Below are 57671 nucleotides of genomic sequence, written 5' to 3'. Positions count from 1 at the left end.
TCTGGAACCGGGCGTGGCCACGGCGTTGTCGCGCATGGGCCTGCGCAACCTCAGTCAGGTGCAGAGCCTGCCGCGTCAGGCGCTGGCCCGGCGTTTCGAAGCGCAGATGCTTAAACACCTCGACACCTTGTTCGGTGCACGACCACTGGCGCTGGAGTTTTACCTGCCGCCGGATCGTTTTGACGTGCGCATCGAACTCAACTTCGACGTGCAATCGCATCAGGCCTTGTTGTTCCCGTTACGGCGTTTGACCGGTGACCTGTCGGCGTTCCTTTGTGGGCGTGACAGCGGCGTGCAGCGTTTTGATCTGCATCTGGAACATGCCGGGCTGCCGGACACCGTAATCAAAGTCGGCCTGCTCAGCGCCGAACGTGATCCGGCAATGCTTTTCGAACTGGCCCGTGGGCGGCTGGAACAAGTGCAGGTCGAGGCGCCGGTGCGCGGCTTTCGTCTGCGCGCCGAAGATCTGCCGAGTTTCGTCCCGCAGTTTCAGGAGCTGTTCGATGACCGCCCGCAGCAGACGCTGCCGTGGGAGCAGTTGCGCGAACGCCTGCGCGCGCGTCTGGGTGATGATGCGGTGCAGGGTTTGCGCTTTCAGGCTGATCATCGACCGGAATGCGCCTGGCAGCACGGCGTCGATAAACAGCGCTGCGCCGTGTTGCCCGGCGTGCACCGGCCGGGCTGGTTGCTCGGTGAGCCGCAGAGTGTGCCGCAAGGTTCGGCGCGGATTCTCATGGGCCCGGAACGCATCGAATCGGGCTGGTGGGACGGTGACGATGTACGCCGCGATTATTACCTGATCCAGAACCGGGCCGGTCAGCAAGGCTGGGCGTATCGCGCGGTGGGTGAGGGCGGGCCATTGTGGCTGCAAGGCTGGTTCGCATGAGTGACGGCTATGCCGAATTGCACTGCCTGTCGAACTTCAGTTTCCAGCGCGGTGCCTCCAGTGCCCTTGAGCTGTTTCAACGGGCAAAAAAACACGGCTATCAGGCGCTGGCGATCACCGATGAATGCACGCTGGCCGGGATCGTCCGGGCCTGGCAAGCGGCGAAATCGGTTGAGCTGCCGCTGATTATCGGCAGTGAAGTGCGCATCGAAAACGGCCCGAAACTGGTGCTGCTGGTGGAGAGTCTCGTCGGTTATCAGGCGCTGTGCGGCTTGATCACTCGCGCCCGGCGGCGCACCCAGAAAGGTCAGTATCTGGTACTGCGCGAAGATTTCAGCGAGCCGCTGCCGGGGTTGCTGGTGTTGTGGGTGCCGGACTCGCTGGATGACGTGGAAGAGGGCCGCTGGCTGAAGCAGACGTTCGGCGAGCGCCTGTGGCTGGCGGTGCAATTGCATCGTGGCCAGGACGATCAGCAGCGTCTGGCGAGGTTATTGAGTCTGGCCGGCGAACTGCAGATTCCCGCCGTGGCCAGCGGTGATGTGCACATGCACGCCCGTGGTCGGCGCGCCCTGCAGGACACCATGACTGCGATCCGTCATCACGTGCCGGTGGCCGAGGCCGGGTTGCGCCTGCATCCCAATGGCGAGCGGCATTTGCGCAGTGTCGAGGTGTTGCGCGAACTGTATCCGCCAGCACTGCTGGACGCGTCGGTGACTCTGGCCCGGCGCTGCACTTTCGACCTCGGTGAACTGCGTTATCAGTACCCGAAAGAGTTGGTGCCGGAGGGGCACAGCGCCAGTTCCTGGTTGCGCCAACTGACGAAAGAGGGCATCGCCTGGCGTTGGAAGAAGGGCGCGCCCTTCAAGGTGTTGCGGCAGATCAACAAGGAATTGCAGCTGATCGCCGAGCTCGGCTACGAAAGCTACTTCCTCACCGTGCATGACGTGGTGCGCTTTGCCCGCGAGCAAAAAATCCTCTGTCAGGGCCGTGGCTCGGCGGCCAACTCGGCGGTGTGTTTTGCCTTGGGCATCACCGAGATTAATCCGGATCACACCACGTTGCTGTTCGAGCGGTTCATGTCAAAAGAACGCAACGAGCCGCCGGACATCGACGTCGACTTCGAGCACGAACGCCGCGAAGAAGTCCTGCAATACGTGTTTCGCCGTTATGGCCGTCATCGTGCGGCGCTGACGGCGGTGGTCAGCACCTATCACGCGGCCGGTGCCGTACGCGACGTGGCCAAAGCCTTGGGCCTGCCACCGGATCAGATCAACGCGCTGGCCGATTGTTGCGGCCACTGGAGCGACGAAACGCCACCGCTGGAGCGTTTGCTTGAGGGCGGCTTCGACCCTGACAGCCCGGTGCTACGGCGGGTATTGAGCCTGACCGGCCAATTGATCGGTTTTCCCCGGCACCTTTCACAACACCCCGGCGGGTTCGTGATTTCCGAGCAACCGCTGAGCATGCTGGTGCCGGTCGAAAATGCGGCGATGGCCGACCGCACTATCATTCAGTGGGACAAGGACGACCTCGACGCGGTCGGCCTGCTCAAAGTGGATATTCTTGCCCTCGGCATGCTCAGTGCGATTCGCCGCTGCTTTGACCTGCTGCGCCGGCATCGCAATCAGGATTTGAGCCTGGCGACGATTCCTTCCGAAGACAAACCGACTTACGAGATGATCAGCCGCGCCGACACCATCGGCGTGTTCCAGATCGAATCGCGGGCGCAGATGTCGATGCTGCCGCGCCTGAAACCGGCGACGTTCTACGATCTGGTGATCGAGGTCGCCATCGTCCGACCGGGGCCGATTCAGGGTGGCATGGTGCACCCGTACCTGCGCCGCCGGAACAAGGAAGAAGAGGAAACCTACCCGTCGCCAGAACTCAAGGTCGTTCTGGAAAGAACCCTGGGCGTGCCGCTGTTTCAGGAACAGGTGATGCAGATCGCCATCGTCGCCGCCGATTACAGCCCCGGTGAGGCGGATCAGTTGCGCCGTTCGATGGCCGCGTGGAAACGTCACGGCGGACTCGAACCGCACAAGGAACGACTGGCCGCCGGGATGAAGAAAAACGGCTATACACCTGAGTTCGCTGCGCAGATCTTCGAGCAAATCAAAGGCTTCGGCAGCTACGGTTTCCCTGAGTCCCACGCCGCCAGTTTTGCCTTACTGACCTACGCCAGTTGCTGGCTCAAGTGTCACGAACCGGCGGCGTTCGCTTGTGCGCTGATCAACAGTTGGCCGATGGGTTTTTACAGCCCCGATCAAATCCTGCAAGACGCACGCCGGCATCATTTGCAGATTCGCCCGGTCGATGTGCGCGCCAGTGATTGGGATTGCAGCCTGGAACCGATTGCCGGGGCACAACCGGCGATCCGCATGGGCCTGCGCATGATCAAGGGCTTTCGCGAAGACGATGCCCGGCGCATTGAAGCTGCACGCTCGCGCGGGATATTTGCCGACATCGCCGACCTCGGCGAACGGGCCGCGCTCGACAGTCGGGCGCAGGCGTTGTTGGCGGATTCCGGCGCGTTGCGCGGCCTGGCCGGGCACCGGCATCGGGCGCGCTGGGAAGTCGCCGGGGTGCAGAAACAACTGGGATTATTTGCCGGCTTGCCGAACCAGGAAGAGCCTGATGTAGTGCTGCCCAAGCCGAGTGTTGGTGAGGATTTGCACGCGGACTACACGACGATTGGCACCACGTTGGGCCCGCATCCACTGGCATTGTTACGCAGCGAGTTGAAGACGCGGCGCTGCCGCAGTTCGCAGGAGTTGCTCGATGTCGAGCATGGCCGGCCGGTGAGTGTTGCCGGACTGGTCACCGGGCGGCAGCGACCGGGTACCGCCAGTGGCGTGACCTTTGTGACCCTGGAAGATGAGTTCGGCAACGTCAATGTGGTGGTCTGGCGCGATCTGGCCGAGCGTCAACGGCAGGTGTTGGTCGGTTCGCAACTGCTCAAGGTGGATGGCCGCTGGGAGCGCCAAGGCGAAGTCCGTCATTTGATTGCTGGACGCTTGAGCGACCTCAGCCCATTGCTTAATGGCATCAGCGTGCAAAGCCGCGATTTCCACTAATACGCTGCCCCCTTGTCTGATCGTTCCCACGCTCTGCGTGGTAACGCCTCCCGTGACGCTCCGCGTCACAGGGGACGCGGAGCGTCCGTAGCGGGATTCCCACGCAGAGCGTGGGAACGATCGACAGGGGGTAAGCAGGTCAATTCGTTGGCGTCAAAAATATCTGTTCGCAATGATGGCACTTTGTCATAATGCCGCCCCTTTTCAGCTCCCACCCCACGTCGCCGTGCCGGGACACACCGTTTTTCAAGAAGGAATACTCAGTGAGAATGATCTCCCGGATGTTGGTCTCAGGCGTTGCCATTGCCGTGCTCGGCACGTTGGCCGGTACCCTTGCCGGTTGCGCCACCGAAAGCTCGCGCGCGTTGCCAGTTGCCAAGGTTGAAAGCGCCTCTCAAGTCTGGACTGGCGTTCGTGTGCCGATGGCCGTGGGCAAGTTCGACAACCGCTCCAGCTACATGCGCGGGATCTTCTCCGATGGCGTCGATCGTCTCGGCGGTCAAGCCAAGACCATCCTGATCACCCACTTTCAGCAGACCAACCGCTTCAGCGTGCTGGATCGCGACAACATGGGCGAGATCCAGCAGGAAGCGGCGATCAAGGGCCAGGCCCAGCGCTTGAAGGGTGCTGATTACGTGGTCACCGGTGACGTTACCGAGTTCGGCCGCAAAGAGATCGGCGATCACCAGCTGTTCGGCATTCTTGGCCGTGGCAAAACCCAGATTGCGTACGCCAAGGTCAACCTGAACATCGTCAACATCAGCACTTCCGAAGTGGTGTATTCCACGCAAGGCGCTGGCGAATACGCCTTGTCCAACCGCGAAATCGTCGGCTTCGGCGGCACCGCAGCTTACGACTCCACCCTCAACGGCAAAGTACTGGATCTGGCCATGCGCGAGGCGATCAATCGTCTGGTCGATGGCATGAACGCCGGTGCCTGGAAGCCGGGCAACTGATCGACGCCCATTCATTGCAAGGAGCAACACCCATGAATTCGACGTTGTCGCGCTCGCTGATGGCGCTGACGCTGGCCGCCAGTGCCTTGCTGGTCGGTTGTGCCGGCCCGAAAACCCTGTACCAGTGGGAAGACTACCAACCGCAGGTCTACGAATACTTCAAAGGCGAAGAGCCGAAAGAAGCGCAGGCCGAAGTGCTGGAACGTGACCTGCAAAAGATTCGCTCCACCGGCAAAGCCGTGCCGCCGGGTTACCACGCCCACCTTGGCTTGCTCTACCTGAGCATGGGCAAGGACGATCAGATGGTGCAGCAGTTCAACACCGAGAAAGCGCTGTTCCCCGAGTCCGGCCCGTACATGGATTTTCTGCTTAAAAACGCCAAGACCGGAGACGCCAAATGATCTCGCGTACCCTGAAGTTACTCGCCGCTGGTTTGGCCCTGACCGTACTCGGTGGCTGCGTAGCGCCAAAAACCGTGGACTATTCGGCGTACAAACAGGCACGCCCGAAGACCATTCTGGTGCTGCCGCCGCTGAACACTTCGCCGGATGTGAAGGCCTCTTACAGCCTGCTGTCGCAAGTGACGTTCCCGCTGGCCGAGGCCGGTTATTACGTGTTGCCGATCGCGCTGGTGGATGAAACTTTCCGCCAGAACGGCCTGACCACCCCGGACGATATTCATCAGGCACCGCCGAACAAACTGAAGGAAATCTTCGGTGCGGACGCGGCGCTGTATATCACTGTGACCGAGTACGGCACGCGTTATCTGGTGATCAGCAGTGAAACCGCCGTGACCGCGACGGCGAAACTGGTGGATCTGAAAAGCGGCACAACGCTGTGGACCGGTTCGGCGCGGGCGTCGAGCGAAGAGGGCGGCAACAACGGTGGCGGCGGTTTGATCGGCATGCTGATCACCGCAGCGGTGAAGCAGATCATCAACAGTTCTACCGATGCCGGTTACCCGATTGCCGGTGTGGCGAGCAATCGTCTGCTCTCGGCCGGTCAGCACGCAGGCCTGCTATACGGCCCGCGCTCGCCGAAGTACGGCACTGACTGAAAGATCAAAAGATCGCAGCCTGCGGCAGCTCCTACAGGGGGAACGCATCCCGTGACGCTCCGCGTCACAGTGGACGTAGAGCGTCCATGGCGGCATTCCCACGCGGAGCGTAGGAACGATCAGTAGGAGCTGCCGAAGGCTGCGATCTTTTGCTGTTGGTTTATTTGGCGGCTGGCCAAAACCGTTCGCCACCGCCCGGTGCTTCCGTCCACGCTTGCAACGAGCGGGTCGGCAGGTCGAAATAATCGCGAGTGCGCGCATAACCATGGCCGCCCATACGCCCAATCGCATCCAGCCCCAATTGATCGATGTACAAGGTTTTCGGATCGATCAGCTCATCGCGCACATGCGCCATCAACACCTCGCCAAAAATGATCTCCCGCGACTGACCGATGTTCAGCGCCATCATCCGTCGGCACTCCAGCGCCACCGGCGCCTCACCAATGCGTGGGCATTTCACCGTGGTACCGGGAATCGCCGTCAGGCCTGCAGCGGTCAACTCATCGAAACCCGGAGCAAACGGCACGGCACACACGTTCATGGCCTCCACCAACGCGTCGCTGACGATGTTCACGGTGAATTCCTGATTCAGCTGAATATTGCGCGTGGTGTCTTTCGGGCTCTGATCGCCATAGTTCTCCACGCCCAGTGCCAGGATCGGCGGATCCGCCGACAGTGCATTGAAGAAGCTGAACGGCGCGGCATTGATCCGGCCCTCGCCATCGATGGTGGTCACCAGCGCAATCGGCCGAGGCACGACGCTGCCAATGAGAATCTTGTATTTTTCCCGTGGGCTGAGCTGGCTGAAATCGAAACTGTGCATGGGCAAAAACCTCTAGGAAAGTGGATCGATGGCGCTCAATGGCGCGTCGGCGCTGTAGTCATCGGCGAACGGAATGGACGGCTGGAACAGGGTTTTCCAGTCCGGCCGGGTAAACGCGCGGTCGCTGTGGCTGCGCATGAGTTTTTCGTATTGAAGTTGGGCCTGACGTTGCAGGGCGGGGTAGTCGACGCCGGTGACCTGACCGTCGTGCATCACACAACGACCGTCGATGTAACTGGCGACGCAATCGTCGCCGCGCCCGGCCAGCAGCAAGTTTTTCAAAGGGTCGAACAATGGCCCCAGATGAAGGCCGCGCAGACTGAATACGGTGATGTCGGCTTTGGCGCCGGGGGCCAGTCGACCGAGGTCATCGCGGCCCAACGCCCGCGCGCCACCGAGGGTCGCGGCGTTGTACAGATCGAGGCTGCTGGTCAACGCCGAGCCGCCCTCCATCAGCCGCGCGATGTTCAAGCCGTGGCGCATGTTTTCCAGCAGATCCGCCGGCCAGGTGTCGGTGCCGAGGGCGAAGTTGATGCCCTTGGCGCGGTAGCGACCGAACGAGTTCAGCGCTTCGCCGTCACGGGCAAACACCAACGGGCAATGCACCAGACTCGCGCCGCCGTCGATCAGCCGTTGCAAATCATCGTCGCCAGCGGTGTAGATGCCGTGCGGCAGCAGACTGCGCGGCGTGAGCAAGTGCAGTTGCTGCAACCACTCCAGCGCTGACGCGCCGCGCAATTGCTCAACCATCGCCACTTCGCTGAGCGCCTGGCAGCAATGCAGACGCATCGGCGCATTCAGTTCGCGGCTCAGCGCGGCGGTGCGTTGCAGCAATGCGGGTGTGCAGGTCTGGATGCGATCCGGCAGCAGCGCGCCACGAATCAAACCGTCATGGGCGCCGTCGAAATCCTTGAAAAAGCGTTCTGCCGCATCCAGTCCGGCCAGCCCGCGAGCTTCATCCCAGTGATGGGCGAGGGTACCGTCGGCCTGCCAGTAACTCATGCCGCTCATGTAGCAGGGGCCGAGGTAAGTGCGTAAACCCAGTTCACCGGCAACGTCTGCGACAGCGGCGAATTCGTCGTAGGTTTCCGCCCATTCGCGGTAGTACATCGAGGTGATCGGCATGGCCGTGGTGATGCCGTTGCGGATCAACTGGGTGAAGGCGTAGCGGTATTTGAAAACCTCTTCTTGCGGGCTGTAAGTCTCACGCGGGCCGGCGGCCAGATACTCGGATGACCACATGCGGCCCATGGCGCGTTCGTCGCCGTTGTCCAGCGTCAACACCGTGGAGTCGAGATCGCCCAGCGCGTCGAGATCAATGAAGCCAGGGCCGATCAGCGCATTGCCGTAATCGATCCACTGATCCACCGCCCCGGCATAACCGCGCCCGACGAATTCGATACGGGAACCCGAAAACACCACTTCACCGTCGCGCCACAGCACATGCTGCGCGCCGTCGAAACCAACCACGCAACTGGCCTTGAGACCGATGCGTTTCACAGACGGCTGCTCAGCAAACGGCCACCTTCGGCGATCAACGTGCCACCGCGATAGACCTGACGCAACGGCCGCGCCACGACCGCCTCGCCCAGCGTCTCAACCGGCATCAGCAAGAAGTCCGCACGCTGACCAATTGCAAAACCGTAATCCTCGATACCCAGCGCCCGCGCACCATTTACCGTGGCCGCCTCGAACGCCGCCGCCAGCTCATCGTCCTTGCCCAAATCAAAGCGAAACGCCAACAACATCGCCCGTTCGAGCATGTCGCCATTGCCCATCGGCGACCACGCATCGCGAATGCCGTCGGAACCCAGGCAGACATTGACGCCGACCTCACGCAACGCAAGAAACGGCGGCACTGCGGTGTCAGCCGGCGCCGAACTCATCAGCGAAATCCCCAGTGCCGCCAAACGCTCGGCGACCGGTTTGACCTGGCTCCACGGCAACATGCCGAGGCAGTAGGCGTGGCTGATCATCACCCGGTTCTGCAGGTTGAAACGCTCGGTGTAATCAGCGATCAGCGCGATTTGCCACAGGCCCAGCTCACCTTTGTCGTGCAGGTGAATATCGACGCCACGGCCGAATTCAGCCGCGAGTTTGAAAACGAAATCGAGCTGCGCGATCGGATCGTTGTCGATGCCGCACGGGTCGAGCCCACCGACGTTTTCCACGCCCAGCGCCATTGCTTCACGCATCAATTCGGCGGTACCGGGGCGGCTGATCAAACCGGTTTGCGGGAACACCACCAGTTGCAGGTCGATCAGGTCTTTGTAGCGTTCCCCCAGTTGCTGCATGGCTTCGACGTGACGCAGACCGAATTCCGGGTCGATGTCGACGTGACAGCGCATGGTCAGCGAACCACGGGCGATGCAGTTTTCCAGCAAGGCACCGGCGCGTTCGGCGATGGGCGCGGTGACTTCGCGGAGGATGCGGCGCTCGTTGCTGATGTAGTCCTTGAGCGTCGGCCCCGCGCTGTTTGGGCGCCAGGGCTGGCCGTAGAGAGTTTTGTCGAGGTGGACGTGGCTTTCGACCAATGCGCTGGTGAGCAGTTGATTGTGGCCGTCGATGTCGGTGGCGGACAGCGTCGAATTGCTGGCCGGCCGGCGTTGGCTGAAACGGCCGTTTTCGATGAGCAGGTCTTCGGCGGCGGCGCCGTAGGGGCGCACGTTGCGTAGCCAGTGTGGCTGGGTCATACAAACCTCGTTCAGGTCTTTGGATTTTTTCCCTCACCCTAGCCCTCTCCCGGAGGGAGAGGGGACTGAATGGGGGATATTGGAGAGATACACCGACTTGGAATATTTGCTTTGAATTCATAGTCGACTGGTTGTTTCAGGTCGGCGTATGGCGCAAGACACCTCGGTCAGTCCCCTCTACCTCTGGGAGAGGGCTAGGGTGAGGGCAGCGGTCTCGGATCAGCCCTTAAGCTTCGACCAAATCCGATCCTGCAGCTCCCGCGCCTTGTTGCTGCATTCCTTCTCCGGGCGCAGACGCGAGGCGTATTCCTCCGGCATGTTGATCGCGTCCATCACCTTCCACTTCGGATCAAGCAACGAATCGCTCTGAATCCCGTTGGCGTAAGCAATGGCGTTCGACACGGCGGCGGCGTTCTCCGGCTTCATCATCCAGTCGATAAAAATCTTCGCGTTGCCCGGGTGCGGTGCGCTTTTCGGTACGGCGAAGTTGTCCTGGAACATAGCCACGCCTTCACGCGGATAGACGTACTTGATCGTGCTCTTCTGCAAGGTCGCCCGGGCGGTCGAGCCGTTCCAGTTCTGCATCATGATCACCTCGCCCGAGGCCATGCGGTCGACGGTGTTGTCGGAGCTGTACATCTTCAAAAACGGCTTCTGCTTTTGCAGCAATTCCAGAATGCGTTTGGCGTCCTGCGGGTTTTCGCTGCATTCATCAACGTTCAGATAATGGCTGGCGGCGTTGATCACGCTGCTCGACGTATCCAGCGCGGCGAGTTGGCCTTGCAGCTCTTTGCGCGGTTCGAAGAACTCTTTCCACGAGTCATCCAGTTTGCCGCCGGGCACCCGCGCACTGTCGTAAGAGAAGCCGGTGGTGCCCCACAAATACGGCGCCGAGAACTTGCGCCCCGGATCGAAACTCGGATCGCGGAACGGTTCTTTGACGTACTGAAAATTGCTCAGGGTCGGCGTGTCGATTTCCATCAACAGATCCTGCTTGATCAACGTCTGCATGATCGACTGCGACGGCACGATCACGTCATACGCAGCGCCACCGGCCTGCAATTTCGCGAGCAAAGTTTCGTTGCTGTCGTAACCGTCCATGGTCACCTTGATCCCGGTTTCCTTCTCGAACTTGGCCAACAATTCGACCGGGTAGTAATCGGTCCAGTTGTAGAAAAACAGCTCTTTCGGTTCGGCGGCGTGGGCGCTGAACGCGGTGAAACAACTCAGGGCAAGACCGGACATTGCCAACCGCATGCTTTTGATTTTCATGAACAGAGCGCTCCAGATTTATTGTTGTTTACCGCGTTGGCCCAGCCAGAAGGCCAGCACCACCAGGACGATGGAAATCAGCAGCATCAGCGTCGAAATCGCGTTGATTTCCGGGGTCACGCCAGCCTTGATCGCCGAGAAGATGTACACCGGCAACGTCGTCGAACCCGGGCCGGCGACGAAGAAGGTCATGATGAAATCGTCAAGGCTGACCACGAACGCCAGCACCGCACCGGACAACACCGCCGGCCATAGCAGCGGCAAGGTCACGCGGCGAAACACCTGCCACGGATTGGCATAAAGATCGTTCGCCGCTTCCAGCAGGCTCTTGTCCAGATCGTTGAGCCGCGCACGGATCGGCAAGTAAGCGAAAGGAATGCAGAAGCCGATGTGCGCGACGATCACCGTGAGCAAACCGAGCTTGATGCCGAGTGCCATAAACAGCAGCAACGTCGCCACCGCCGTGACGATTTCCGGCAGGATCAGCGGCAGGTTGATGCCGCCCTCGACCATTTTCTGTCCATAGAACGGCCGGTACGTCGCCAGTGCCGCGAGCAGCGCAATCGCCGTGGCGCAGACCGTGGCAATGGTTGCGACGATGATCGAATTCAGCGCCGCCGTCTGAATCGACGGGTTGGCCAGAATTCGCCCGTACCAGGCAAAGGAAAACTCGGTCCACACCGTCGCCGAACGGTTGGCGTTGAAGCTGTAAGCGATCAACACGAAGATCGGCAGGTACAGATAGGCGAGGATCAGCAGGCTGATTTCGCGGGTGCCCGGGAGTTTTTTCAGGTGCAGGGAAATCATGCTTTCGCCCCCCGATTGATAGTCTTCGTCGTGCGACGGCTGTACAGCGCGTAAAGCACCAGCGACACCAGCAGAATCGCCAGCAACAGGAACGACAGCGAACTGCCCAGCGGCCAGTTGCGCGCCGTGCCGAACTGTTGCTGGATCAGGTTGCCGATCATCAGCGTCTTGCCGCCGCCGAGAATCGCCGGAGTGATGAACGCGCCGAGGCTCGGCACAAACACCAGCAACGCGCCGGCGATCACACCGGGCATCGACAGCGGCAGGATGATGCGGCGCAACGCGTGCCAGCGATTCGCCCCGAGGTCGTAAGCGGCTTCGACCAGACGCCAGTCGAGTTTTTCCAGCGTCGAATAGATCGGCAGAATCATGAACGGCAGGAAGCTGTAGACCAGACCGACACTCACCGCGAAATCGTTGTAGAGCAGGGTGATGCCGCCGGCGCTGGGGAACAGGGCGTTAAGGCTTTGCGCAACCCAGCCGTGTTCGCGCAGGATGATCAACCACGCGTAGTTGCGGATCAGCAGGTTGGTCCAGAACGGAATGGTGATCAGCAACACCATCAAATTGCGCCGGCGCGGGGTCAGGCTCGACATCCACAACGCCACCGGAAAACCGAACAGGAAACACAGCACGGTGGTGCCACCGGCCTGCAGCACCGAGCGCAGCAACGCTTGGGCATAGACCCAGTTCAGTTCCAGTTCACCGTCAAAACCTTCCTGAAAAAACAGCTGCACGTAACTTTGCAGTTGCCATGGCGCTTGCCAGTCGACGCCGCCGTAAGTGTTGCGGGGCAGCAGGCTGATGTAGCCCATGATCCCCAGCGGAATGGCGATCAGGGCGAGCAGGGTCAACACCACCGGGCTGAGCAACAGCGCGCGGTTGAGGGCAGGGGAAGTGCTGCTGACGCTCATCTCAGGCCTCCATCAACAGGCAGGCGTGCGGCGGCAGGTGCACGGCAACGCGTTCGCCAACTGCGCGGCCAGGATTCAAGCCCTCGTTGTTTTCGCGCAGCATGACTTTGATGTCGTTGTTCAGGCGGCACTGGTACAGCGTCGCCGTGCCGACGTAGAGCACCGCTTCGATGACGCCACGCAGGTGATGCGGCTGGCTGGCGTCGACCAGTTGCGAGCGCTCCGGGCGAAACGCCAGTTGCACGCTGCTGCCGGCGAAGCTCTGTTGCTGACAGGGGATTTCGATTGGCATGCCGTTGGGCACGAAGAGTTTTTCGTTGTGTTCGCCGTGCTTGAGCTGGCCGGGCAAGAAGTTGATATCGCCGATAAACTGCGCGACGAAACGGTGTTTGGGGTGCTCGTAGATATCGGTCGGGGTGCCGATCTGCAGGATCTTGCCGGCCGACATCACCGCAATGCGATCGGACAAGGTCAGCGCTTCTTCCTGATCGTGGGTGACGAAAATGAAGGTGATCCCGGCTTCTTTCTGTACGCGCTTGAGTTCGACCTGCATTTCTTTGCGCAACTTGAGGTCAAGCGCTGACAACGGCTCGTCGAGCAACAGCACTTTCGGTTTCGGCGCCAAGGCCCGGGCCAGAGCCACGCGCTGCTGCTGGCCACCGGACAATTCTGCGGGTTTGCGCCCGGCCAGATGCTCCATTTGCACCAGCGCGAGCATTTCGTTGACGCGATCCGGAATCAACTTGCGATCAAGACCCTGCATCTCGAGGCCGAAGGCGATATTCTGCGCCACACTCATGTGCGGAAACAGCGCGTAACTCTGGAACACCGTGTTGACCCGGCGCTTGAATGGCGGCAGATCGTTGACCGGTTCACCGGCCAAACGAATCTCGCCTTCACTGACGTGTTCGAAGCCGGCGATGGTGCGCAGCAGGGTGGTTTTGCCGCAGCCCGAGGGGCCGAGCAGGGTAAAGAATTCGTTGTCGGCGATGTTCACCGAAACATTGTCGAGGGCCGGCGCGAGGCCTGGATCATCAGAGTATCGTTTTGAGACGTTGCGCACTTCAATTGCTATTGGTTGACCCATATTGGTGCAATCCTCTATTTATTGTATGCAATATCTGAATGCAATTTAGAAATACCCGGATTAATCTGCGTGTGCAACCCCCTTTTTCTTTGGCCAGCGATCGCCAGGGGTTGGTTGCCCGACGCTAAAGGAGTGTTTGAATGACCGAGAAGAAACTGGAAACCACGGTCGACCGCGTCTACCAAGGGGTTTACGAGGCGATCAGCAAGCGCTCGTTGCGCCCGGGGATGAAGCTGGGCGAGGCCTCATTGGCCGATTTATTCAATGTGAGCCGCACGTCGGTTCGCGCCGCGTTGAAGCAATTGGAGGCCGACGGCCTGGTTACCACAGAGCCCAACAAAGGTGCGTCGGTGTCATTGCCGAGCAATGAAGAAATCCGTTCGCTGTTCGAAACCCGCCGGCTGATCGAGATCGGCATCGTCACTGAACTGTGCCGACGCAAGGACAGCGCGGCGATGCAGGACTTGCGTGAACATCTATTGCTGGAAGACGAAGCGCACGCTGCCGGTGACCACGAACGGTTGATTCATCTGCTCGGCGAGTTCCACATCAAACTGGCGCGCAGCCTCAATAACCCGGTGTTGCTCGACTGGTTCCAGAAGCTGATCTCGCGCGCCTCGCTGTATGCCGCCGCACTGGACGACGACAGCCATGAAGTGTGCCGCGATGACGAACACCTGCGCCTGATCGAATACATCGAGGCCGGCAATCAAAGCGCTGCCATCGAGCTGACCTGCATGCATCTGAACGGCATCGAAAAAGCCATTCTCGACGTCGCCGCGAAGATGAAAACTGGCTACCATCCGCTCAAGCATCTGATCGGGGTCTAGTCTCCGAGCGGGGACGAAATCGGCTATACCTCTTATGAAACCAATACGACTGAAGACGCTCGAAACAGACGGGCGTCGCGTCGTTCTGGCGTCGCGATTTATCGGGCAACCACCACAGGACACCGAGTCAGTCGATGCAGTTTTTATCCGATAGCCACGGCTGTAATGGCTGGCAAGGCGAAATGGCCGAACGCATCTGCGCGTTCGACTGGCGCCACACCGAACTGGGCCCGCTCAATACCTGGCCCGCGAGCCTGTGCAGTGCGGTGCAATTGATGCTCGCTTCGCCGCTGCCCATGGTCATGCTCTGGGGCCACGCCGGCTACATGATCTACAACGACGCTTACTCGGAATTTGCCGGTGGCCGCCATCCGTATCTGCTCGGTGTGCCGGTAGAACTGGGCTGGCCGGAAGTCGCCGAATTCAATCGCCATGTGGTCGACACCTGCCTGGCGGGCGGCACCTTGTCGTTTCGCAATAAAGAGTTGGTGCTGCTGCGCGACGGCGTCCCCGAAGACGTCTGGATGGATCTGTATTACAGCCCCGTGGCCAACGATGAAGGGCAGCCCGCCGGGGTGATGGCGATGGTGGTCGAAACCACCGAATTCATGCATTCCGAACGCCTGCGGCAGGCCGCTGAAAACGCTTATCGCGCCGATAACGAACGGGTGCGTCTGGCGCTGAATGCCGGGGCGTTGCTCGGCTCGTTTGTCTGGGACGTGAAAAACAACAGGCTGTCGGCGGACGAACGTTTCGCCCGAACGTTCTCCTATCCAGCAGATCAAGATCTGAGCGATCTGGCGCAGGACGTTGCCGAGTCACGCGTCCACCCGGATGACTTCGCGTGGGTGCAGGAACGCGTCGCCCATTCGGTGCAGACCGGCGAGCCGTACAACGCTGAATATCGGGTGCTGCGCAGCGATGGCAGCTATCTCTGGGTATTAGCCAGCGGCGGTTGCGAGTTCAACGAGAACGGCGAGCCGCTGCGTTTTCCTGGCGTGTTGATCGATATTCACGAACGCAAGATCGCCGAAGAATCCCTGCTCAAATTTACTCGCAACCTCGAACAACGCGTCGGCGAAGAAGTCGAGGCGCGGCTTGCGGCTGAGGAACAGTTGCGTCAATCGCAGAAGCTTGAAGCCATCGGCGGCCTCACCGGTGGCGTGGCTCACGACTTCAATAACCTGCTGCAAGTCATCGCCGGCAATCTGCATTTGCTCGCTCGGCATGAACCGGATAACGCCAACGTGCAGCGCCGCGTCAGTGCCTCGCTGGCAGCGGTGGAGCGTGGCGCCAAACTGTCTTCGCAACTGCTCGCATTCGCGCGCCGGCAACCGCTGTCGCCGGCGGTGTGCAATCCGCAGCAGATTTTCGATGGCGTCGGCGAATTGCTCCAGCGCGCGCTGGGCGAAACCATTCAGATCGATGTGCAATTACCGGCAGAGCCGTGGCACATCAACGTCGATCGCAATCAACTGGAAAACGCCATTCTCAATCTGGCGATCAACGCCCGCGATGCGATGAAGGGCGAGGGCACCATTGGTTTGAGTGCCGCCAACGTTAGGCTCGACAGCGAGTTTTGCGCGGGTAAAGGCATCGTCCCTGGCGAGTTTGTGCGCGTGGCGGTGAGCGATACCGGCGCTGGTATTCCTGCGCAGATACTTGAGCAAGTGTTCGAACCGTTCTTCACCACCAAGGCCGATGGCCAAGGCACGGGGCTGGGTTTGAGCATGGTCTTTGGTTTCGTCAAACAGAGTGGCGGGCATGTCGAGATTGCCAGCCAGGTCGGCGAGGGCACGCGGGTGCAGTTGTATTTCCCGCGCAGTCTGCGAGCGGTTCGCGAGGATGCGCCGAGCATCGACCCACAGCAGGGCGGTGGGCACGAGACGATTCTGGTGGTCGAGGACAACGACGCCGTGCGTGCCTCGGCGGTCGAGTTGCTGCGCGAGGAAGGCTATCGCGTGTTGACGGCCGGTAACGGCGATGTGGCGATGCAGATGTTGTTGGAAGGGATCGAGGTGGATCTGATCTTTACCGACGTGGTCATGCCGGGGTTGATTAAGAGTTCGGATCTGGCGGCGTGGGCCAAAGTGCAGATACCGGCGGTGGCGGTGCTGTTCACCTCCGGGCATACCCGCGACATCATCTCGCGCAATCACCAGTTGAGCCCGGACACGCATTTGCTGAGCAAACCGTACAGCCCGGAAGCGATGTTGCAGATGATTCGTGCGGTGCTTAATGCTTGACTGACAGAACCCTTGATACAGAAACCTGTGTGCTGGGAATTTGTGGTTCAAGGGAGTCACCTGATGTGTAAAGAAACTACCTGAGGTGTAATGAAATTACTTGTGGCGAGGGGATTTATCCCCGTTCGGCTGCGCAGCAGTCGTAAACCCTGAGAATGCGGTTCAACTGGAAAAATGCAGGGGAGTGCTTCGCACTCCAACGGGGATAAATCCCCTCACCACAATGAACTCCGCAATCAATGAGGCCTCATTAGTCATAGACGTTTTTTCTGTTCTTCGATCAAGGCCCGCCAATGACTTCCAAGCGTAATTCGAAAGCGCCCGCCGGCATGGTTCGTGTGCGAGGCGCGCGTGAACACAACCTGAAGAACGTCGACATCGACATCCCCCGCGATGCGCTAGTGGTGTTCACCGGCGTGTCCGGCTCGGGCAAATCCTCGCTGGCATTCTCGACCTTGTACGCCGAAGCCCAGCGCCGCTACTTCGAATCCGTTGCACCCTACGCGAGAAGGCTGATCGATCAGGTTGGCGTGCCCGATGTCGATTCAATCGAAGGTCTACCGCCCGCCGTGGCCCTGCAACAACAGCGCGGCACGCCAAGCACGCGGTCTTCAGTGGGCAGCGTGACCACATTGTCGAGCCTGATCCGCATGCTCTATTCGCGCGCCGGCAGTTACCCGCCGGGGCAGGCGATGCTGTACGCCGAAGACTTTTCGCCGAACACCCCGCAGGGTGCGTGCCCGGACTGCCATGGCCTCGGCCGGGTCTATGAAGTCACCGAAGCGCTGATGGTGCCCGATCCGAACCTGACCATCCGCCAGCGCGCCGTGGCGTCCTGGCCGCTGGCGTGGCAAGGGCAGAACCTGCGCGACATCCTCGTGACCATGGGCATCGACGTCGACATTCCGTGGAAGAAACTGCCGAAAAAGCAGCGCGACTGGATTCTCTTCACCGAGGAAACCCCGACCGTGCCGGTGTACGCCGGGCTGACCCCGGAAGAAACCCGCGTCGCCCTCAAGCGCAAAATGGATCCGAGCTACCAGGGCACCTTCACCGGCGCGCGTCGCTACATCCTGCACACGTTCACCCATTCGCAAAGTGCACTGATGAAGAAGCGTGTTTCGCAATTCATGCTCGGCAGTCCATGCCCGTTATGTGACGGCAAACGCCTTAAGCGTGAGGCGTTGTCGGTGACCTTTGCCGGGTACGACATTGGTGAGTTGTCGCAGATGCCGTTGTTGCAAGTGGCGGAAGTGTTGAAGCCTGTGGCGGCGCAGAGTTATCTGCAGCACGCCGAAGAAACCGGCGAAACCCTGAGCCATGCGCAAACCCGCGAGGCTCGTCAGCAAAGGGTGGCCCACGGCGGCAGTGGTCACGCGAGTGCGCCGGACGTGCGACACACGCCGAACCTGTCGCTGGAGAAGCGTCTGGCGGCGCAGCGCATTGCCGAGGATCTACTGGAGCGGGTCAGCACCCTGACCGATCTCGGTCTCGGTTATCTGGCGCTGGAGCGCAGCACGCCGACGTTGTCGTCCGGTGAGCTGCAACGCTTGCGCCTGGCGACACAATTGGGCTCGCAGTTATTCGGCGTGATCTATGTGCTCGATGAACCTTCTGCCGGTTTGCATCCAGCGGATGGCGAGGCGCTGTTCGAAGCTTTGCAGCGGCTGAAGGCGGACGGCAACACGCTGTTCGTGGTCGAGCATGATCTGGAAACCATGCGCCGCGCTGACTGGTTGATCGACGTAGGCCCGGCGGCGGGCGAGAAGGGCGGGCAGGTTTTGTACAGCGGCCCTCCGGCGGGATTGGCCGATATTAAAGAGTCGCAAACCCGCGCTTATCTGTTTGCTGAAACCCAGCGACAAACTCGCGCTGCGCGCAAGCCGACGGCGTGGCTGAAACTTGATGGCATCACCCGCAATAACCTCAACAACCTCAGTGCTGAATTTCCCTTGGGCTGTTTTACCTCGGTCACCGGTGTCTCCGGCTCGGGAAAATCGAGTCTGGTCAGTCAGGCATTGCTCGAACTGGTCGGCGCGCAACTGGGGCGGCCGACGGTTGAAAGCGAAGCGGAAGAACTAAGCCTCGAAGACGATGCGCCGCAGGTCAGCAGCGGCCAGGTCACGGCTGGACTGGAATCGATCAAACGGCTGGTGCAAGTTGATCAGAAACCCATCGGCCGCACACCGCGCTCCAATCTGGCGACCTACACCGGGCTGTTCGACAACGTGCGCAAGCTGTTCGCCGCCACCCCCGAGGCGCGCTCGGCGGGGTACGACGCCGGGCAGTTCTCCTTTAACGTCGCCAAGGGCCGTTGCGCCACGTGCGAGGGTGAAGGCTTTGTCAGTGTGGAATTGTTGTTTATGCCCAGCGTGTATGCGCCGTGCCCGACCTGTCATGGCGCGCGGTACAACCCGCAGACGCTGGCGGTGCTGTGGGAGGGCTTGAGCATCGCGCAGGTGCTGCAATTGACGGTCGATGAGGCGGTGACGGTGTTTGCCGGGCAGCCGGGGATTCGTCGTTCGCTGGAAGTGCTGCGCGATATTGGCCTGGGATATTTGCGCCTCGGGCAACCGGCCACAGAGTTGTCCGGCGGTGAAGCACAGCGGATCAAACTGGCCACCGAGTTGCAACGCAATCAACGCGGCGCGACGTTGTATGTGCTCGATGAACCGACCACAGGATTGCATCCGCGCGATGTTGACCGGTTGCTGGAACAACTGGATACGCTGGTGACGGCGGGTCATACGGTGATTGTGGTCGAGCACGAAATGCGCGTGGTCGAGCAGAGTGACTGGGTGATCGACATCGGCCCGGGGGCGGGCGATCAGGGCGGCAGGATTGTGGTGGCGGGCACGCCGCAGAAGGTTGCGGCGAGCAAGAAGAGCAAGACTGCGCCGTTTTTGGCCCGTGCTTTGACCCGGTAGGTTTACTAGCCGGGCTGGCCTCTTCGCGAGCAAGCTCAGCTCCTACAACGGTTCCGAGTACACCGCAGAACACTGTAGGAGCCGAGCTTGCTCGCGAAAGGGGTCTGTCAGGCGCCGTCGAGGGTGCGGCGGACTTTGTCGAGCAGTTCGCTGATCTGGAATGGTTTGACTAGCATGTCCATGCCAGTCCCGAGAAACACCTGCCGATTGATCGCCGTTTCCGCATACCCGGTCATAAACAGGATCGGCAAACCCTCACGCCAGCCCCGCGCCACATCCGCCAGTTCCCGCCCGCTCATGCGCGGTAAACCGACATCCGTCAGCAGCAGATTGATCGACGCATCGTTCTGCAATCGCTCCAGCGCCGTTTCGATATCCGCCGCTTGGGTGCAGCGATAACCGGCATCCTCCAGCACTTCAGTGACAAACATCCGCACCGACGGCATGTCCTCGACGATCAGCACATGCTCACCGGTGCCCTGCGGATCGACCACTGGTGCCGGAATGTCAGCACCGGTCGGATCGCTGGTCGCCGGCAACATGATTGTCACCTCGGTACCGCGTCGCGCCACGCTGCGAATGTGCGCATCGCCGCCGGACTGGCGGGCGAAACCGTAAATCGTCGACAGCCCCAACCCTGTGCCCTGGCCCAGCGGTTTGGTGGTGAAGAACGGATCGAAAACCTTGTCGATCACATTGTGCTCGATGCCCGTGCCGTCATCGCGCACCGACAGGGCGACGTAAGCGCCATCGGCCAGGTTCGGATCGCCATGGGAATAAGCGGCGTAAGTGTTGACCCAGACATTACCGCCCGACGGCAGCGCATCGCGGGCGTTGATCACCAGATTGAGCACCGCACTTTCCAGCTGCACCGGGTCGACCAGCGCGATCGCCGGTTTGCTGGTCAGCTCAAGCTTGAGGTTGATGCGTTCGCCGATGGTGCGGGTCAGCAGTTCTTCCAGTGAACGCACATGCTCGTTGATGTCCACCGGCCGCGTGTCCAGCGGTTGCTGACGGGCGAAGGCCAGCAAGCGATGGGTGAGGGCGGCGGCGCTCATTGCCGAGTTCAGTGCCGCTTTGGCGTAGAACTGCACCTTTTCCGGTCGATCGTCAGCCACGCGTTTCTGAATCAATTCCAGGCTGGTGATGATGCCGGTCAGCAGGTTGTTGAAGTCGTGGGCGATGCCGCCGGTGAGTTTGCCCAGCGCATCCATTTTCTGCACTTGCAGCAGTTGCGATTCGGCACGCACACGCTCGGCGACTTCCTTGGCCAGTTGCGTGGTGGTGTCGTCCAGTCGCGCCAGGTGCGAGCGTTCGCGATGACGGTGTTCGGTGACGTCTTCGACGAACACCAGGCTCAGCTCCGGCGTACGGTACGGCGAAATCTGCCATTCAGTCTCGCGAAGCTCACCGAGCACGCGCATGTTCAGCGTGCCTTTCCAGCGTTCGCCATCGACCAGGCGCAGGCGCAGTTCGTTGAGGATTGCGCTTTGATCGTCGGCGAAGCATTCGCGCAGGGTTTGCGGATCCTGATTGTCGAGAATCAGTTGGGCGAAGGCGTGATTACATTCATGCACTTTCAAATGCGCATCAAGCACCGCAATCGGTGCCGAGACGTTGGCGAAAATCTCGCGGAATCGCGCCTCGCTCTCACGCAATGCGTTTTCGGTGTCGCGCACCCGCAGCAGCGTGCGCAGGGTCGCGAGTAACACGTCCGGGTCGACCGGGTGAATCAAGTAAGCATCGGCGCCGGCATCAAGGCCGGTGATGATATCGCCGGTCTGGATCGAGGCGGCGGACACGTGGATCACTGGCAGCAACGCGGTGCGCGCATCGGCACGCAAGATGCGCACAATGTCGAAACCGCTCATGTCCGGCAGGTTGACGTCGAGGATCAGCGCATCCAGCGGTTCGCTCTCGATCAGCGCCAGCCCGTCAGTCCCGGTGCCGGCCTCCAGCACTTGGTAGTCGTGGCGTTCCAGGCGCCGGCGCAGGGCGTAGCGGGTGGCGACGTTGTCGTCGACGATCAACAGGCGGATGTCACGTTTCATCGACGTTCTCCAGAGCGATCGCCAGCGGAATGATCACGAAGAAGGTCGAACCGACCCCCGGCGTGCTTTCCAGCCCGACTTCACCGCCCAACAGGGCCGCGAAGCGTTTACACAAGGACAGTCCCAGCCCGGTGCCGCGCAGACGCTTCTGCAACGGTGAGTCGACTTGGGAAAAGTCCTCGAACAATGCGCCATGCAGCTCTGGAGCGATACCGATACCGGTGTCGCTGACGGCAAAGCGCACTTTGTCGATGCCTTCGAGCCGCGCCGACACCCGCACTTCGCCACGGGTGGTGAACTTCAGCGAGTTGGAAATGAAGTTGCGCAGGATCTGCGCGAGTTTCTTGTCATCGGTGTACAGGCGCGGCAGGCCGATCGGTTCTTCGAAGATCAGATCGACCGCCGAGGCATCGACAATCGGCCGGAACATCCCGCGCAGTGCCGAGAACAGGTCGAACATGTCGAACCACGCCGGGGAAATGGTGATGCGCCCGGCCTCGATTTTCGCCAGATCGAGCAAGTCATCGACCATGTCGCTGAGCTCGCGAGCGGCAGTGCTGACGAACGCGACCTGTTTGTGCTGCTCAGGGCTGAGCGGGCCGTCGAGTTCATCGGCGAGCAGACTGTTAATACTCAGGATCGAGCCCAGCGGCGTGCGGAATTCGTGGCTCATGTACGACAGAAAACGGCTCTTCAAGTCCGAGGCCTGGCGCAGCTCCTCAGCCTGAGTGTCGAGTTCGGCATACAGGGCCAGCACGCCCTGATTGGTTTCATCGAGCTCTTCGCGCAGGGCCGCGGTTTCGCTCTGCAACTGCGCAATCAGAGCGGCCTGTTCGGCGCTGTTGAGAATCGGCGACTCAGCCATGGGCGGCCTCCAGGGCAACGACCAGCACCGTTACATCGTCGCGCCCGCGACAGAAGTCGCGGTGCAGGACGCTGGCTATCACGGCGGGATGGCGGTGCACCAGGCCGGGGTAGTCTTGAAGGTTCCAACGGGACTGCAAGCCGTCGCTGTACATGATCAATAGATGTCCGTTCACGTGAGCATAGTCAAAGGGTCGGGCTTTTCGGTATTGCACACCGACAATGCCTGGGTGCGAGGCCAGCCCGCGGGATTTGTCGGCGGAGATCAGGCTGGCGCCAATGTTGCCGACGCCGGCAAAGGTCAGCCTGTCGCGTCCGGCATCGAACTGGGCAAACGCGACGGCGCCACCACGGCTGCCGATCATGTCGCGGTGCATATCTTCCATCAGCATGACCGGTTCGGCGAAGGGTGTCAGGGCAAAGGTTTCGGCGCCTGCAAGGCCGGCGCGTTCGGCTTCTTCGCCATGGCCCAGACCGTCGATGATCAACGCACTGATGTTGCCGTCCTCATAGGCCAGGTGCCAGACGTCGCCACACGCGGGATCGTTGTGCAGCGAGTGCTGGCTGACACCGAAGCGAATGTCAGGCGCCCGGTCAGCGCGCGGATACAGTCGCGCCAACAGCACGGCGCCACGGTTATCGGCGTACACATCAAACACTTCGGCCTGGCGGGAAATCGAGCCGAGACCGATGCCTTGGGTGCCGCCGGTGGAAAATCCGTCGGCCAGGCAAGCCTCCAGATCAAAGCCCTGGGCGCGGTCCACGGCGAGCATTTCGATGCCGAAACCATCAGGGCGCGGCAACACCCGCAGGTGCATTTCACCGTGAGTGGCGTGCTTGAGCACGTTGCTCGCCAACTCAGTCGCCACCAGTGCAACGCGTCCGGCATCACGCTCATCGAAGCCATGCCGTTCGGCCAATTGCTGCGCGGTACGTCGTGCGTAGCCGATCTGGCTGCTGTCCTCGATCGGCAGCACCTGGGTCAGGCTGGAGCGGATATTCATGTCCATCGGGTAATCGTTATTCGAGTGCCTTTGCCGGGTTCGGTGTCGAGTTCGAACTCTTCGACCAGTCGTTTAGCGCCGGTCAGGCCCAGCCCCATGCCGCTGCCGGAGGTCCAGCCATCGGTCATCGCCAGTTTGATATCGGCGATGCCCGGGCCTTCGTCGCGGAAGGTCAGGCGCAGACCGACCTTGTGATCCTCGTCGAGAATCTGCCAGTCCATGTCGCCGCCACCACCGTAGACCATGGTGTTACGCGCCAGCTCGCTGACCGCCGTGACCATTTTGGTCAGGTCGATCAGGCGCATGCCGCACTCGGTGGCGAGCTTGCGCGCGGTCTGACGCGCGAGTACCACGTCTTGCTCGATATGGATCGGTTGAGTACCGCTACTGCGTACGGTCATTGTTGCAATACTCGTTCTCGCAGCAGTTTCATCCCTCGCTCGACGTTCAGCGCCGTGCTCACGCCGGGCAAGGTCATGCCGAGTTCAACCAGGGTGATCGCGACGGCCGGCTGCATGCCGACCAACACGGTTTCGGCGTCCATGATTTTCGACAGACCGGAAATCGTGCCGATCATCCGGCCGATGAACGAGTCGACCATGTCCAGCGCCGAGATGTCGATCAACACCCCGCGCGCCGAGGTTTTGCTGATGCGCTCGGACAAATCGTCCTGCAGGGTGAGGGCGAGCTGGTCGTGCATGTCGACCTGAATCGTCACCAGCAGGAAGTCGCCCATTTGTAGGATCGGGATACGTTCCATTGTTTAAGCCGTTTTGACGAAGGTGGTACCCAAACGGGTCAGCGCCAGTTTCAGCGCATCGGCCAGATTGGCTTTGGTCACCACGCCTTGCAGGTCGAGGCCAAGGTGCACGATGGTTTGCGCGATTTGCGGACGCACGCCGCTGATAATGCAGTCAGCGCCCATCAGGCGGATCGCGGTCACGGTTTTCAGCAGGTGTTGCGCAACCAGGGTGTCGACGGTTGGCACGCCGGTGATGTCGATGATGGCGATTTCCGAGCCGGTATCGACGATGCGCTGCAGCAGCGATTCCATCACCACCTGCGTGCGCTGCGAATCGAGGGTGCCGATCATCGGCAGTGCCAACACGCCGTCCCACAGCTTGACCACCGGGGTCGAAAGCTCCAGCAGTTCTTCCTGCTGACGCTTGATCACCGCTTCACGGGATTTCTGGAAGGTGCGGATGGTGTGCATGCCGAACGCGTCGAGCAGCTCGGAGATTTCCCAGAGTTGTTCGGCGAGCAGCGCCGGTTGTTCTTTGTAGTGAGCTTGCAGCAGGTTAAACAGCGGGCCTTTGAGGGCGAAAATGAAGCTGGCGGTTTGTTGCGAGTCCTGGCCGAGCAGGGCGCGACTGTGCGACAGCTTTTCGAGGAACTGGCGGGTGGCTTCCCAGCCCGGCGTGGCGATGTTGGTGCCGTTGTCGTTCTCGAGCCCGCTGACCACCAGTTGCAGAAATTCGGAGGTTTGTTGCTGCAGGTCGTGTTCTTTCAGATTGCGCGTGGAACCGCTGGCTTGCAGGCCGTTGATCCATTCGCTCAGCAGTTGCGTTTGCTTGTTTTTCATCGCATCGAGTGTGCTGTTCTGCAGTGCTGCCATGTGCCTGTTGCTCCGTAACGAATTTGGGGCCGATTCGATAAAAATTGATCGGCGCGAAGACATCGACATTTGCCGTTCTAAATAGTTGTTCGATCCCGCCAGGATATTTTTGATCTGGCGCAACGAACGCCCCGGTAACTCTAGTCGGCGTGACGGGGAGTGGAGATGTTTTGAACGTTGACGTGGTGCAGGCTTCGAATCTTCAAGGCCCGGCTGGTTTCAGTCGCGCTTGCTTTGACGAACGAGGTGATTATGAACGAGCAAACCAATCCGCAACAGAATCAATCCTCCGAACCAATCAACCGTAACGATCCGGCGATCGATCCGCAAGTGCCGGGGCAGCCTGCGCCGACGCAGCAGCAGGGTGAGGACGGTCAGGCGCAAAGCGCCGATCCGGCGGTGGATCAGAAGAACAAGCATACGGACAATGACAACGAGTTCAGCCCGGGGTTTGAGCCTAAGCCGGATCGTGCGGAGCCCGGGGAGGAGACGGATGCGGATATTGATACGGATGGGGGTTGAGGTTGGGCGTAAATGATGAGGCCGCATCTTTTGGATGCGGCTTTTTTATTCGCTTGGATACGGTGGTGTTGTCTGTATCGATCCCCCTCACCCCAGCCCTCTCCCCCAAGGGGTAGAGGGGGAAGGGAGCCGATCTTTGTGTTGTTCAAAATCTGAGTTCGACTCTGGATTTCGATACTTGAACCTGAGTTAGCGTCTGGATCATGAGTTCAATGCAGACCTTTCAGGTCGACGTACCTCGAACATTCAACTCGGTCGGCCCCCTCTCCCTGCGAGAGAGGGCTGGGGTGAGGGTAAAGCCTTTACTTGCTAGGATGCTTGGCCTGCAGCTCTTTCGCCGCCGCCAGATGTTTCTCCAGCCCCGGCAACATTTTCTGCGCAAACGCTTTCAATTCAGTCGCGCCCTTGACCTTGTCATCCGTCACGGTATTCGCCTGTTTCTTGAACAGCTCAATGGTCTCTTCGTGCGCCTTCACCTGATTGTTGGCGTAGGCCGCATCAAACGACTCATCACGCATGTCGAGGATTTTTTCCTTGGCCTGTTTGACCAGCGTCGTGGTGTCCGGCACTTCGATATCGTGGGCCTTGGCAATGCTCGCCAGCTCATCGTTAGCCTTGCCATGGTCAGTGATCATCATGTTGGCAAACGCTTTGATGTCGGCCGATGAGCTCTTTTCCAGGGCCAGGCGACTCGCTTCGATTTCAGCGATACCACCGGCGGCGGCGTTATCGACGAAGTCATTGTCGGTCGCGGCGAAAGCGCTGCCCATACCGGTGCTCAAAGCGACAGCCAAAAACAGATGACGCAAGTTGAATCCGTCCATTGGTGTATCTCCACGCAGGTTTTTGTTGGTGATACTCAATGGAGGCAGCGCGACGTTTAAAGGTTTTATCGCATTTGCGACAGGGCGACGAACGGGCACCGCTGGTCTGACAGGTGGTCGACAGAACGCCCCAACCGAGGCCATTCTGATAACTGGCCAGCGCAATCGGTCGCGCGGGCCAGCCGATCAATTGACGGAGGTGTTCCATGCCGGTGACTCATGACTTGTTACAGGATTTGAAGCTTACGAAGGAAGAGATCCAGCAAAAACGCACCGCGGATCCACATCTGGACGCACTGATCAACAAGTATTCCCAGGCAGACGCCGATGTAGTCAAGGCCGAGACGGCGACCTCGGATGCGCCCAGCGATGACACGCTGAAAAAACTCAAAGAGAAACGCTTGCAGGTCAAAGACAAGATTGTCGAGCAATTGCAGGCGCGATCCTGAAGGCGGGTTGATCCGCCGACCATCGGTTGCGGATTGACTGGAACGACAGCCCCGACCGGCACCTCGAATGTTCAGAGTCTTCAATCATCGACTCTTTGCGAGGTGCCTTATGAACGATCCCAAATTCCCCAGTGAAGAGCAGGGCGCTTTTGACCCGGTTCCGACGCATCCTGAGCCGAATAGCCCGGCGCACACGACGGCTAATCCGGAAGAGCCGGATGAGGATTTGCCGGAAGACGAAGATCCCGACAAATTCGATAAATCCAGTAACTGACTGACGCCTTCGCGGGCAAGCCTTGCTCCTACAGATGATTGCAATTCAACTGTAGGAGCAAGGCTTGCCCGCGAAGGCGTCTATCTATTCAACAAAAATCCACCAGATTCACTTCAACGCCGCATCCAACGACATCCGCGCCATATGCGTCGCCTTCAACGACCCAAAATACAACCACTGCCCATACTCCCTAACCGTGGTAATCGGCGAATAATTGCCATCGCTGGCGTCCTGCAAATTGGCAATCACCTTGCCGTCCAGATCCAGCCCCAGCACAAACCCGCGCTTGTCCACCGGCGCCGGCATCAGCTTCAACGCCCGCACGATCATCTTGCGCAGGAACGGATGCCCCGCCGTGGCGTCCAGCAGCGTATTGCGCGGCGCATACAGCGCTACCCAAAACCGGTCACGGCCATTGAACGCGAGGTTGTCCGGCAGCCCCGGCAGATTATCGATAAACAGGTCGTGAGTCCCGGCTTTCGGCCCGGTCAGCCAATAGCGGCTGATGCGATAAGCCCCGGTTTCATTGACCAGCACATAGGCGTCGTCCGGGCCGAGGGTCACGCCGTTGGCGAACTCCAGTTTGTCCAGCAACACGCTGGTCTTGCCGGTTTGAAAGTCATAGCGCAGCAAACGCCCGTCGCCGCCGTGCTCGATGATCGCCTCGCCGTCATGGCCGTAACCCCAACGGCTGCTCGCATCGCTGAAATAGGCGAAATGCCCGGGCGCATCGATCGCCACATCATCGGTGAAACCGAAGGCCAAGCCATTGGCGGCGGTGGTCAGCGGGATCAATTGCCCTTGCGCATCCAGCGACAGCAAGCCTTTCACCCCGTCGGCAATGACCAGCATGCCGTTCGGATGCCGAGCCAATCCCAGCGGACGCCCGCCGGTATCGGCCAGCACTTGGCGCTGCGTGCCATCGAGGCTGGTGCGGATCAGTCGGCCGTCATGCAGGCCGGTGATCAGGAAATCCTCCTCCAGCAACAGCGCCTCCGGGCCTTCGATATCGCTCGGCCCGACTTGCGCTGCGCCTTTGAGTTTCTGGTTCTCGGCGTAGGGGCCTTCTTTCAGCGATGGCGCGGGCTGCGGCGACCAGGCGACTGGTTCGATTTTGGTCGGCATCAGCAGTAAATATCCGATGACGATGACGAGCAGTAACAACACAACGTGCCGCACCTTCACGCGCTGGCCCTCGCCGAGTCCAGGTGCTGAGCGGCCATGTCGCGCAAGGCCAACATCGACGCCGCCGATTCGCGATCAATCCGGCGTTTGAGCAGCAGGTGATTGGCGATGCGCATGCCCAAACCTTCAAAGCGATAATCCAGCGTGCGCACAAACCGCGTGCCGTTACCTTCGGCCGCGCACTCATACGTCAGCAGCAACGACAAGCCATGATCGCCCTGAGCCCGCGCGCACCAGCGGCGGCCCGGCAGGTATTCGGTGACCTCCCAGCGCAAATGCCCTGCGCGACCTCCGGCATGAATATCCTCTTCGAAACGCGAGCCGGCATGCAGCGGGCCGTGTGCACCGTCGATCTTCAGCGATGACGGATGCCACTCCGGCCAGCGGTTAACGCTGGCGGCGTAGGCGAGCACGGCAATCGGCTCACCGGCGATATCGATCTGGTGCTGCAGGCGGGTCATGGGCATTGTCGAATAGCTCAAAGGGGCGGGTTCCGACTCCCAGTAAAGGGTGCCGAACAGGTAGTCCATCAGCGGGAAAACGATATTGAAATTACGTTCCTGCATGCGTTCGCGACGATGATGCAACTCGTGCAAACGGCGCATCTGCCGGATCCACGGCAAGCGTGTCAGCGGGTTGTTTGGCGGCAGGTGTTCGCAGGCGTGGAACACTTCGTAAGTCAGGTAACCGAGCACCATGCACCCGGCGAAGAGCCCGGCGACATTGGCGTTCACCTGCGCGATCAGCCACCACAGCGGCAGGGTGATCAGCAGCGTGTGAATGACGATCAGCCATGCCGGGAACAGAATCACCCGCCAGTCGCGGGCGCTGTCATAGGTCATGTGGCCGGGGGTGAAGAAGCTGTGATGATCGCCGGCATGCCGGGCGTAGAACATCTTCGCGAAGGCTTTTTTATGGTGGCCGAGAAGGCGATGAACCATGTACACGCCGAAGTTGAACAGCAACAAGCTCAACGGCACGGTGAGCCATTCCAGCGGCCGCACTTGCTGCACGGTGCCCCAGAACCCGGCGATGGCCAGCACGCCGAACAGCAGCACGAAAACCCCGTGCAGCCACGGGTTGTAGCGCGGATGAATGGCAGCACGGTAGCGGCTGCGAAATGCCTCGGTGGTCTGCCTCACTGCGTTCACCTGCGGGTATCGTTGTTATACCCGGCAGCGTAGCCGATCCGGCCGTTTGTGCAGGCCGAACCTTGAGGTCACATGCGCCATGCTTCGGTGTAAAACGGCTGGATCAGCTCAGTGGGTTCCAGCGTTGCGACCAGTCGTCATCGGTGTGGATCACCTCGCGCAGCAGGTCGAAGGCCTGTTGCAACGTCGCCGAGTCGCGATCGCGTGAATACACCAGATACGTCGGGTAGCTGAACTCCGGGGCTTTGGTCACCGCTTCCAGCGCGCCGCTTTCCAGATACGTGCGCACCACGCGGGTACGGAAATAGCCGCTGCCGCCGTGTTCGAGGATGTATTGCAGGGCCAGTGGGCCGAGGTTGAAACTCAGCGCGGCTTTGGCTTTTTCCGGCAAGGCGGCGTCGTGCTGACGACGGAAATCCGGGCCCCAGTCGATGTAAACGTAGGGATCGGGACGCTCGGGTGCGCGTACCAGAATCAGTTTCTCTTCCAGCACTTGTTCGACCTGTAACCCCGGCCAGTATTCCGGCTGATAGACCAGCGCGGCGTCAAGAACGCCGAGTTCGAGCTGCCGCAGCAGGTTTTCACCGTCGCGAATTTCCATGCGCAGGGCATGCCCGGGGATTTTCTCGCGCAGTTCAGCGGCCCAACTGAGCATCAGCGGATTGCACAGGCTGACTTCGCCACCGATGTGCAACACGTTGTGCAGGCCTTCGGGGAGCGGTAGATCACGACGCGCGGCTTCCCAGGTTTGCACCAGTTGATTGGCATAGACCACGAACGCTTCGCCGTTGGGCGTCAGTTTTGCCCCGGCGCGGTTGCGCACGAACAGCGTACTGCCCAGTTGGCTTTCGAGTTTTTGCACGCGGGCGGTGATCGCTGTTTGTGTGACGAACAGCTTCTGCGCAGCGGCGGCGAGACTGCCGTGGCGGACGATTTCGAGAAAGGTGCGAGCGAGGTCGATGTCCATGGGCGGGCCGGTTTGGGAGGTCGGCGTATTGTAAGGGCAAAAGCCCCTCACCCTAACTCTCTCCCAGGGGGAGAGGGGACTGATCTGATCAGGGTCAGCGTTTCCCGATGATTACTGGCGTGCGTGCGTATTGACCGCCAGTAACGTCCTACGGATGCCGGAGTGTTTTTCGCAAATACCGGGATATTTCCGACAACTGTTTCAGGTTGGTCGTCGGACGCCTGTTCTATAACATCGAACGTGACATTGAAGTCGCTTACGGCTCGGACGTTCGGGCCCCTGACAACGGATGGATTATGCAAAACATACACGTTGAAAACGACGCAGCGCGTTATCACCCTCGCTATTTTTGGCGCGATGTTCGAGCCAGGTGCCCCTCGGAGGCCAATGCGATGTCCACTGCTAAACCGCTTCGGTTTACGGGGCTGAAGCGGGTCGAAGGCAAACCTGTCGACGTACTCTTGCGCGGCAGGGAGTGGGGTGAAGACCCTATGTTTATCATCCGGTACACGCAGCAAGGTTTTGAACTGCAGGACGTCGTCAATCTGATCGCCACCTCTGAGCTTTACCAGGAGGGTGAGCTTGTTCAGATGATCACCGGCAAATCCATCCGAACCGTGCGGCGCTTGCTCAAAGACAGCAAACCCTTCCTGCTCAGCCAGCAACAAAGCATGGTTGCCTTTCAATATGCCCATGTGCTGGAAGTTGCCACCGAGGTATTCGACGGTCAGGCGGAGGCCGAAGAATGGTTGCGCAAGCCGACCAAATGGCTCAACGGCTACAAACCGATTGAACTGGTCGAGAATCCTTTCGGTTATCAAGTGGTCGACGCCTACCTGCACCGGACAAAATACGGGGTTTATCAATGAACCCGCTGCCTTGGGATGATCGCTGGTTTGCCTGGCGTGTCGACCCGGAAGCCTACAAATGCACGTGGAGCAGTGGCATTGGCTCCGAGCGTAAGGGGGGACGCTGGAACCGTCCGGGACGGCGTGTTGTATACGCGTCAGTCGATCCGTCCACGGCCATTCTCGAAGTGGCGGCACACGGCAGTTTTAATCGTCTGGATACAAAACCCCATGTCCTTACGTGCTTTGAGATATCCGATCAGGCCCTGGTTCGGGTCGTCCAGCCGGAAGAATTGCCGAATCCCTACTGGATGAGTCCTGCACGGACTTCACCGAATCAGCAAGATTTTGCCGATGCGTTACTCGCCGAACACCCTTTCTTGCTGGTGCCCTCGGCGGCGACCCGGCACTCATGGAATTTGCTGGTGAGCTGCGAGTTGGCCGAAGGGCAGTTCCGCATGATCTCGCAGGAGCGTTTCGGCCTGGATACCCGATTGTTGGAAGAGTTGGCGCTGAACTGACCATTTCTCCAACTCATGAACGCAAAAATCCCGCCACAAAGGGCGGGATTTTTGTGTCGCTGAACGCTGCTATTAAGCAGGGAACAGTTCGGACAGTTTCATCGACAGCATCATGTCGCCTTCAACGCGCAGCTTGCCGCCCATGAAAGCCTGCATGCCGTCGGTTTCGCCGCTGACGATACCTTTCAGGGTTTCGCTGTCCAGCACCAGCGTGCAGTTGGCGTCCGGGTTTTCGCCTTCCTGGATGTCGCAGGTGCCGTCTTTGACGATCAGCGAGTATTGCTTGTCTTCGTCAGTGATGTTGAAACCGAAGACCAGATCCAGACCGGCAGCAGCGGCTGGGTTGAACTTGGCTTGCATTGCTTTTACGGCATCAGCTACGGAGGTCATGATTCGATCCTTTTTTTGGTCATAGGAGCTGGGTGGTTACAGCAAGGGTGACAGTCATCCGGACTCAGCGAAAAGTGATGAGTTCCGGGGCCTTCAGCAGTTGCAGATGTGCGTGACTGTTGAAGGAAGCCAGTGCCACCTCGCGGCCGCGGAATTTCAGCTGGCTGAGCGAGGTGTTGACGATTTGCCAATTCAGTTCGAAGGCCTGTCTGGCAGGCATTTGTGTAATGAGGTGGAGCAGGGCAGTGATGGTGCCGCCGGAAGTGAACACGGCGATTTTCTGGTTTTTGTCCGCCAGATCGAGAATGCGATGCAGCCCGCCCTGAACCCGCTCGACAAACCCCAGCCAGCTTTCCAGCCCCGGCGTGTCGTACGTGCCAGCCAGCCAGCGCTCGATGATCAGGGCAAAAATACGCTGGAACTCGCCACGGTTTTGCGCGGCATTACGCAGGATGTCGAGCGCTTCCGGTTCGTCTTCGAGCATCGCCGGGAGCAGGGCGCGGATCACCGCGTCGGCATCGAACTCGTTAAACGCGGCATCGGTTTCCAGCGTTGGCACATTGAGGCCTTTAGCGCTGAACTGTTCCAGTGCGCTGGTGGCCGTGTGTTGCTGACGACGCAGGTCTCCGGCAATGCAACGATCAAAGCTGATCCCCAGTTCAGCGAGGTGCTGACCGAGGATATCTGCCTGGCGTACACCGGTCGGCGACAGGACGTCATAGTCGTCTGCACCAAAGGAGGCCTGGCCATGTCGAATCAGATAGATGCTGCCCACGTCCGCGTCATCCCGGTACGTTGAAGGTTTGGCGAGGTTATGAGGATGACGGAGAGCTGTCAATGAAAAAACATACGCTTGTTTGAAATGCCCGTTACAGGCGTGTTGCCAGAGGTTTCACGGCTGGCCGACGAGCCGGCGCATGGGTATGCTGGCGTCATCCCGCGTGTGTTTCGCATCCGCGCATTGTTTTAAGGAGTCTCTGTGGAGTTTTTCACCGAATACGCCAGTTTCCTGGCCAAGACCGTTACTTTGGTGATCGCCATTCTGGTGGTGCTCGCCAGTTTTGCCGCGTTGCGCAGCAAGGGCCGGCGCAAATCGGCCGGTCAGTTGCAGGTCAGCAAACTTAATGATTTCTATAAGGGCCTGCGTGAACGCCTGGAGCAGACATTGCTCGACAAGGATCAGCTCAAGGCGCTGCGCAAGGGCCAGGCCAAAGCCGAGAAAACCGAGAAGAAGCAGAAGAACAAACCTGACGCCAAAGCGCGGGTGTTTGTGCTGGATTTCGACGGCGATATCAAAGCCTCGGCTACCGAAAGCCTGCGTCATGAAATCACTGCACTGTTGACTCTCGCGACACCGAAAGACGAAGTCGTCCTGCGTCTCGAAAGCGGCGGCGGCATGGTGCACAGCTATGGTCTGGCGTCCTCGCAGCTGGCGCGTATCCGCGAAGCCGGCGTGCCGCTGACCGTGTGCATCGATAAGGTGGCCGCGAGTGGCGGTTACATGATGGCGTGCATTGGCGAGAAGATTATCAGCGCGCCGTTTGCGATCCTCGGCTCGATTGGTGTGGTCGCGCAGTTGCCCAACGTCAACCGGCTGCTGAAGAAGCACGACATCGATTTCGAAGTGCTGACCGCCGGCGAATACAAACGCACCCTGACCGTGTTTGGCGAAAACACCGAGAAGGGCCGCGAGAAATTCCAGGAAGACCTCGACATCACTCACCAACTGTTCAAGAACTTCGTGGCACGCTATCGCCCGCAACTGGCGATCGACGAAGTCGCCACTGGTGAAGTCTGGCTCGGTGTGGCAGCGCTGGACAAACAGCTGGTCGACGAACTCAAGACCAGTGACGAGTATCTCGCTGAACGCGCGAAGAAGTCCGAGGTTTATCACCTGCATTACACCGAGCGTAAGAGCCTGCAAGAGCGCATCGGCATGGCGGCCAGCGGTTCGGTCGATCGCGTGTTGCTGAGCTGGTGGAGTCGTTTGACCCAACAACGCTTCTGGTAATTAGCGGCTCGTCCGCAAAGATCGCAGCCTGCGGCAGCGCCTACAGATATCCCCATGTAGGAGCTGCCGCAGGCTGCGATCTTTTGATCTTGAACACCCATCCCCCCTAGCGAAATTTCCTCGCCCATCGCGGAAACGTCCTGCATTTTTCTCGCCGCGCACCCTATAGGCTGATAACTCCTATAGCGATGCAAAGGATTGCAGAGAATGACGGAAAACGGAAAAAACCGCCGGCTCAGACATGAACAATGGGCCTCGGAACTGGAAACAGCGCTGCCACGCAGTGCTACCCGCTTCACCCGTAACTTGATCGAGAATCGCTGGGGCAAGGACATTGCCCCGACGACGTCACAACTGGCGTATTTGCAATATGATTTTCGTGGTTATCCCTCGCTCAATGGCATTCATCAAGGCCGTCTGATCAGAACGGAAAGCCTGCTACAGGCGGCCATGACCAACCAACAAACGGTCGGCGCCGGGCGTTTTGGCGAGACCGTCTTTGGCCTGTACACCCCGCCACCGGTAGGGCCAGAAATAGCCATTGCCGAGATCGATGAAACGTCGTTTCCCGGCGGCGGTCATCGCGACTACGAAGGCATCTACCGCCAAACCATCCCCCAGCGCTATGCATCGGATACACAACTGGCGCTGACACCTCATGATTTCAAACGCTGGGTCTGGACGCTGGAGCTGAAGACCCGCTACGGCGACTACGTCAATCAGACCTGGCCATCCGACACAGACATCAATGCAACCGACGGGTATCCATTAAAAACAGGGGTCAAGTCAGCTTATGTCATGGCTGCGTATTTGCAGCATCAAGAACACAGCCTCTCGGACGAGGGACTAAAATTGGCATTGCGCGGTGCCGGGCTGGACGCGCAACAAACCTGGGAAACGCTCACGCTTGAGCAACTGCAAGAGCGATTTGTTGCTTCGCGAGAGATCGAATTCAGTCGATTGCGAATCTACCGATACGACTCGACTGATATCTGGTGCTTCGCTCTGCCTGGTCACGATCGCAGGTTGCTGTATATCCCCGGTAACTCATCACCTTTTCACGAATTCGTCGACCTGCAAGCATTACGACGCTGGGTGGTAGAGGCCGCAGGCACCAGCGAAACAACTCAAGCTTTGGCGGCGCACTACATCGAAGATGAACGGGCCGATGGCATTCTGCACGCCGGTGTTGTCACCGCTTTGCAGGGGATGGCGATGTTCCCTCGCCAGCATCTTCTGACCACGTCTGCCGGTTTTTTCAACAACGATGGTTACTGGGATCCGGCTGAATATATAAACCTGCAGAAAGTCACGGTCGACACAGACCCTTTCGCGCAGATGGTACTCGCGATGAAACAGGCCGCGCTCGACAGCATCGCCACGATCCATGACGATGCCCAGGTCAATCGCGAGCAATTGAGCGCAGTGGTCGAGCCGCTGGTGCAATGGCTCAATCGTTACGGGCCGCTGGCTTTATTGATCCCCGGTGGCGAGGGCTTGCTGGCACTGGCGGGTCTTATCGATGCCGGTTACGGGTTGGCGGAAACGGTTGATGCAACGACCTCAACCGAACGGTCGCAAGGCATCACCCGTACTGTATTCGGTTTGCTGAACGCGCTGCCGCTGTTGACTGCCGGGGCGACTGCGGCCACTGAGCAGGCAAGTATCAAAAGCGTACCGCATGAGCGGGTCATGACACCGGTAGGCTCCGAAGATACCGCCGTGGCGACTGAGTCACCGGTAACCGTGCCCGTTGCCGAGCGCATTGCCCTGATGCGCGGCATCGGGCCAAGCGTCGAGCGATTCAGCCACGACGTTTTGTTGCAGATTCGCCATGTCAGTGGCGTCAGCGACGATGCTCTACGACTGCTTCGTACAGACGGGCGAGCGCCAACACCTATTTTGCAGGACACCATCGACCGTTTTGCGATCGATCAGGATTTGCAACAAGCCGCAGATGCGCTTCCGGAGGGCTCGGTTGAAGCCGGCCAGGTGCAGCACGACAGGGCCGAACTGTTTCGCCAGCGTTATGAAGCCTTGCAGCACTCGGACAATCCGTGGATCCAGCTGTTTCGTCAGCAATACCCAACGCTTCCGAAATGCGCGGTGGAGCAGTTCCTCTACCGTTCCGGGATCGACATCGATGCGCCGCATACCTTGGAGGACATCAAGCGCGTTTTTGCCCGGTTGAGTGACAAGGCGCGCCAGTATGAGCAGCACATCCGAACCTGTCGCGCCTACGAGGGGCTTTATCTTCAGTCGACGAGCAGCGTCGACAACGATGTGCTGGTGCTACACACGCTCGAGCGCTTGTCCGGCTGGCCTTTGCACATGCGAATCGAAGTACTGGAGGGGGGCATCGGCAGCCGGATCGTCGACAGCATCGGACTGCCCTCTGCAACCTTGAAAATACAATTGATCAAGACGCCCAATGTGCCCTTCGAACAGTGCCTGCTCAATGCGTTGACGGCTGAACAGCGCGTGGCAATTGGCTTGCGTATCGAAGATCAACTCGCGGATTTTCAGGCGAAGATCCGCGAAGGTGCGCTCACGCACTCCGAATTGATGATTGGACTGCACCGGATGGATTCCGGGGCGAGTTTTCACTTTTCCGGATTGCGAGGTGGTGGCTTTCCCGCAACCGCACAAAACGCCGAGTTTTCCCGTCAAGTGATGCGGCTTCAGGTCAAAGAGCTCTATCCAGCCATTTCCGATGCCCAGGCGGATGAGTTCCTGAGGATTTTTGGAGACGGTGCACAAATTGAAATAGATCGACTGAGACTGCAAATGGAGCAGTTGGGTGCTGATATCAGCGAGTGGATCGAAGACATCCATTGGGATATCCATGATATGGACGTCGAACTGCTGACCGAAGAGGAGGGGCTGTCGCGGGGCATGGGCCTTGTTGAAATTGAAGACGAAAACGACGCTCGCATCGAAAACCGAATGGATCGGGAGCGAGAGAACCGTTACGAGCTCGCTGATGAACTGATCTCCATTTGGCAAGGGCGTAGCGGCCCGGAGAGCCTGGTATTTGAGAGTGGCCAGTTTGTCGGTTTCCATCTGGACATGGCGTTTGACCCGATGTACAGCCTGCCGCAAATCAACATCAAGTTTCGTGACGTGATATCGCTGTCCATGCCTGGCTTCCATCTTGCTCAGCGGGGCAGTCTCAATGGCTTTCTTGAGTGTTTTCCCAACCTGCGCTGGTTGAACATGAAGGACGTCGATCTGCGTTTGTTCAATGCGCTTGGACAGGAAGTCGGTACATTGCCGCCAGCGATTGGCCAGATGAGTCAGCTGGAGGTGCTCAATCTGCGCTCCACCGGTCTGACGTTGACCGAAACCACGGCGGGGCAAGTTGCCGGGTTGAAGCAGCTGCGCTACATCGATATGAGCGATAACCCGCTAGGCATTCCCCCCTTGTTGGTGGACATGCCGCAATTGCGTCAGATCAATTTACGCGCATCCGGCCTCACGGTAAGTCCCATTGGCATCTTCGACATTCCCTACCTGGAACGTCTGGATTTGCGTGACAACCACTTGCTTCGCATTCCGGAAACTGTTCGAAAACAGTCTGTGGTTGAGGGCAATTTATTGCTCTCGGGTAACCCGCTAATCGACCTGGATAGTTTGCGCTGGGTGGTTGAACATCGACAGCAGACCGGTATTAACGTGTGGCTGGCTGCACCGACGCATACCTTGTATCTGCCAGATTCATGGGTCACCGGATTACGCCCCGAGCGAGCTGTCGAACTCAGCGCGAGTTGGTCGCGGATTGCCTCTCAATCTGGAAGTGAGCGCCTCTTCGGTATTTTCGGAACGATGGCGCGTACTGCAGATTACTTCGTTAACTATGCGCCGTTGCAGAGTCGTGTCTGGCACATGATTGAGGAGATGGATTCATCTAGCGAACTGTGTCGGTACCTGTTTCAGGATTTGCAGTTGTCACCGCCAGAAGGCAGTGACCCATTCACTGATTTTTTACGGATTGAAGAGCGAATCTCCGCGTTTATTCCGTCTCCAGTCAGAAGGGCGCCGATCGATGGGGGGGCACAATCATGACGGTCAATACGATACCGGGTGTCGCAATGACACCTCACGAGCAAGGCGTTTTCTTCGAATTCTTCAAGAGCGCGGAGTTACCGGCGTGGTTCACGCTAAGCAGTTCTGCACAACGAAAAGCACTGTATGACACGTTGATCGCCAGTTTTGCCTCTAAAGACAAGGCGCGCAACGTATTCGAGAAACTGCAAGACCCCGATCGTTTTGTCACCGTAAAGTTAACGCGGGCATTGTCCGAAAAACTCAAGGAGTCACTGGATATCACGGGTGGCGTTTTTCAGCACGTCAGATCTACATCCAGCCTGCTGGGACTGAGGCGCAAGCTAGTTCTTCCATTAGCCAGGGATCTCGTGCGGGCAGCCTGCGAAAACTTCACATCAGGCGAAACAACCGCCGATAACTATCATGCTGACTCGCTGATTTACTTGCCAGAACACATCCCCGGGCAAGGCAACCGTGTTTTGCCAATAAAACCCCATGAGTTTGCGCTTTTATGTCGAAACCAGGATTTTGGAAAGCAATATCAGGAACATCTGACGCAGATATTTGAGAGCGATCCGCTGGCGCAAAAAGCCTGCGTGACTCATTCGCGACGCAGTCTTGAAGTCGATATGCAGCTTTCTCTGATGAAACAGTACATCTCGGCAGATACCCATCAGCGATTACGGGGCGCTTTGGCGCAAAGTGACGCTGACGGGTTCTCTCAGGAGGTATTCAGTTTTCACTCCCTCAAGTTGCTGGACTGCACCATCTACGGGGTGATGGTTCTTCAGCTGAAAACTGATGACAAACGCTGGATCCTCTACCTCCCGGGTAATCGTGAGCAACCCCTTGAGGAGTTTGCAGATTTTTTTAGGCTGGAGGTTCGACTAAGCGCTCGGTTCTGGCTTCCGGAATTCCTTGAGTACTTTTTACGATTCGTTGCACTGGAGGAGCAAGTCGTTTTTCGTACCGAGATAAAAGCGCGTCTGCTTGAGCCATCCAATGCATCTCCCTTGCCCAAAAAAGCGACCGTTTTACGACTCACCACCCAGGACATGAACGGGGACGGATTGACTGGTCTTTTTCTACACCGCCTTGCATTGGTCAAGAGCAACGCGCGCCGGTTGGTGGTGCCGACAGGCGATGAAGATGAGAAAGAGCGACTGGCTCGGCTTGAAACCTACGAAACGGTAGGCATTGATCTGGCACTGTTTGCGGCGTCATTTATTCCGGGGGTCGGTGAAGTTCTGCTGGCGGTCACCGCATTCCAGTTACTGCAAGGTGTTTACCTCGGTATCGAAAGCTGGGTGCAAGGCGACCAGGAACAGGCGACTGAGTATTTCTTCGACACAATGGAGAACCTGATCCTCGCTACGGTGCTCGCCGGGGGGCAGGCCGGTATCTCCGCCGCGTATAAAACCCTCAAGAGCGACGGGGTAATTGCGCGGCTCCGTCAAATCAAAATGTCCAGCGGAAAAATGCGATTGTGGGATCCGGACATAGCACCCTATCGTCAGACGATCGCCTTACCCTCCTGGCTGAAAACCGATGAAATGGGCCTGCGTCGGCTGGCGGGACAAGCCTATTTGAAACTGGGATCTTATCTGTATGCCGTGCGCCCGCAACTCGATACTGAAATGTGGGAACTCCAGCCTCCCTCGCGACTGCCGAACGAGTACGCACCTCTGCTTGAAACCAATGGTTCCGGCGCTTGGCGTCATGATGCCGAGCTACCGCAGGAATGGGATCGCCTGACGCTGCTGAGGCGTCTTGGTTACAGCGAGGCGCAACTGGATGATGCTTTGATAATGGAGGCAATGACCGCTAGCGGCGTGCATGAAAATGAATTGCGTCAGGCAATCCTCGAGCTCCGGAGCCCGCCCGCAGCATTGAACGATACCGTACAACGGTTCAATGCCGATCTGTATGTGAACAGCTTTATCACGCAGATGAAAACGCTGCAGACGGCTTTGCAGGCAGATCTAGAACTGCAGCTTTATCTGCTGACATCCCTGCCACGGTGGCCCGCGCATACGGCATTGAACATGACCGATTTTACTGGGCAGACACTCAAAAGCTTTTCATCGGGAGCGGCAGTTACCCGATATATCAAAGTGAGTCGCGACGCTTTCAGTAAAGGTTATTTCTACCGCGATGTGCTGGTGGCTCTTAAAGAGTCGGAGCGCGACCATCTGCTCTCGGCTGTCAGTGCCGCTGAAGGGGGGGAAGAGGCTCTGCGTCAGATAGTGCTTGAGCACGCCATCGACAACAATTTCAATCTGATCCAAATTATTTATGAACGTAACAGGCCTACATTGAGCCAACAGTCTGCATTGCTGGTGGATCTGTTTCCTGACTTGCCTGGTGCTTTTGCCAATGAGTTGGTGTGGTATGCCGATGCTCATGAGCTACTTGAGTTGGAGGCGGGGCATGTGCCGCTTCGCCAGGCCGAGGAGGCTCGGCGCTATTTGCAGGTGGTGCGCGAAAACCGCGCTTTCGAAGGTTTTTACCTCGATGCTGCAAGTACAACAGACACTGGCCGACTGGTGTTGGATGCACTGGAAAATCTTCCCGGGTGGAGCGCTGGCATTCACGTTCAGATACTTGATGGCACGCGAACAGAGGATGTGCTGGCTGAACTCGGGAATGAATCAGCAAGAGAGCATTTTCAGATTCTCGCCCATGGGTATGCCTACGAGGTGCTGGACAAAAAGTTCGAACGCGTCACCTTGCTGCCGGGGCGGACACGTGAGCATTTCTTTCAGGCTCTCTGGCAAGGCTTGTCACCGAACCGCCGCACAGCTTTGGGCGTCGCCGGCGCCGATGGCGCCACAACGTTGCGGGAGAAAATCACCACAATGGCCCTTCAGCGGCGCGAGTTTGCTCATCTGGCGTTGAGCAATTCGCCCATCCGCCATGGTTACAAATCACCAATGCGTCTGGCCGATCGTGTTCAACAAAAACCTTTGCGCCAAGCGTCCGTTGGAAACAGGATCAGTGCCGGCACTACTGTACTGCAGCAAAGAGCACAGGAGCTTTATCCGGCGTATTCCCATGAACAGATCAATCAGTTTCTCCAGCGTCTGGGTGACGACGAGCTGATGGTACTTAGACGACTCGAGCAGCTACGGGTGGAATTTTTCAATCTGCGTGAAACGCTACAGAGATGGGTGGTGCGTGATAGCTGGTATCAAGGGCCAGATGCGCCGCGAGTCAAGGTGACTAAACTGGCCAGGTTTCGCATCGCGATTCAGATCATTCGATGCTGGCGTCGAGAAACGCCGCGGATGTTAACGCTGGACGGAGGCCTCTATGAGCTGTCTTTGCCGGCGCTGCTGATCGGCGATCTACCTCACCTGACGGCTGATTTCAGCCACGTTGGCGCGCTGATCATGGATCGAGTGACCACTGGAACGGGCCTCAGCGGGTTTCTCGCAGGATTCAGCAACGTACGCGTCCTGTCCCTAATTGGCACCGAACTGACGCGTCTTCCAGCCGCCATCAGCGAGATGAAAAGCCTTGAAACACTGGATCTGAGTGAAAACCGCATTCATCTGACAGAGCTGTCGGTGGGGCAGTTGGCAGGAATGAGCTCATTAAAGCGCCTGGAACTCAGTTTCAATCCCGACCTGGGTCGTTGTCCCGATGTCTCCCGTCTGCCTTTACTCGAACACCTTGGTCTGCGTAATACGGGAATCAACGAATGGCCAAACGGTACGGCGGGACTGCCGAATTTGCGGACACTGGATTTGCGCGACAATCAGATTGAATACGTCCCGCCAAACGTACTGGTCAACGCCGACCTTCTGAATCGCGGGACTGATATACGCGGAAACCCTCTTTCCGAAGACTCTCTGAATCGTCTTTCGAAATACCAGCAACTCAACGAAATCAGTCTCGGGCTCCTCCAGGCAGGGCAATCGGATCTGGTTGCGCGGGTATTGCTCGATGTTTCCATGAGCTCGATCTGGCTGACAGGTGTAACCGAAGAGTTGCTAGTGAGCCGGCGTAGCCTGTGGCGCGCATTGTTCCTGCAACCAAATTCCAGATGTTTCTTCGCCTTGCTGATCCGCCTGCAATACACCGTTGATTATCGCGTGGCATTTAACAATCTGCGTGAGCGAGTCTGGGGCGTTATTGAATCAGCCTCCCAAGACACAGCATTGCGCAGATCGCTGTTTCGTATAGCCGAAAAGGATGCCCGCAGCATTGATGATTGCTCATTGCTGTTCAGTGACCTGGCCGTTACCGTTCTGTGTTACCGAGCCTTGGGCGCTGCACAAGTGGGTAATGTCCTGCTGGAACGTCAGTTTGTGCGCTTGTTGCGCAGCCTGTTTCGTTTGCGATTAGTCGAGAAGCTGGCCTATAAGCACGTCATTGCCCTTCAGAAAATACAATCGGTGACGAATGAAGAAGCCGGGCAAATCAGTTTTGTGCTTCGAATGAGGCTGGCTCAACGCCTTGATCTTCTTGGCCAGCCCACTGCTATCAACGAGCGCCTGGACGTGGACGTTTCCACGCAAACGGCTGATGAAGTTTATCGGCAGGTCATTCAAGCGGAGCAGGGGACGGAGTTGTTGGACTCGCTCAGGACCCATCCCGTCTGGGGTGAATACCTGGAGAGGGCCTACAGCGAATTGTTCGACGAAATAGAAACAGGTTCCAGGCTCGCATTGCTAGAACTTGACCGTTTAACGCATTTGAGCCGAGAGCAGCTTTCATTTCGGATGGCCGCCATAGCCGAGAATAACGGCAATCTACGTAAGGCGCTGTTCAATCGATTGACTCAAGCTGCGCTGGATCGTTTTACAGCTCATTTGGCACCTGTTGAAGTACCAACGTTCGGGCCTGCTGACTAGCCCATATCAAACAACAGGCAATAAAAAATCTGAAACCGGATCAGCTCCGGTTTCAGATTCGGGTGTTACGGCTAACGCGGGTTAGCGGCGACGGAACAGCGGCAGCGGTTCGTCGGTGGCAGCCTGATAGGTCACCGAGAAGTCCTTGAGACCTTCAAGGGCTTCGTACGGGTCTTTGTCCGGGCGCACAGCGAAGGCGTCGAAACCGCAGCGGTGCATGTAAAACAGCTGATCGCGCAGCACATCGCCAATCGCCCGCAGTTCGCCTTTGAAACCGTAACGGTCGCGCAGCAAACGGGCGTTGGAGTAGTTGCGGCCGTCAGTGAACGCCGGGAAGTTCAGGGCAATCACCTGAAACTCGGCAACGTCTTCACCGATTTCTTCGGCTTCTTCGTCAGCGTCCAGCCAGACACCCAGGCCGCCGTCGCGGGCCTTGAGCATGCGGCTGTGTTCACGCCACAGTTGCAACGGCACGATCAAGTCGTCGCAATTGCTGATCTCGTCGATGTTGAAATCTTTTGGCAGCAAGTGCCAGGTTTCGTCGACGACTTCGTTGTTCTTAATGATTCGCTGCATAGACGCGTTCCTTGAAGAGGTCGATGCCAATACGCTGATAAGTGTCAATGAAGCGCTCGTCTTCGGTACGTTGTTCAACGTACACGTCGATCAGCTTCGAGATCACGTCAGGCATGACTTCCTGAGCGAAGGACGGGCCGAGGATCTTGCCCAGGCTCGCGTCACGGCTGGCGCTGCCGCCGAGGGAGACCTGATAGAACTCTTCGCCTTTCTTGTCCACGCCGAGGATGCCGATGTGGCCGACGTGGTGGTGACCACAGGCGTTCATGCAACCGGAGATGTTCAGATCCAGCTCACCGATGTCGAACAGATAATCCAGGTCGTCGAAACGGCGCTGGATCGATTCGGCAATCGGGATCGACTTGGCGTTGGCCAGCGAGCAGAAATCACCGCCAGGGCAGCAGATGATGTCGGTCAGCAAACCAATGTTCGGCGTGGCGAAACCGCCTTCGCGCAATTCGCCCCACAGGGTGAACAACTGGCTCTGCTCAACGTCGGCGAGGATGATGTTCTGTTCGTGGGAGGTGCGCAGTTGACCGAAGCTGTAGCGGTCGGCCAGATCGGCGACGGCGTCGAGCTGCTTGTCGGTGATGTCGCCCGGGGCAACGCCGGTCGGTTTCAGCGACAGGGTCACGGCGACATAACCCGGCTTCTTGTGCGCCAGGGTGTTGCGGGTGCGCCAGCGGGCGAAACCCGGATGCTCTTTGTCGAGGTCGGCCAACTGAGCGGTCTGGTTTTCCAGGGCCTTGTAGTCCGGATCGACGAAGTGCTTGGCCACACGCTGCAGCTCGGCTTCGGTCAATGTGGTCTGGCCACCGCGAAGGTGCTCCATTTCCGCATCGACTTTCTGCGCGAACACTTCAGGCGTGAGTGCCTTGACGAGGATCTTGATCCGCGCCTTGTATTTGTTGTCGCGACGGCCGTAGCGGTTGTACACACGCAGAATGGCGTCGAGGTAGCTCAACAGATCCTGCCATGGCAGGAACTCGTTGATGAACGCGCCAACCACCGGCGTACGACCGAGGCCACCGCCGACCAGCACACGGAAGCCCAGTTCGCCAGCGGCGTTGTGCACCGGCTCAAGGCCGATGTCGTGGACTTCAATGGCGGCGCGGTCAGCGGTCGAACCGTTGACGGCGATTTTGAATTTGCGCGGCAGGTAGGCGAATTCCGGGTGGAACGTCGTCCACTGACGGACGATCTCGCACCATGGGCGCGGATCGATCACTTCGTCGGCGGCGACACCGGCGAACTGGTCGGTGGTGACGTTGCGCAGGCAGTTACCGCTGGTCTGGATCGCGTGCATCTGCACGGTGGCCAGTTCAGCCAGAATGTCCGGGATGTCTTCCACCGCCGGCCAGTTGAACTGCACGTTCTGCCGCGTACTGATGTGGGCGTAGCCCTTGTCGTAGTCGCGGGCAATCTTGGCCATCATGCGCATCTGACGCGAAGTCAGCTGGCCGTAAGGCACCGCCACACGCAACATCGGCGCAAAACGCTGGATGTAGAGGCCATTTTGCAGGCGCAGGGGGCGGAATTCTTCTTCGCTCAGCTCACCTGCCAGATAGCGTCGGGTCTGATCACGGAACTGCTTGACGCGGTCCTCGATGATCCGCTGATCGTACTCGTCGTATACGTACATATAAGTCCTGTTCTCAGGCTTGGGCCATTCGGAGTAGCACTGCGTTTTCGCTTGCTGGAGTCCGATTGTGCCTCTGCAATTCTGCGCGCACGGCCGCGCTCTCCCTAACGGAGCCGGGGCAATATACCTGTTTGGGGTTATGCGCAAAAGTGATGTTTGAGTATATGTAAAGAACCAAAACGCCTAACGAGAATCACTGTCAACTAATCCACATTTGTAGTGCGGACAATCATCGTCTTAACTGTGGTCGAGTCTTTCTGCAATCACCGATAAAACCGACAAGAGGCGATGCAATGAGCAATCCGACCAAGGCAAGAAAAAGCGACAGTAGCGTCGATGCGTGGGCCATTTTGTTCCTGATCATTCTCGTAGTAGGGACAGCGGTATTCTGGGTCAGCCATCAGTAAACGACTCATCCGGGCCCCGCATGCGACGATTGTCGGACAAAAACGGGATCAGGCATCAATAGCCGGTGATTCGAGGGCTATAATGCGCGGCCATTTTTTCTTGGGCCCGGATGACTCATGTTGAAGTTTTTGCACCTCGGCTTGCTGCTGTTCAGCGCGCTATTGTCAACCGCTGCGCGAGCGGAGTCTGTGCTGTTCCTCAATCCGGGCTCGACGCAGGAAGCCTTCTGGGTCAGCTATTCGCAATTCATGCAGGCCGCCGCCCGCGACCTCGGCATTGATCTGCACATCCTCTATTCGCAACGTCAGCCAGAGCTGACCCTCGCTCAGGCACGCATCGCGCTGCAAGGGCCGAATCGTCCCGACTACCTGATTTTCGTCAACGAACAGTACATTGCGCCGCAAATTCTGCGCCTGGCTCACAACAGTGGCGTGAAGCTGTTCATGGTCAATAACGCGTTGACGGCGGATCAACAGGCGTTAGTCGGCGAGCGCGGCGATCAGATCGGCAGTCTGGTGCCGAACGACGAGGAGGGCGGTTACTTGATGATGAAGGAGCTGATCCGTGTGCATCCGCCGGTGGCAGCGGGTGAGCAGATTGAAATGCTGGCGTTCTCCGGACTGAAAATCACCCCGTCAGCGCAATTGCGTGAGCACGGCATGCAGCGCGCGTTGGCCGAGCATCCGCACGTGCGTTTGCGTCAACTGGTTTACAGCGGCTGGGCTCAAGAGCGCGCCTACGAACAGGCGAAACAACTGTTCGGCCGCTATCCAAAGGTTTCGCTGGTGTGGTCGGCCAACGATGAAATGGCGTTCGGGGCGATGCGTGCCTACGCCGAAACCGGCAAAGTCCCGGGCAAGGATGCGTTGTTCAGTGCGGTCAACACTTCACCGGCGGCATTGCAGGCGTTCGTCGACGGTCGATTGAGCGCGTTGGTCGGCGGCCATTTCACGCTGGGCGGCTGGGCGCTGGTCGAGTTGCACGACTACGAGAAGGGCGTGGACCTGAACCGCTACGGCGGCAGCGATCGGCAAATCCCGTTGCTGCAACTGATCGACAAGCCCCAGGCTCGGCAAATGCTGGCCATGGGCGACTCTCCGGACTACGGCGTGCATTTCCGCAAGCTGTCCGCCAAGGGGCAACCGGATTCCTATCGTTACCCGTTCAACCTGCAAACCCTGATGCGCTGACCCCCGTCAAACCCCGGCGAAATGCAGCACCAGTTTGACGATGGCAAACAACGTCAGCGCGAACACCGCCGTGAACAAAATCCCCAGCACCACGAAATGGCTGGGCTTGCCATGGGTGAAATCCCTTGCCCGATTCTTGCCGCTCTGCACCCCGAACGCGGCGGCCATGACGCTGTGCAGCATCTGCCAAAAGGTCGGCGGTTTGTTGTCGACTGGATCGTCCATAAATCCCTCGTCTGCCGTGTGTGTCAGACAAGCATAGCCAACCCTCCGGAGAACACCGCAAAACGAACTGTGGGAGCGAGCTTGCTCGCGAAGGCGTTATGTCAGTCAACATCAATGTTGGCTGGTCGACCGCATTCGCGAGCAAGCCCGCTCCCACAGGGGATGTTGCGTCCGAGCTGGATTAGTTGTCGTAACCCAGATTCGGCGCCAACCAACCCTTTGGAGATCACTGCAAAACGAACTGTGGGAGCGAGCCTGCTCGCGAAGAGGCCATCAGCTTCAACATAAGTGTTGGCTGATAGACCGCATTCGCGAGCAGGCTCGCTCCCACAGGGGATGTTGCGTCAGGGCTGGATCAGTTGTCGTAGCCGAGATTCGGCGCCAGCCAGCGTTCGGTCACGCTCAGTTCCTGACCTTTGCGCGAGGTGTAGCTGGCGATCTGATCCTTATCGACCTTGCCCACCGCGAAGTACTGCGCCTGCGGATGGGCGAAGTACCAGCCGCTGACCGCTGCCGCCGGGAACATTGCGTAGTGTTCGGTGAGGAACACGCCGCTGCGGCCGGCACGCATTTCTTCGGCTTCCGGGTCGAGCAGGGCGAACAGCGCGGCTTTCTCGGTGTGATCCGGGCAGGCCGGGTAGCCCGGGGCAGGGCGGATGCCGCTGTATTGCTCTTTGATCAGCGCTTCGTTGTCGAGGGTTTCGTCCTTGGCATAACCCCAGTGCTCTTTACGCACTTGCTGGTGCAGCCATTCGGCGCAGGCTTCGGCCAAACGGTCGGCGAGGGCTTTGACCATGATCGAGTTGTAGTCGTCACCAGCGTCCTGATAGGCCTTGGCCACTTCTTCGGCGCCGATGCCGGCGGTGGTGATGAAACCACCGACGTAGTCGGTCACTTCGCTATCCTTCGGCGCAACGAAGTCGGCCAGCGAGAAGTTTGGTTTGCCGTCGGTCTTGATGATCTGCTGGCGCAAGTGATGCAGTTTGGCTAAGGGCTGGCCGTCATCGCCGTACAGTTCGATGTCGTCGTCATGCACCTGATTGGCCGGCCAGAAACCGAACACCGCACGGGCGCTGATCAACTTCTCGTCGATCAGTTTGGCGAGCATTTCCTGCGCATCCTTGTACAGCGAAGTTGCGGCTTCACCGACCACTTCGTCTTCGAGGATGCGCGGGAATTTGCCAGCCAGATCCCAGGAAATAAAGAACGGCGTCCAGTCGATGTATTCGGCGAGGACTTTCAGGTCGATGTTGTCCAGAACCTTGCTGCCGGTGAAGGTTGGTTTAACGGGCTGATAAGTCGCCCAGTCAAACTGCGGCTTCTTGGCGACGGCCGCTGCGTAGCTCAAACGTTCGGTGCGGGCGCTGCGGTTGGCCGTACGCTCACGTACATCGACGTATTCCAGACGGGTCTTCTCGACGAAACCGGCCTTCAGTTCTTTCGACAGCAACTGCGTCGCCACGCCCACCGCGCGGGAAGCGTCGGTCACGTAAACCACGGCATCGTTGCTGTACTTCGGCTCGATCTTTACTGCGGTGTGCGCTTTGGACGTGGTCGCGCCACCGATCATCAGCGGCAGATGGAAATCCTGACGCTGCATTTCCCGCGCAACGTGCACCATTTCATCCAGCGACGGCGTGATCAGACCAGAGAGGCCGATGATGTCGCACTTCTGCTCTTTGGCCACCTGCAGAATCTTCTCGGCCGGCACCATCACGCCGAGGTCGACGATGTCGTAGCCGTTGCAACCGAGCACCACACCGACGATGTTCTTGCCGATGTCATGCACGTCGCCCTTAACGGTGGCCATGAGGATCTTGCCCTTGGCTTCCGGTTTGTCGCCTTTTTCCAGTTCGATGAACGGGATCAAGTGAGCCACGGCCTGCTTCATCACGCGGGCGGATTTCACCACTTGCGGGAGGAACATTTTGCCGGCGCCGAACAGGTCGCCAACGATGTTCATGCCCGACATCAGCGGGCCTTCGATCACTTCGATCGGGCGGGCGAACGACTGGCGCGATTCTTCGGTGTCTTCAACGATGTGCGTGGTGATGCCTTTGACCAGCGCATGCTCCAGACGCTTGTTGACCTCCCAGCTACGCCACTCTTCGGTCTCGGCTTCCTTGACGCTGCCGTCGCCCTTGTACTTGTCGGCGATGGCGAGGAGGGCGTCGGTGCCGTTTGGCGTGCGGTTGAGCACCACGTCTTCAACGGCATCGCGCAGCTCTTGCGGGATCTGATCGTAGATCTCCAGTTGACCGGCGTTGACGATGCCCATGGTCAGGCCCGCGCGGATCGCGTACAGCAGGAACACCGAGTGAATCGCTTCGCGCACCGGGTTGTTGCCACGGAACGAGAACGACACGTTGGACACACCGCCCGAGGTCAGCGCATACGGCAGCTCGTCGCGGATGTAGGCACAGGCGTTGATGAAGTCGACCGCGTAGTTGTTGTGCTCTTCAATGCCGGTGGCGACGGCGAAGATGTTCGGGTCGAAGATGATGTCTTCCGGCGGGAAGCCGACTTCGTTGACCAGAATGTCGTAGGAGCGTTTGCAGATTTCTTTCTTGCGCGCTTCGGTGTCGGCCTGGCCGGCTTAGTCGTACGCCATCACCACCACGGCGGCGCCGTAGCGCTTGCACAGTTTGGCGTGATGGATGAACTGCTCGACGCCTTCTTTCATGCTGATCGAGTTGACGATGCCCTTGCCCTGAATGCACTTCAGACCGGCTTCGATCACTTCCCATTTCGACGAGTCGATCATGATCGGTACGCGCGAGATGTCCGGTTCACCGGCGATCAGATTGAGGAAGGTCACCATGGCCTTCTTCGAATCTAGCATCCCTTCGTCCATGTTGATGTCGATCACCTGCGCGCCGGCCTCGACCTGTTGCAGGGCGACTTCCAGCGCTTCGGTGTAGTTGTCTTCACGGATCAGTCGGGCGAATTTCGCCGAGCCAGTGATGTTGGTGCGCTCGCCGACGTTAACGAACAGCGAGCTGCGATCGATGGTGAACGGCTCCAGACCCGAGAGGCGGCAGGCCTTCGGAATGTCCGGAATCTGACGCGGTGCGTAACCGGCGACAGCTTTGGCGATGGCTTCGATGTGCCCCGGGGTGGTGCCGCAGCAGCCGCCGACGATGTTGAGGAAGCCGCTCTGGGCGAATTCTTCGATGACCTTGGCGGTTTCCGACGGCAGTTCGTCGTACTCGCCGAATTCGTTCGGCAGGCCGGCGTTCGGGTGCGCGGAAACGTGGGTGCTGGCCTTGTTCGACAGCTCTTCCAGATACGGACGCAATTCACTGGCGCCGAGCGCACAGTTGAGGCCGACGGAAATTGGCTTGGCGTGCGCCACCGAGTTCCAGAACGCTTCAGTGGTCTGGCCCGACAGGGTGCGGCCAGACGCATCGGTGATGGTCCCGGAAATCATGATCGGCAGTTCGAGGTGTAGCTCTTCGAACACGCCTTGCACGGCGAAGATCGCCGCTTTGGCGTTGAGGGTGTCGAAAATGGTTTCGATCAGGATCAGGTCGGCGCCGCCCTCGATCAGGCCTTTGGTGGCTTCGGTGTAGTTTTCCACCAATTCATCAAAGGTGACGTTGCGATAGCCCGGGTTGTTGACGTCTGGCGACAGCGAGCAGGTGCGGCTGGTCGGGCCGAGTACGCCGGCAACGAAACGCGGCTTTTCCGGGTTTTCGGCAGTCTTGGCGTCAGCTATCTTGCGCGCCAGTCGTGCGCCTTCTACGTTTAACTCGTAGGCCAGTTCTTCCATGCCGTAGTCGGCCATGGAAATGCGGGTGGCGTTGAAGGTGTTGGTTTCGAGAATGTCGGCGCCGGCGTCCAGATAGGCTTTTTCGATGCCACCGATCACGTCAGGGCGGGTCAGCACCAACAGGTCGTTGTTGCCTTTGACGTCGCTCGGCCAGTCGGCGAAGCGTTTGCCGCGATAGTCCTGCTCTTCGAGCTTATAGCTCTGGATCATCGTGCCCATGCCGCCGTCGAGTATCAGGATGCGCTCTTTGAGAGCTTGCTTGAGAGCTTGAAGGCGGACGCTGCGATCGGACATTTGGACTACTCGGAAAGACCATTACGAAGGAGCGGGATCATAACAAACCTGTGCGGTTTTAGAGCATGTGGCGCTTTTGCATGAATATCGCTCATGTTGGTACGGACGTCATAATGTAGAATCGCGGCGTTTTTTTATAAAATCGGGATCAGCAGCATGTCTTACCGCGTCATGGGTTTTGTGTTGCTGTTTCTCAGCTGGGGCGCCGTGGCGCAAGAGCCAGCGGCTGCACCTGCCATTTCTCCATCTATTTCCTACACCCGCGATATCCAGCCAATCTTCACCGAGAAGTGCGTGGCCTGCCATGCGTGCTACGACTCCGCCTGCCAGCTCAATCTTGGCAGTGGCGAAGGCGCGGCCCGTGGCGCGAGCAAAATGCCGGTGTATGACGGCGAGCGCACTAAAGCGGCGCCGACCACGCGATTGTTTTACGACGCCTTCGGCAAACGTGCCTGGCAGCAGAAAGACTTCTATTCGGTACTCGATGCGCAGGGCAGCCAAGCGGCGCTGATGGCGCGTATGCTCGAGCTGGGGCACAAGACGCCGCTGACGCCTAACGCCAAGTTGCCCGAAGACATTGTTCTGGGGTTAAACCGCGCAAATCAATGCGCAATGCCTGCCGAATTTGAAGGCTACGCCGGTGCTCACCCGAAAGAAGGCATGCCGCTGGCCGTGACTGGCCTGACCGATCAGCAATACCAGACGTTGCAGCGTTGGCTCGCCTCCGGTGCGCCGATTGACGAACAAGGCCTGGCGCCGAGCGCCAAGGAATCCCTGCAAATCGTTCAGTGGGAAAACTTGCTCAACAGTCCCGGCGCCCGCGAAAGCCTGGTCGGCCGTTGGCTCTACGAACATTTGTTCCTCGCGCACCTTTATTTCAAGGATGGCGAGCCGGGGCATTTCTTCCAGTGGGTGCGTTCGCGCACGCCGACGGGTCAACCGATCGACCTGATCGCCACCCGCCGCCCGAACGACGATCCGGGCACACAGGTGTATTACCGCTTGTGGCCGGTTCAAGGGGTGATCGTGCACAAAACCCACATCACCTACCCGCTGAGCGCGGCGAAAATGGCGCGGGTGAAAAGCCTGTTTTACAGCGGCAACTGGCAGGTCAACGCCTTGCCGGGTTATGGGCCGAACAGCCGTGCCAATCCATTCGCTACGTTCGAAGCGATTCCGGCACAGGCGCGTTATCAGTTCATGCTCGATAACGCTGAGTATTTCGTCCGCACCTTTATTCGCGGCCCGGTGTGCCGTGGGCAGATCGCGACGGACGTGATCCGCGACAACTTCTGGGCGCTGTTCCAGGCCCCGGAGCACGACCTGTACATCACCGACCCGAACTATCGCGGCCAGGCCACGCCGTTGCTGGCGATGCCGGGGCAGAACGACGACGTCGGCAGCGTGCTGACCCTGTGGCACAACTACCGCGACAAACGGAATGAATACGAGGCCCTGCGCCGCGACAGCTATGCCGAAGTCCCTGCGCCGAGCTGGTCGACGCTGTGGGCCGGCAACGACAACGCACTGCTGAGCATCTTCCGTCACTTCGACAGCGCTTCGGTGACCAAAGGCCTGATCGGCGAAGTGCCGCAAACCATGTGGTTGTTCGACTATCCGCTGCTGGAACGCACCTATTACCAGTTGGCGGTCAACTTCGACGTGTTCGGCAACGTCTCCCATCAGGCGCAAACCCGCCTGTATTTCGATCTGATCCGCAACGGCGCCGAGCAGAACTTTCTGCGCTTGATGCCTGCTGATTCTCGCGAGGATTACCTCGATGATTGGTACCAGAGCAGTGGTCAGTTCAAGATGTGGCTGGATTACGAGTCGATCGACGACGACACACCGACCGCGCTGAAACTCAACGAAAAAGATCCGAAATACGATTTCGCCATGCAGTTGCTGGCGCGGTACGGCGATCTGAATGCGCGACCTGACCCGATCAACCGTTGCGACAACGCCTATTGCTCACGACCGAATATCGACCCGGCGCTGCAAAATGCCGAACAGGCGCTGAGTCGCCTGACCTCGCGGCCGGCCGCCGGTTTGAAGGTAATTGATCAGTTGCCGGAAGCGACCATGCTGCGCATCGAAACGGCCAGCGGCAAACGCGAGGTCTACAGCCTGCTGCGCAACCGCGCGCACAGCAACGTGGCGTTCCTCACCGGAGAATCGCTGCGTTATCAGCCGGGGCTGGACACGTTGACCATTTATCCCGGCGTACTGAGCAGCTATCCAAATTTCATCTTCAACATCCCGGCTGATCAGGTGCCGGCGTTTGTCGATGCCATGGACAGTGCCAGGGATCAGGCGCAATTTGAGAAAATCGTCGAGCGCTGGGGGATTCGTCGCAGTCATCCGCAGTTCTGGTTCTATTTCCATGATCTGAGCCAATATCTGCACGAAACCGAACCGGTGGAAGAGGGCGTGCTCGATATGAACCGATACGAGAATCTTTGATCTTTTGAGGCCTGCCCGCTGTCCCACGCATAAGCAACACCACAAAATTCCTCTGTAGGAGCTGCGGAACGCTGCGATCTTTTGATCTTGAAAATCAAATGATCGCAGCGTGCCGCAGCTCCTACATGAGTTCAGCGCCATATCGAAGTGTTCGGATGACGTTGGGGTAGTGGTGGATTTGAGGGTGTAGACGGGAGCGGGTGATGTTGATTTCAGTGCAAGCCCTGCGTGCGCTGGCTGCGTGGACGGTGGTCTGCCACCACTTCATGCAGATTTTCTTCGACTTCGAAGCGCGCGGGCCGATTGGGCAGTGGTTCATCGACAAAGGCGCGGTGGGCGTCGATGTGTTCTTTGTCATCAGTGGTCTGGTGATCTTCCTTTCCACCGAAAATAAGCCGCTGCCGCCCGCGCGGTTTCTGCTCTATCGCCTGTTTCGCATCGTCCCCGCGTATTGGCTGTACACGGCGCTAATGGCGTTGTTGGTGGTGTTCGCCCAGCCGTTGCTGCCCGATCAAACCGTGGATTGGGGGCATTTTCTACTGTCGCTGCTGTTCATCCCGACTGAAAACCCCGGTGGCTACGGAATCTACCCGACGCTCAATGTCGGCTGGACGCTGAATTACGAAATGCTCTTCTACGTGCTGTTTGCCTGGGCGCTGCTGTTTCGCTTGCAGGTGCGTCTGCTGGTGGTCGCCGCGCTGCTGTTTGCGGTGAGTCAGGCGTGGACGGGGTTTGGCTGGATCAGCGAATTTTATCGTTCGGACATCGTTTACGAGTTTCTGCTGGGGATTGGCATTGGCATGCTCCATCGTCGCGGCTGGATCGGCGCCGGTTTATGGCTGCCGCTGGCCGGGATTGTCGCGGCGTTGCTGGCGATTTATCACTTGGCGCCGGCGCCACGGCTGCTCAATTGGGGCGTGCCGAGTGCGGTGCTGGTGATGTCGTGCATGGCGCTGGAGCGTTATGTCGAGCGCAGCCGGTTGCTGAAATTGCTCGGTGACTGCTCGTATTCGGTGTACTTGATGCACGTGCTGGTGCTCTCGGCGGGCGGTTTTCTCGCGCGTCGTTACGGAATCAACCCGTATCTGATGTTCGTCGTCTGTGCGCTGGCGATCGGCGTTGGTTCGTGGCTGAGCTACGAATGGGTGGAAAAACGCAGTTACCGTTGGCTCAAAGCGCGGGTCGATGGCGAGCCCGACGAGAATCTTTCCCGACAAAAATACTAGGACTTTGTCCGGCGCAACGATTGGCGTAAACTGCGCCCAAGCCTGCGAGGAGTTTCCATGACCGCTATTACCATTACCGACGCCGCCCACGATTACCTGGCTGATCTGCTCTCCAAGCAGAACACCCCGGGCATCGGCATCCGCGTCTTCATCACCCAGCCTGGCACCCAGTACGCCGAAACCTGCATTGCCTACTGCAAGCCGTGCGAAGAAAAACCTGAAGACACCGCGCTGGGGCTGAAAAGCTTCACCGCTTACATTGATCACTTCAGCGAAGCGTTTCTCGACGACGCTGTTGTCGACTACGCCACCGACCGCATGGGTGGCCAACTGACCATCAAGGCGCCAAACGCCAAAGTGCCGATGGTTAACGCCGACAGTCCGGTCAACGAGCGCATCAACTACTACCTGCAAACCGAAATCAACCCGGGGCTCGCTAGCCACGGCGGTCAGGTCAGCCTGATCGATGTGGTTGAAGACGGCATCGCCGTTCTGCAATTCGGCGGCGGCTGCCAGGGCTGCGGCCAGGCGGACGTAACGTTGAAGGAAGGCATCGAGCGCACTTTGCTTGAGCGCATTCCGGAGCTGAAAGGCGTTCGTGACGTGACCGACCACACGCAGAAAGAAAACGCCTACTACTGAGTAAGGTGTTCGCTGCGAAGCCGTCATAAACCAGGCAATGCATGTTCCCGTGATGAATGCATTTGTCTGGTGCCACAAGATCAAAAGATCGCAGCCTTCGGCAGCTCCTACATTGGAATGTATTTCCCTGTAGGAGCTGCCGAAGGCTGCGATCTTTTGCTTTCAGGGCCTGTAAAGGTGTGCATGCCCCGCGCGATATAACGATGACTCGCTAAACACCTCACTCCCCAACACCCGACCCACCAGAATCAACGCCGTGCGCCGAAACCCTTTCGCTTCAACCTTCTCGGCAATGTCCGCCAGCGTCCCGACCACCCAATCCTGATCCGGCCACGTCGCCCGGTGGATCACCGCAATCGGGCAATCCGCGCCGTAATGCGGCAGCAACTCCAGCAGAATCTTCGGCAAATGATTAACGCCCAGATGAATCGCCATGGTCGCCCCATGCTGTGCCAGACTGCCCAGCTCCTCACCCACCGGCATCGCGGTTTTATCCGCATAGCGGGTCAGAATCACGCTTTGCGAGACATCCGGCAGGGTCAGTTCCGCCCCCAGCAACGCCGCACACGCCGCCGTCGCCGTCACGCCGGGAACGATCTCAAACGGAATATTCAGCTCGCGCAGATAACGAATCTGCTCACCAATCGCGCCATACAGACTCGGATCGCCGGAATGCACCCGCGCCACATCCTGACCGTTCGCGTGCGCGGTTTTGATCAGTTCGATGATCTGTTCCAGATGCAATTCGGCGCTGTTGACCACTGTTTCAGCCTGATGACCGTCCAGCACTGCCGCCGGTACCAGCGAGCCTGCATAAATGATCACCGGACAGCTGCGAATCAGCCGCTGGCCTTTGACTGTGATCAGTTCCGGGTCGCCGGGGCCGGCGCCGATGAAGTAGACGGTCATCGCTAAATCCTGTGAAAAAGGGGCATGTCCAACACTTCAGATGAAGATTGCTCATGATCGATGGCGGGGATTATCGGGAATTTACGCGGCGCCGGCCAATGCGAAGGTGGCCTGGGCGTATTTTTGTCGGGAAATCAGCAGCTTTGCCGGTGCCTGAATCAACTGTTCGGCGAGGGCCAGCGCGGCACTTTCGGCGACGCCGTAGCAACCGGTGCGTTCGTAAGCAATCTCGGAACGGTGGCTGAGGCGTTCCTGATAACTGGCCAGTTCTTCGCTGCTGAAGTACAGCAGCGGCAGCGCCAGTTGCGCGGCGAGCTCTTGCAAACCGGGCTCGTCGCGCTTCAGGTCGATGCTGGCCAAGGCCTTGATCGCCTGCAACTCAATGCGATGCGCCTGTAACGCCTGATCAAGTAACGCGCGCAGCGTGCTGACGGGGCAGCCGCGCTGGCAACCCAGGCCGACCACGAAGGTCGGCGCTGCGCTGTCATTCGTCATGCGTGGTATTGGCCATCGCTTTTGCGGCGGAACAACCAGGCGCTGATCAGGCCAAGGGCCAGCCAGAACGCGACGTTGGTCAGCTGCGAAGCGATTTTGAACTGCGCTTCCAATGCTTCAGGAGCGAGCATCGAATGCACTTCCGGCTGCGGCGCGCCGATCACGTGCGGCACGGCGAGGATCGCCACACCGAGAACTTTCATCAGCCAGTGACGGCTGAACGCGATCAACGACAGGCCGACAGCGGTCGACGCGGCCGTGCCGATCCACCACATCTGTCGCGAAGCCAGATCAGCCGCCGCGGTGCCCGGCAGTTCTGGTGGCAGACCTAAAGTCGGCGCGAGGACGAACGTGGCGTAACCGGCCAGACCCCAGAGCAGGCCTTGCGAAGTTTTGGTGGGCGCACGGAGGGTGTAGAGACCGGCGAGCATCAGGGCGAAACCGACGGCGACGACCAGATTGCCACCGGTGGTCGAAACCACGCGCTGCCAGCCGGGCTCCGGCTCCCAGGCTTCGGCATCGTGGGTATGGCCGGCCATGGCGCCTTCGGCGTGTTCATGCACGGCGACGGGTTCGGATTTTTCGAAAGTTTCCGCTTGAAGAATCAGCGGCGAGACCCAGAAGCTTTGCAGCAGGGTGAGGAGCAGGGCGGCCAGAAGCCCGGTAAAACCTGCG

45 protein-coding genes and 1 pseudogene (2 of these 46 only partly in view) are annotated in these 57671 nt (G+C 58.9%); 20 read left to right on the top strand and 26 right to left on the bottom strand.

The window, feature by feature from the left end; genetic code table 11:
* From ACIP66_RS04410 to ACIP66_RS04390, 5 genes are all read left to right on the top strand, one after another.
* On the top strand, nt 1-886 hold the 3' portion of the coding sequence (locus ACIP66_RS04410; RefSeq protein ID WP_400645769.1) for a Y-family DNA polymerase. The gene continues 530 nt to the left of window position 1, outside the view; only the last 886 of its 1416 coding nucleotides appear in the window; the start codon falls outside the window, past its left edge; it ends in the stop codon at nt 884-886.
* A complete protein-coding gene (locus tag ACIP66_RS04405; protein ID WP_400645766.1) occupies nt 862-3960 on the top strand; it encodes an error-prone DNA polymerase in 3099 nt (1032 codons plus the stop codon). Before ACIP66_RS04410 ends, ACIP66_RS04405 begins: the two co-directional genes overlap by 25 nt.
* A gap of 269 nt (nt 3961-4229) precedes the next feature.
* Nucleotides 4230-4916, top strand: a complete 687-nt coding sequence (locus tag ACIP66_RS04400; protein ID WP_400645980.1) for a CsgG/HfaB family protein — start codon at nt 4230-4232, stop codon at nt 4914-4916.
* A gap of 32 nt (nt 4917-4948) precedes the next feature.
* Nucleotides 4949-5317 carry a DUF4810 domain-containing protein gene (locus ACIP66_RS04395; protein WP_400645763.1) on the top strand — a complete coding sequence of 123 codons (369 nt, stop codon included), beginning with the start codon at nt 4949-4951 and terminating at the stop codon, nt 5315-5317.
* A complete protein-coding gene (locus ACIP66_RS04390; RefSeq protein ID WP_053120902.1) occupies nt 5314-5973 on the top strand; it encodes a DUF799 domain-containing protein in 660 nt (219 codons plus the stop codon). The genes ACIP66_RS04395 and ACIP66_RS04390 overlap by 4 nt, the downstream gene beginning before the upstream one ends.
* 160 nt (nt 5974-6133) lie before the next feature.
* Here the strand turns inward: ACIP66_RS04390 and ACIP66_RS04385 are convergent, their stop codons facing one another.
* The 7 genes from ACIP66_RS04385 to ACIP66_RS04355 form a co-directional block, all read right to left on the bottom strand.
* Nucleotides 6134-6796: a flavin reductase family protein gene (locus ACIP66_RS04385; RefSeq protein ID WP_053120900.1), complete on the bottom strand. Its 663-nt coding sequence runs from the start codon at nt 6794-6796 to the stop codon at nt 6134-6136.
* 12 nt (nt 6797-6808) lie between these two features.
* Complete coding sequence (locus ACIP66_RS04380; protein WP_400645759.1) at nt 6809-8296, bottom strand: amidohydrolase family protein; 1488 nt, start codon at nt 8294-8296, stop codon at nt 6809-6811.
* Nucleotides 8293-9489: an amidohydrolase family protein gene (locus ACIP66_RS04375; protein ID WP_400645756.1), complete on the bottom strand. Its 1197-nt coding sequence runs from the start codon at nt 9487-9489 to the stop codon at nt 8293-8295. Before ACIP66_RS04375 ends, ACIP66_RS04380 begins: the two co-directional genes overlap by 4 nt.
* A gap of 219 nt (nt 9490-9708) precedes the next feature.
* Nucleotides 9709-10761: an extracellular solute-binding protein gene (locus ACIP66_RS04370; RefSeq protein WP_053120894.1), complete on the bottom strand. Its 1053-nt coding sequence runs from the start codon at nt 10759-10761 to the stop codon at nt 9709-9711.
* 18 nt (nt 10762-10779) lie between these two features.
* Nucleotides 10780-11568: an ABC transporter permease gene (locus ACIP66_RS04365; RefSeq protein WP_053120891.1), complete on the bottom strand. Its 789-nt coding sequence runs from the start codon at nt 11566-11568 to the stop codon at nt 10780-10782.
* Nucleotides 11565-12482: an ABC transporter permease gene (locus tag ACIP66_RS04360; protein ID WP_400645753.1), complete on the bottom strand. Its 918-nt coding sequence runs from the start codon at nt 12480-12482 to the stop codon at nt 11565-11567. Before ACIP66_RS04360 ends, ACIP66_RS04365 begins: the two co-directional genes overlap by 4 nt.
* Before the next feature lies 1 nt (nt 12483).
* Nucleotides 12484-13569 carry an ABC transporter ATP-binding protein gene (locus tag ACIP66_RS04355; protein WP_053120888.1) on the bottom strand — a complete coding sequence of 362 codons (1086 nt, stop codon included), beginning with the start codon at nt 13567-13569 and terminating at the stop codon, nt 12484-12486.
* A 140-nt stretch (nt 13570-13709) separates the two neighbouring features.
* On the opposite strand from ACIP66_RS04355, the gene ACIP66_RS04350 reads away from it, so the two are divergent.
* From ACIP66_RS04350 to ACIP66_RS04340, 3 genes are all read left to right on the top strand, one after another.
* Nucleotides 13710-14399, top strand: coding sequence for a GntR family transcriptional regulator (locus ACIP66_RS04350; RefSeq protein WP_053120886.1), 690 nt, complete (start codon nt 13710-13712; stop codon nt 14397-14399).
* A 134-nt stretch (nt 14400-14533) separates the two neighbouring features.
* On the top strand, nt 14534-16645 hold the full coding sequence (locus ACIP66_RS04345) for an ATP-binding protein (RefSeq protein ID WP_400645749.1): 2112 nt from the start codon (nt 14534-14536) through the stop codon (nt 16643-16645).
* A gap of 293 nt (nt 16646-16938) precedes the next feature.
* Entirely contained in the window at nt 16939-19572 is a 2634-nt protein-coding gene (locus ACIP66_RS04340) for an excinuclease ABC subunit A (protein ID WP_400645746.1), read from the top strand.
* A 107-nt stretch (nt 19573-19679) separates the two neighbouring features.
* Here ACIP66_RS04340 and ACIP66_RS04335 read toward each other — a convergent pair whose 3' ends face one another.
* Genes ACIP66_RS04335 through ACIP66_RS04310 form a run of 6 tightly spaced genes read right to left on the bottom strand, consistent with a single transcriptional unit; the run spans nt 19680 to nt 25106 of the window.
* Complete coding sequence (locus ACIP66_RS04335) at nt 19680-21623, bottom strand: response regulator (RefSeq protein ID WP_053120881.1); 1944 nt, start codon at nt 21621-21623, stop codon at nt 19680-19682.
* Nucleotides 21613-22488 carry a sensor histidine kinase gene (locus ACIP66_RS04330; RefSeq protein ID WP_400645744.1) on the bottom strand — a complete coding sequence of 292 codons (876 nt, stop codon included), beginning with the start codon at nt 22486-22488 and terminating at the stop codon, nt 21613-21615. The genes ACIP66_RS04335 and ACIP66_RS04330 overlap by 11 nt, the downstream gene beginning before the upstream one ends.
* A complete protein-coding gene (locus tag ACIP66_RS04325; protein WP_400645978.1) occupies nt 22481-23491 on the bottom strand; it encodes an ATP-binding protein in 1011 nt (336 codons plus the stop codon). Before ACIP66_RS04325 ends, ACIP66_RS04330 begins: the two co-directional genes overlap by 8 nt.
* Nucleotides 23488-23892: an anti-sigma regulatory factor gene (locus tag ACIP66_RS04320; RefSeq protein ID WP_003225570.1), complete on the bottom strand. Its 405-nt coding sequence runs from the start codon at nt 23890-23892 to the stop codon at nt 23488-23490. Before ACIP66_RS04320 ends, ACIP66_RS04325 begins: the two co-directional genes overlap by 4 nt.
* Nucleotides 23889-24251 (bottom strand): STAS domain-containing protein, encoded by a 363-nt coding sequence (locus tag ACIP66_RS04315; protein WP_034155679.1) that lies wholly within the window; start codon nt 24249-24251, stop codon nt 23889-23891. The genes ACIP66_RS04320 and ACIP66_RS04315 overlap by 4 nt, the downstream gene beginning before the upstream one ends.
* A 3-nt stretch (nt 24252-24254) precedes the next feature.
* Nucleotides 24255-25106, bottom strand: a complete 852-nt coding sequence (locus ACIP66_RS04310) for an STAS domain-containing protein (protein WP_400645740.1) — start codon at nt 25104-25106, stop codon at nt 24255-24257.
* A gap of 252 nt (nt 25107-25358) precedes the next feature.
* Here ACIP66_RS04310 and ACIP66_RS04305 point away from each other — a divergent pair, with 252 nt between their 5' ends.
* Nucleotides 25359-25628, top strand: coding sequence for a hypothetical protein (locus ACIP66_RS04305; RefSeq protein ID WP_053120874.1), 270 nt, complete (start codon nt 25359-25361; stop codon nt 25626-25628).
* A gap of 302 nt (nt 25629-25930) precedes the next feature.
* Here the strand turns inward: ACIP66_RS04305 and ACIP66_RS04300 are convergent, their stop codons facing one another.
* Nucleotides 25931-26452 carry a DUF4142 domain-containing protein gene (locus tag ACIP66_RS04300; protein WP_212544525.1) on the bottom strand — a complete coding sequence of 174 codons (522 nt, stop codon included), beginning with the start codon at nt 26450-26452 and terminating at the stop codon, nt 25931-25933.
* A 206-nt stretch (nt 26453-26658) separates the two neighbouring features.
* Between ACIP66_RS04300 and ACIP66_RS04295 the strand changes: the two genes are divergently transcribed.
* Together ACIP66_RS04295 and ACIP66_RS04290 are read left to right on the top strand one after the other, a co-directional pair.
* A complete protein-coding gene (locus ACIP66_RS04295) occupies nt 26659-26901 on the top strand; it encodes a YdcH family protein (RefSeq protein WP_053120870.1) in 243 nt (80 codons plus the stop codon).
* Nucleotides 26902-27010: 109 nt separating this feature from the next.
* The gene (locus ACIP66_RS04290; RefSeq protein ID WP_007912545.1) at nt 27011-27175 is read left to right on the top strand and encodes a hypothetical protein; all 165 of its coding nucleotides are present in this window, start codon (nt 27011-27013) and stop codon (nt 27173-27175) included.
* Nucleotides 27176-27283: 108 nt separating this feature from the next.
* Here ACIP66_RS04290 and ACIP66_RS04285 read toward each other — a convergent pair whose 3' ends face one another.
* The 3 genes from ACIP66_RS04285 to ACIP66_RS04275 all read right to left on the bottom strand — a co-directional run bounded on the left by ACIP66_RS04285 (nt 27284) and on the right by ACIP66_RS04275 (nt 30478).
* Nucleotides 27284-28300 (bottom strand): SMP-30/gluconolactonase/LRE family protein, encoded by a 1017-nt coding sequence (locus tag ACIP66_RS04285; RefSeq protein ID WP_400645975.1) that lies wholly within the window; start codon nt 28298-28300, stop codon nt 27284-27286.
* Between the two features lie 56 nt (nt 28301-28356).
* Nucleotides 28357-29502: an SRPBCC family protein gene (locus tag ACIP66_RS04280; RefSeq protein ID WP_400645736.1), complete on the bottom strand. Its 1146-nt coding sequence runs from the start codon at nt 29500-29502 to the stop codon at nt 28357-28359.
* A gap of 112 nt (nt 29503-29614) precedes the next feature.
* Complete coding sequence (locus ACIP66_RS04275) at nt 29615-30478, bottom strand: LysR family transcriptional regulator (RefSeq protein WP_053120866.1); 864 nt, start codon at nt 30476-30478, stop codon at nt 29615-29617.
* A 392-nt stretch (nt 30479-30870) separates the two neighbouring features.
* Here ACIP66_RS04275 and ACIP66_RS04270 point away from each other — a divergent pair, with 392 nt between their 5' ends.
* Together ACIP66_RS04270 and ACIP66_RS04265 are read left to right on the top strand one after the other, a co-directional pair.
* On the top strand, nt 30871-31347 hold the full coding sequence (locus ACIP66_RS04270) for an antitoxin Xre/MbcA/ParS toxin-binding domain-containing protein (protein ID WP_053120865.1): 477 nt from the start codon (nt 30871-30873) through the stop codon (nt 31345-31347).
* Nucleotides 31344-31847, top strand: coding sequence for an RES family NAD+ phosphorylase (locus tag ACIP66_RS04265; protein ID WP_053120862.1), 504 nt, complete (start codon nt 31344-31346; stop codon nt 31845-31847). The genes ACIP66_RS04270 and ACIP66_RS04265 overlap by 4 nt, the downstream gene beginning before the upstream one ends.
* Before the next feature lie 72 nt (nt 31848-31919).
* On the opposite strand, the gene ACIP66_RS04260 is transcribed toward ACIP66_RS04265, so the two are convergent.
* Both ACIP66_RS04260 and ACIP66_RS04255 read right to left on the bottom strand, forming a co-directional pair.
* Entirely contained in the window at nt 31920-32237 is a 318-nt protein-coding gene (locus ACIP66_RS04260) for an SCP2 sterol-binding domain-containing protein (protein WP_053120860.1), read from the bottom strand.
* 64 nt (nt 32238-32301) lie between these two features.
* Nucleotides 32302-33012 (bottom strand): histidine phosphatase family protein, encoded by a 711-nt coding sequence (locus ACIP66_RS04255; protein ID WP_400645731.1) that lies wholly within the window; start codon nt 33010-33012, stop codon nt 32302-32304.
* A 204-nt stretch (nt 33013-33216) separates the two neighbouring features.
* On the opposite strand from ACIP66_RS04255, the gene sohB reads away from it, so the two are divergent.
* From sohB to ACIP66_RS04240, 3 genes are all read left to right on the top strand, one after another.
* Nucleotides 33217-34248, top strand: a complete 1032-nt coding sequence (sohB, locus tag ACIP66_RS04250; protein WP_400645729.1) for a protease SohB — start codon at nt 33217-33219, stop codon at nt 34246-34248.
* Between the two features lie 207 nt (nt 34249-34455).
* Nucleotides 34456-38313: a dermonecrotic toxin domain-containing protein gene (locus ACIP66_RS04245; protein WP_400645726.1), complete on the top strand. Its 3858-nt coding sequence runs from the start codon at nt 34456-34458 to the stop codon at nt 38311-38313.
* A complete protein-coding gene (locus ACIP66_RS04240; RefSeq protein WP_400645723.1) occupies nt 38310-43154 on the top strand; it encodes an NEL-type E3 ubiquitin ligase domain-containing protein in 4845 nt (1614 codons plus the stop codon). Before ACIP66_RS04245 ends, ACIP66_RS04240 begins: the two co-directional genes overlap by 4 nt.
* A gap of 81 nt (nt 43155-43235) precedes the next feature.
* Here the strand turns inward: ACIP66_RS04240 and ACIP66_RS04235 are convergent, their stop codons facing one another.
* Nucleotides 43236-43730 carry a DUF934 domain-containing protein gene (locus tag ACIP66_RS04235; protein ID WP_008080464.1) on the bottom strand — a complete coding sequence of 165 codons (495 nt, stop codon included), beginning with the start codon at nt 43728-43730 and terminating at the stop codon, nt 43236-43238.
* Nucleotides 43714-45372, bottom strand: a complete 1659-nt coding sequence (locus tag ACIP66_RS04230) for a nitrite/sulfite reductase (protein WP_053120848.1) — start codon at nt 45370-45372, stop codon at nt 43714-43716. The genes ACIP66_RS04235 and ACIP66_RS04230 overlap by 17 nt, the downstream gene beginning before the upstream one ends.
* A 524-nt stretch (nt 45373-45896) precedes the next feature.
* Between ACIP66_RS04230 and ACIP66_RS04225 the strand changes: the two genes are divergently transcribed.
* Nucleotides 45897-46970, top strand: coding sequence for an ABC transporter substrate-binding protein (locus ACIP66_RS04225; RefSeq protein ID WP_400645720.1), 1074 nt, complete (start codon nt 45897-45899; stop codon nt 46968-46970).
* 6 nt (nt 46971-46976) lie between these two features.
* Here ACIP66_RS04225 and ACIP66_RS04220 read toward each other — a convergent pair whose 3' ends face one another.
* Nucleotides 46977-47195, bottom strand: a complete 219-nt coding sequence (locus ACIP66_RS04220) for a DUF2970 domain-containing protein (RefSeq protein WP_008080467.1) — start codon at nt 47193-47195, stop codon at nt 46977-46979.
* 355 nt (nt 47196-47550) lie between these two features.
* A pseudogene (gene metH / locus ACIP66_RS04215) lies at nt 47551-51261 on the bottom strand (methionine synthase).
* Nucleotides 51262-51417: 156 nt separating this feature from the next.
* On the opposite strand from metH, the gene ACIP66_RS04210 reads away from it, so the two are divergent.
* The 3 genes from ACIP66_RS04210 to nfuA all read left to right on the top strand — a co-directional run bounded on the left by ACIP66_RS04210 (nt 51418) and on the right by nfuA (nt 55592).
* Nucleotides 51418-53724 (top strand): fatty acid cis/trans isomerase, encoded by a 2307-nt coding sequence (locus tag ACIP66_RS04210; RefSeq protein WP_400645717.1) that lies wholly within the window; start codon nt 51418-51420, stop codon nt 53722-53724.
* A 203-nt stretch (nt 53725-53927) separates the two neighbouring features.
* Nucleotides 53928-54950, top strand: coding sequence for an acyltransferase family protein (locus ACIP66_RS04205; RefSeq protein ID WP_400645714.1), 1023 nt, complete (start codon nt 53928-53930; stop codon nt 54948-54950).
* A gap of 57 nt (nt 54951-55007) precedes the next feature.
* Complete coding sequence (gene nfuA, locus ACIP66_RS04200) at nt 55008-55592, top strand: Fe-S biogenesis protein NfuA (RefSeq protein WP_400645711.1); 585 nt, start codon at nt 55008-55010, stop codon at nt 55590-55592.
* Nucleotides 55593-55754: 162 nt separating this feature from the next.
* Here the strand turns inward: nfuA and cobM are convergent, their stop codons facing one another.
* From cobM to ACIP66_RS04185, 3 genes are all read right to left on the bottom strand, one after another.
* Nucleotides 55755-56501, bottom strand: coding sequence for a precorrin-4 C(11)-methyltransferase (gene cobM / locus ACIP66_RS04195; protein WP_212544509.1), 747 nt, complete (start codon nt 56499-56501; stop codon nt 55755-55757).
* An 81-nt stretch (nt 56502-56582) separates the two neighbouring features.
* Nucleotides 56583-56996, bottom strand: a complete 414-nt coding sequence (locus ACIP66_RS04190) for a cobalamin biosynthesis protein (protein WP_053120837.1) — start codon at nt 56994-56996, stop codon at nt 56583-56585.
* A protein-coding gene (locus tag ACIP66_RS04185) for a CbtA family protein (RefSeq protein WP_159814778.1) crosses the window boundary here: on the bottom strand, nt 56993-57671 show its 3' portion. Its footprint extends 23 nt past the window's final position; the window shows 679 of its 702 coding nt (coding positions 24-702); its start codon lies off the right edge, out of view; it ends in the stop codon at nt 56993-56995. The genes ACIP66_RS04190 and ACIP66_RS04185 overlap by 4 nt, the downstream gene beginning before the upstream one ends.

This window comes from Pseudomonas sp. NPDC088429 (assembly GCF_044753305.1).
Lineage (GTDB): Bacteria > Pseudomonadota > Gammaproteobacteria > Pseudomonadales > Pseudomonadaceae > Aquipseudomonas > Aquipseudomonas rustica.
This window is presented reverse-complemented; position numbering and strand designations above follow the sequence as displayed.

Coding starts and splice junctions, on each gene's coding strand:
- ACIP66_RS04290 (WP_007912545.1), top strand. CDS start 27,011: ATGAACGATCCCAAATTCCCCAGTGAAGAGCAGGGCGCTTTTGACCCG.
- ACIP66_RS04225 (WP_400645720.1), top strand. CDS start 45,897: ATGTTGAAGTTTTTGCACCTCGGCTTGCTGCTGTTCAGCGCGCTATTG.
- ACIP66_RS04310 (WP_400645740.1), bottom strand. CDS start 25,106: ATGGCAGCACTGCAGAACAGCACACTCGATGCGATGAAAAACAAGCAA.
- ACIP66_RS04235 (WP_008080464.1), bottom strand. CDS start 43,730: ATGCAGCGAATCATTAAGAACAACGAAGTCGTCGACGAAACCTGGCAC.
- ACIP66_RS04315 (WP_034155679.1), bottom strand. CDS start 24,251: ATGGAACGTATCCCGATCCTACAAATGGGCGACTTCCTGCTGGTGACG.
- ACIP66_RS04210 (WP_400645717.1), top strand. CDS start 51,418: ATGTCTTACCGCGTCATGGGTTTTGTGTTGCTGTTTCTCAGCTGGGGC.
- ACIP66_RS04335 (WP_053120881.1), bottom strand. CDS start 21,623: ATGAAACGTGACATCCGCCTGTTGATCGTCGACGACAACGTCGCCACC.
- ACIP66_RS04190 (WP_053120837.1), bottom strand. CDS start 56,996: ATGACGAATGACAGCGCAGCGCCGACCTTCGTGGTCGGCCTGGGTTGC.
- ACIP66_RS04340 (WP_400645746.1), top strand. CDS start 16,939: ATGACTTCCAAGCGTAATTCGAAAGCGCCCGCCGGCATGGTTCGTGTG.
- ACIP66_RS04270 (WP_053120865.1), top strand. CDS start 30,871: ATGTCCACTGCTAAACCGCTTCGGTTTACGGGGCTGAAGCGGGTCGAA.
- ACIP66_RS04275 (WP_053120866.1), bottom strand. CDS start 30,478: ATGGACATCGACCTCGCTCGCACCTTTCTCGAAATCGTCCGCCACGGC.
- ACIP66_RS04385 (WP_053120900.1), bottom strand. CDS start 6,796: ATGCACAGTTTCGATTTCAGCCAGCTCAGCCCACGGGAAAAATACAAG.
- ACIP66_RS04355 (WP_053120888.1), bottom strand. CDS start 13,569: ATGGGTCAACCAATAGCAATTGAAGTGCGCAACGTCTCAAAACGATAC.
- ACIP66_RS04265 (WP_053120862.1), top strand. CDS start 31,344: ATGAACCCGCTGCCTTGGGATGATCGCTGGTTTGCCTGGCGTGTCGAC.
- ACIP66_RS04360 (WP_400645753.1), bottom strand. CDS start 12,482: ATGAGCGTCAGCAGCACTTCCCCTGCCCTCAACCGCGCGCTGTTGCTC.
- ACIP66_RS04395 (WP_400645763.1), top strand. CDS start 4,949: ATGAATTCGACGTTGTCGCGCTCGCTGATGGCGCTGACGCTGGCCGCC.
- ACIP66_RS04320 (WP_003225570.1), bottom strand. CDS start 23,892: ATGACCGTACGCAGTAGCGGTACTCAACCGATCCATATCGAGCAAGAC.
- ACIP66_RS04370 (WP_053120894.1), bottom strand. CDS start 10,761: ATGAAAATCAAAAGCATGCGGTTGGCAATGTCCGGTCTTGCCCTGAGT.
- cobM (WP_212544509.1), bottom strand. CDS start 56,501: ATGACCGTCTACTTCATCGGCGCCGGCCCCGGCGACCCGGAACTGATC.
- ACIP66_RS04305 (WP_053120874.1), top strand. CDS start 25,359: ATGAACGAGCAAACCAATCCGCAACAGAATCAATCCTCCGAACCAATC.
- ACIP66_RS04285 (WP_400645975.1), bottom strand. CDS start 28,300: ATGCCGACCAAAATCGAACCAGTCGCCTGGTCGCCGCAGCCCGCGCCA.
- ACIP66_RS04230 (WP_053120848.1), bottom strand. CDS start 45,372: ATGTACGTATACGACGAGTACGATCAGCGGATCATCGAGGACCGCGTC.
- ACIP66_RS04325 (WP_400645978.1), bottom strand. CDS start 23,491: ATGAATATCCGCTCCAGCCTGACCCAGGTGCTGCCGATCGAGGACAGC.
- ACIP66_RS04330 (WP_400645744.1), bottom strand. CDS start 22,488: ATGGCTGAGTCGCCGATTCTCAACAGCGCCGAACAGGCCGCTCTGATT.
- ACIP66_RS04390 (WP_053120902.1), top strand. CDS start 5,314: ATGATCTCGCGTACCCTGAAGTTACTCGCCGCTGGTTTGGCCCTGACC.
- ACIP66_RS04300 (WP_212544525.1), bottom strand. CDS start 26,452: ATGGACGGATTCAACTTGCGTCATCTGTTTTTGGCTGTCGCTTTGAGC.
- ACIP66_RS04260 (WP_053120860.1), bottom strand. CDS start 32,237: ATGACCTCCGTAGCTGATGCCGTAAAAGCAATGCAAGCCAAGTTCAAC.
- ACIP66_RS04240 (WP_400645723.1), top strand. CDS start 38,310: ATGACGGTCAATACGATACCGGGTGTCGCAATGACACCTCACGAGCAA.
- nfuA (WP_400645711.1), top strand. CDS start 55,008: ATGACCGCTATTACCATTACCGACGCCGCCCACGATTACCTGGCTGAT.
- ACIP66_RS04245 (WP_400645726.1), top strand. CDS start 34,456: ATGACGGAAAACGGAAAAAACCGCCGGCTCAGACATGAACAATGGGCC.
- ACIP66_RS04295 (WP_053120870.1), top strand. CDS start 26,659: ATGCCGGTGACTCATGACTTGTTACAGGATTTGAAGCTTACGAAGGAA.
- ACIP66_RS04220 (WP_008080467.1), bottom strand. CDS start 47,195: ATGGACGATCCAGTCGACAACAAACCGCCGACCTTTTGGCAGATGCTG.
- ACIP66_RS04400 (WP_400645980.1), top strand. CDS start 4,230: ATGATCTCCCGGATGTTGGTCTCAGGCGTTGCCATTGCCGTGCTCGGC.
- ACIP66_RS04205 (WP_400645714.1), top strand. CDS start 53,928: ATGTTGATTTCAGTGCAAGCCCTGCGTGCGCTGGCTGCGTGGACGGTG.
- ACIP66_RS04345 (WP_400645749.1), top strand. CDS start 14,534: ATGCAGTTTTTATCCGATAGCCACGGCTGTAATGGCTGGCAAGGCGAA.
- ACIP66_RS04350 (WP_053120886.1), top strand. CDS start 13,710: ATGACCGAGAAGAAACTGGAAACCACGGTCGACCGCGTCTACCAAGGG.
- ACIP66_RS04365 (WP_053120891.1), bottom strand. CDS start 11,568: ATGATTTCCCTGCACCTGAAAAAACTCCCGGGCACCCGCGAAATCAGC.
- ACIP66_RS04375 (WP_400645756.1), bottom strand. CDS start 9,489: ATGACCCAGCCACACTGGCTACGCAACGTGCGCCCCTACGGCGCCGCC.